The sequence below is a fragment of the Micromonospora sp. CB01531 genome (assembly GCF_001905095.1).
In the GTDB taxonomy this organism is placed as follows: domain Bacteria; phylum Actinomycetota; class Actinomycetes; order Mycobacteriales; family Micromonosporaceae; genus Micromonospora.
Genome location: NZ_LWLS01000097.1, coordinates 1 through 52,463, shown reverse-complemented (window position 1 = coordinate 52,463; position 52,463 = coordinate 1). Strand labels below are relative to the sequence as shown.

The following is a 52,463-nucleotide window of genomic DNA, read 5'->3' as shown; positions in this document are numbered from 1 at the left end:
GACACCCCCGACGAATTAACGGAAATGAGCACTTAGGCTGCTGAGCCTGGTTCGGCAGGCTTCTATTGCGAGTTGTTCCATGATCCGCAGTAACCCCGACGGCGAACAACCGGACCGTCTCACGTCGGGCCCGACCCTCGGCCGTCAGCCACCACGATCGGGATCTCGCCTTCCTCGATGCCTCTGACACGGGCAGCGCTGTGGGTGCCGAGAACCTCGTCCGGGCAGGTCAGGCGGCATGTTTGTACTCGTTGAGGACGCCATCCAGAGGATCGCGCCGACGGATGTCGAGGCCGTCGAAATAGAAGAACAGAAGCCGGCCGTCGACCGGCAGCCCCAACTCGGTGGCCACCCCTGGCAGCGCGGCGCAGTCGACGGAGGCGATGAAGCTCAACGGCCCGTGCCCCTCCCAGGCCGGCCATGCCAGGTCGCCGGGCAGTTCGGGCTCGCCGCCCAGGTATCCGACCGGAGGCCCGTCACCGTCGTCGGCAGGGACCAGCCGAATTCCCGGCCGCAGCAGCGACAACCACGTGTCGGCGACATCTGCCGGCAGGTGCTCAAGGGCCGCGGCCGCAAGATCGATCTGACTGGTCATGCCGAGCATCATGCCACCGCACCCGACACGGACGTCGATGCTGGCCCGCCCCGGCCTCACCGTCGACCTGACCCCGCTGCTGGCCGAACCACAACACCGTCAGCCGGCCACAAGGCCGATCCTTCACAGAAGTCCGGCTCACCCCATCCTCATCCGCCGAGCGGGCGTCACGCTAGGTGGCAGAGGAGCGGCAGAGTGCGACGCCCGGTCGTGCCGAGAACAGTGCACTTGATCGTGGTGACCGATGTTCACGCTGGCCAAAGACTCCGTGAAACGCGGGGGGCCTCGCGGTGATGTGGGCGAGCGGTCTGGCGTGACCTCCCAGAGAACACTGAAGTGGTCAGGGTTCGCTGCTCCCTGCCTGGTCGGTGCCGGCTGTCGTCCTGCGGCCCGCTGACGCCAATCACGAGGGCATGCTGTATCGATGTATGGCTCTGGGTGCCGTCGTAGTGGCGTCGGTATGGATCCCGGGAGTCGAGACTCGAATCCCACCGGCAATCCCCTGACCAGGGATTTCCGCTCGGTGACCTCTTCGGTGTGCCCGAAGAGGTCACCGAGGCCGCTACCCTTGCGTGAGTTTCAAAGTCTTGCCGATGATCATCGGCGGTGGGGCATTGGTTCGTGTCGCCCCACGGACACAAACCCCCGCGTGTACGGCAAGCGCACCGCGATGGGTGGGTGCAAGTTGGTCGTCTGATCGACGGGGGTGCACTCCTGTTGTGGGGGAGTGTCCCGGATGAACTCCACGGTTCCAATGAACAGAGTCGATGCGGCGCGACGACAGAAGGCAGTGCTTCTGGAGCGGCGGGCGGCGGCCTGCATTGCCGCGGCCGGCCCGCCGTGACCTCAGATGTAGTTGTTCAGGTCGCACCGGTGCCACGGGTTCCAGCTGTAGCCGTAGCCGTAGTCGGTGCTGCACCTGTTGTACCGCCCACCCCCGGGTGGGGTGGGCGGTGACGCCGGCGATGTGAAGGCGTCGGGGGCCGTGTTCGAGGAACGCCAGCGCGTAGAGGCGCCTGCCGAGGGCGGTGTCGATATGCAGGAAGTCGACGGCGATGATGCCCTGGGCCTGGTTGGTGAGGAACTGGCGCCAGGTCGGGCCGGTACGGCGTGGGGCCGGGTCGATGCCCGCCGCGTGGAGGATCTCCCAGACCGTGGAGGCGGCGATGGGGTGACCGAGTCGGGCCAGCTCGCCTTGGATCCGCGTGCCCCCACTTTGCGTTGTCGCGAGCTGCAGGATCAGCTTCTTGAGTGCTGCCTTGGTTGGCGGGCGTCCGGTGCGGGCGCGCCGGGCGCTGTAGTCCCACTTGGCGGCGATGAACCTGCGGTGCCAGGCCTGGCGGGTGGCCGGTGGCGCCCAGGGAGCCGAACAGTTCGGCGCGGACCCGCGCGACGGCGGCGAGGAGGCCATCGTTGCGCAGTCCGTCGATGAAGCGCTTGGCGGCCCGCATCGGTCCGATGGTGTGGGAGGAGGAGGGCCCGATGCCGACCGAGTAGAGGTCGAACGCGCTCAGCGCCATTACAGCCTCCGCCCGTCGACAGCCTGCTGGTACGCGGTTGCGGTCATGTCACAGCCCCGGGTACAACGGGAACTTCGCGGCCAGGTTGGCCACCCGGCCACGCAGCTCGGTGACGACGTCTTCGGTCGGCTCACTGATGAGCGCGATGGCGATGATGTCGGCGACCTCCCGGAACTCCGCATTGCCGAAACCGCGGGTGGCCAGCGCCGGGGTGCCGATGCGCAGGCCGGAGGCGACCATGGGCGGCCGCGGGTCGAACGGTACGGTGTTGCGGTTCACGGTGATACCGATCGAGTGCAACCGGTCCTCGGCCTGCCGTCCGTCGAGTTCAGAGTGACGTAGGTCGACCAGGACGAGATGTACCTGGGTGCCGCCAGTCAGTACGGTGATCCCCGCCGCTTGGACGTCGTCGGCCAGGAGCCGACCAGCCAGCGTGCGAGCACCGTCCAGCGTCCGCCGCTGCCGCTCGCGGAACTCCTCGGAGGCGGCCAGCTTGAACGCCACGGCCTTGGCGGCGATGACGTGCTCCAGCGGCCCGCCCTGCTGGCCGGGGAACACCGCCGAGTTGATCTTCTTCGCCAGGTCGGCATGGTTGGTCAGGATGACGCCACCGCGGGGACCCCCGAGGGTCTTGTGCGTCGTGGTGGTGACGACGTCGGCGTACGGCACCGGGTCCGGGTGCAGGCCCGCGGCGACCAACCCGGCGAAGTGCGCCATGTCCACCATCAGCCGGGCGCCGACCAGGTCCGCGATCCGCCGGAACTCCGCGAAGTCCAGGTGCAGCGGGTAGGCCGACCAGCCGGCCACGATCAACTTCGGCCGGTGCTCCAGCGCGAGTCGCTCCACCTCGGCCAGGTCGACCCGGAAGTCGGACTCACGTACGTGGTACGCGACCGCCTCGTACAGCTTGCCACTGTAGTTGAGCCGCATGCCGTGGGTGAGGTGACCGCCGTGCGCCAGGTCCAGGCCCAGGATCGTGTCGTCCGGATCGAGTAGCGCGGACATCGCCGCGGCGTTCGCCTGGGCACCGGAGTGTGGCTGCACGTTGGCGTACCCGGCACCGAACAGCGCCTTCGCACGGTCGATGGCGACCTGCTCCACGACATCGACGTGCTCGCAGCCGCCGTAGTAACGCCGTCCGGGGTATCCCTCGGCGTACTTGTTGGTCAGCACCGACCCCTGGGCCTGCATGACCGCGACGGGTGCGAAGTTCTCACTCGCGATCAGTTCCAGGGTGTCCTGTTGGCGGGCGAGTTCGGCCCGGATGGCGTGGTGAACCTCGGGGTCGAGATCGGCCAGCGACCGGTCGAGGATGCTCATCTCACTCGCCTCCGGTCAGCGACTTGTAGGCGGCCGCGTCGTGCAGGGCGGGGATGTTTGCGACGCGCATCCGGAACAGCCAGCCCTTCCCGAACGGGTCCAGGTTGAGTAGGCCGGGGTCGTCGACGACCGCTTGGTTGACCTCCACCACGTCGCCGTCGGCGGGGGCGTAGAGCTCGCTGACCGACTTCGTCGACTCGATTTCGCCGCAGGCCTCGCCTGCGGCGACACTGCTGCCGACGGCGGGCAGGTCGACGTAGACGACGTCGCCGAGAGCCTCGGCGGCGAAGGCGGTGATGCCGACGGTGGCGCAGTCTCCCTCGATGTCGAGCCACTCGTGCTCGGCGGTGAACCTCAGCTGGGCGGGAACGTTCATTTCTGGCTCCTGGCAGGTTGGTGCGGTCACCGGCTGCAGCGGTAGAAGGGGAGAGCGACGACCTCGACGTCCTCAGCGGCGCCGCGGATGTCGATGGCGAGCCTGGTGCCGGGCTCGTCGCGGCCGACGGCGACGTAGGCCATGGCGATCGGGTGGCCGAGCGTGGGCGATGGGGCGCCGCTGGTCACCCGGCCGATTCGCATCCCGGTCGAGGGGTCGAGCACGGGGTATCCGGCCCGCGGGGAGCGGCGGCCGGCGGACACCAACCCGACGAGCGTCTGCCTTGTCCCCGCGTTGTGACGTGCGGCGAGGGCGGCGTCCCCGACGAAACCGCCGTCCTTGTCGAGGGCGACGACCCGGCCGAGCCCTGCCTCGAACGGCGTCACCTGCCGGCTCAGCTCCTGGCCGTAGAGCGGCATGCCCGCCTCCAGTCGCAAGGTGTCACGGCACGCCAGGCCGGCAGGGACGAGGCCGCGCTGCGTGCCGGCCTCGATGAGGGCGGACCAGACCGTCTCGGCGTCCTCGGGGCGGCAGTAGACCTCGAAGCCGTCCTCACCGGTGTATCCGGTCCGGGCCAGCAGGACCGCGGCCCCGGCAAGGACGGCCTCGTCGATGGCGTAGTACCTTAGGGCCGACACGTCGAGGTCGGTCACCTCGCTGACGATTGCCGCCGAGATGGGTCCCTGGACCGCGAGCAGCCCCCAGTCGTCGGACGCGTCGCGCACCTCGGCGTCGAACCCGGACACGCGTTCGTTGAGCGCGTCGCGTACGACGAGCACGTTGGCGGCGTTGGCGACCACGAGGAACCGCTCCTCGGCCAGCCGGTAGACCACGAGGTCGTCCAGGATCCCACCGTCCTCGGCGCAGATCATCGAGTACCGGGCGCGGCCGACGCCGAGCTTCGACGGACGCCCGACCAGCGCGAAGTCGAGCGCCGCGCCGGCTTCCCGGCCGGTGAGCTCCAGCTCGCCCATGTGGCACAGGTCGAAAAGTCCGGCGGCCGAGCGCACCGCCTTGTGCTCGGCGATCTCAGAGGAGTAGCGGACCGGCATCGACCAGCCGGCGAAGCCGGTGAAACTGGCACCGAGCGCCGCGTGCACGTCGTGCAGGGGCGTGCGGCGCCACGAGTGACCGGAGGGGTTCATTCGGGAGGCTCCCTTGGCTCGGGTGCCGCGAACGGCACCGGTGGGCGACCTCCCCGCTCTGTCATCGGTACCTGAGAGATTCACCGTCGATCGGACGGTTTGCACCATGGGTGCAGGACATCCGCGTCCTGACTTTTCAGAGTTGCCTCACCGGAGCGGTACAGGGCCTGAGAGATTCTGGGGAGAGTTGCTCCTTCGGCGCTCGGTCCGGGTTGTGGCCGAGTCTCTCCCGCTCCGGTTCAAGCGGCGCGATGTTCAGTTGTGTGTGCCGTCAGACCAGGATCAGACCAGGACGCCATCCTCGGCGACAACCCGGTCCCGGCGCACGACGATGCGGCTGGGCGGCCGGTCCATCACCGCGCTGGTCACCGTCTCTCCGGCGATCAGGACGAGGTCGGCGCAGTCGCCCGGCGCGAGCCCACGAGGTTCCTCGGAGTTCGCCGTCCACGCGGCCCCGCCGCCGCCCTCGACGATGGCGCGGCCACCGACGGTGGCGACCGCGACGCAGCGTTCGATGAGGTCGTCGCGGCGCAGCTGGCTGACGAACGCGAGCTGCCACGTGCGACCGAGCATGTCCCCGTCGCCGAACGGGGACCAGTAGTCCCGCATGCCGTCCTGACCGAGGCCGACCCTTACCGCATGGCGCGCCAGGAGGTCGAGCGGAAGCGTGCGCCGACCGGCCGGTGCGATCGTGGTCAGGGCGATGTCGAGCTCGGCCAGCTGGCTGGCGATCGCCTCGACGCGGTCCGGGGTCAGGGTGGCGAGCGCGAACGCGTGCGAGACGGTGACCATGCCGTGCATGGCGAGGGCGCGTACCCGGTCGAAGATGAGGTCGAGCGTGAATGCGCCGAGTTCGCCGGTCTCGTGCAGGTGGAGGTCGACGCCGACCTGATGGCGTTCGGCCAACCCGAAGACGGTGTCAAGGTGCTCGACGGGATTCCGGTCGAGGCCGCATGGGTCGATCCCGCCGACCAGGTCCGCTCCGCTCGACAGCGCAGCGGCGAGCAGGTCGGCGGTACCCCGGTCACGGATGATGCCTGCCTGTGGGAAGGCCACGACCTGGACCGTGGCCCTGGCTTGGTGGGCCGCACGGGCGGCGAGCACCCCCTCGATGCGGTCGAGCCCGGACAGGGTGTCGACCTGGGCGTGGCTGCGTACCGTCGTGGCACCCGAGGCGATGGTCCGGTCGAGCGTGTAGGTCGCCCGTTCGCTGACGCTCTCCTCCGCCGACCGCCAGTTGGCACGGTCGTTCTCGATCAGCCCCTCCAGTCCCGGGCCCGCCGTGTGTGGGCGGAACGGCAGACCCAGGCGGGTGGAGTCCAGGTGGGCGTGCGTGTCGGTGAAGGAGGGCAGGGCGATGTGGCCGCGCCCGTCGATGACGCTGCCGTCCGCGTCCGGCGTCGCGTTGCCCGCCGGCACAACCTTGGCGATCCGGCCGCCCTCGATGACGATGTCGCTCGGTTCGCCCGCCCACGGGCGTACGTTCTTGATCAAGGTGGCGGTCGTCAACGATCCTCCTCGCGGCTGTGGCGGCAAGGCGGCTGGACCGCTTCCGCCTCGGACGGCCCGGTCACTTGAGCGCGCACTGCTGCTCCTGGCTGGCGATTATCGACAGCGCGATGTCGACGGCCCGCGCCTCGTCTCCGGACTTGATCGCATCGAAGAGCGCTTCGTGGTCGTCACCACCCTCGCCGACGGCGTGCTGCAGGGACTCGGTCGTGTTCAGGGACTCGCGGATGGCCATCGAGAGTCCCTCGTAGAGCCCGAGGAGCAGGGTGTTGTGGGCGGCCTGCGCCACCGCCAGGTGGAACGCCACGTCGGCGTCGACGAACGTGGCCTGGTCTCCGGCCGACGCGGCCTCGCGGCGGCGCCGCAGCGTCGCCTCCATCGCGCTGAGGTCGTCGTCGGTGCGTCGTGCCGTGGCCAGGTGAACCGCGGTCGCGTCCAGCCCGCGCCGCACCTCGAGCACATCGCGGGCCTTGCTGTCCCTGAGCTTGCGGCTGAATGCCACGGCCGACTCGTCGACGGCGACGACATAGGTGCCGTCGCCCTGGCGTACTGACAGCAGACCGGCGTGCACGAGCGCTCGAGTGGCCTCCCGCAGCGGGGCTCGGCTGATCCCAAGGATCTCGGTCAGTTCCGCCTCGGAAGGCAGCCGGTCACCAGGAACCCAGTGCCCTTCACGGATCTGTGTGCGAATCTCCTCGATCGCCGCCTCCACCGCCGAGACGCGGTTGACCCTGGGCACCTGCCTTCCCATCCGCCTGGCGTTGACCGGCGTCTGTGCGGACCCGCTCCGTGGAAAATTCACCGCTACCCCTACCCTAAACATCAGACATCTGGTAACCATATCCCATGACGGCGCCCCGCGCATCGCCCCTCGTCCAACTGACCCTGCTGCGATCCCCACCCGAGCCTCGGACGCGAGCACCACGCCGAGTCTCGGAGCGACTTGCCGACCGACGCAGGGTAACGATGATGGCGACTGGCCGGCGGCCCTGGACCTGATCCGCGAGTTGGGTCTCGACGGCGTGCTCTTCGCAACGGCGGCGGGTGTCCAGGAGCTCACGCTGCGCGGAACGACCTCGAACTGAATTTGATTCTGACCCTGGCATCTAGCTCACCTGAGACATCAGATCTTCATAGGAATTTTGCTCCGACGCGACTCCACGAGGAGCAAAGGATCCGAGCTGATCAGGCCGACCAGTCCGATGGAGGAGAAGTGCACCAGAACCCGCAGCCCACGGCCGTCGAGGCCTTCCCGGTGCCGTTGGAGCACGAGTCGGACACCACCGCGCTCGTGCAGCTCGTCACCGAGGGCCGTCTGCGTCCCGACGAGATCTGCGCGGTCACCGGTAAGACGGAAGGCAACAGACCCGGTGAGAACAGTCGAGCGGCCGCGATCGGCGCGGTCCGCCGGTTCCTCGAGGAGCACAGCGATCTGGGTGCCGACCGAATCGCCCGCATCCCCATGGTTTTCTCCAGTGGAGGTGTCGGCATCCTTGCACCGCACGTGGTGGTCTACGCCAAACGCGCCTGGGACGGTCCCGTCGGGCCTGAGCCGAGACTAGCCATCGGCACTGCACAGTCGGCGCCCATCCGGCCCGAGTGGGTCGGTCACCCCGCGATGGTCGAACACGTCGCCGACGCCGTCCGGGCCGCTGCTCGTGATGCCGGCATCGATCCATCCGATGCCGAGTACGTCCTGACGAAAAGCCGTGGGCTGCAGCCGGAGGACCTTGAGGACGCCCAGCAACGTGGACACGAAATCTCGCCCTTCGAGCCGAGGCTAGCGGTTCCGAAAACCAGTGGCGCCGCGGCTTTGGGAGTCGCCGTTGCGGTCGACCACCTCGAGATGCCTGCCGACGGCGACATCGGCACCAACCTGGATCTGTGGACCGATCGGGTCTCCTCATCGGCCGGTCGGGAGCACAGAGAAACGCAGGTCGTCCTCCTAGGGAACACAACGGCGGCCGGCGGACGACTGCGCGTGGGGCGGTCGGTGATGACCGACCTGCTGGACGTCGACTCGCTTCATCGAGCCTTGCGCGCGGCGGGCCTGTCAGTTAACGGCGCGCCGCTCGCACCCGACCAGCGCGAACGGATTGTGGCGGTCTACGTGAAGATCGGCACGCCCATCGGCGCGCGGCTTCGCGGACGGCGCCAAGTTCACAACGCCGAAAACCCGAACTATATGAACGAACTCAAAGCAGCCGTGGGCGGCATGTTCGCTGCGGCTCTGCAGGACACAGTCCTGTACATCTCATCCGGCGCCGTCCACCAGGGACCGCCCGGTGGAGGAACGGTGGCCGTCGTCGTCGACCAAGGACGATGACCGGACCATCCACCCGTCGACTCCATCATCCAGGCGGTAGCCGGAGGACGCTCAACGCACGCATCACCGCCCAGGTATGCGTCACCGCAGCAGACCGAACCATCCCATTTCGAAGCCGGACCACGGTAGACCCACATTCTCACCCCAACCGGAGAACCGACATGGCTAACTTCGCAAGTGGAATCACCAGGCGCAATTTCGTTCGTGGCGCGGCTGGTGTTGCATCCCTCGCCGCAATGGGTGGCCTCGCCGCCTGTAGCGGAGGCGCCGGAACCGAAGGTGGACCGCAGCCAGTCCGCACCGGTCCGGGACCCGGGGGTTATCGCATCGATCTCGGCGGGTACCAGGGACCCGAGCTGACCGACAAGCCGGTTGTGCTCCGCTTCCTTCGACAGAGTTACAGCGACGAGGTGAATGCCCTGTTCGCCTCGCACTACGCGACGTTCTCCAAGGCATACCCGAACATCAAGATCGAAGAGGAACTCATTCCCTACGGCAACCTGCCTCAGAAGATTCAGATCTACACACAGTCCGGTGATGCACCAGACATCATGATGTCGCGCCTCGACTTCACCGAGTACATGTCGCGATCTGGCCAAGCTCTGAACCTCACGGATTACCTCACTCAAGCGTTCCTCTCCGACCTGTTCACTCCCATGCGGGAGGCTGGATCGAGCGGCGGAAGGCTCTATTTGATGCCGTGGGAAGGATACCTCCCCATGGTCCTCTTCAACCGGGAAATTTTCAAACGCGCTGGAGTTCCCACGCCGCCCGAGGTCGACAAACTCGACGACGGATGGACCGTCGAGCAGATGTTTGAAACGATGAACGCACTCACCCATAACCTCCGCAAGAAGGGTGACACCGCGACGTGGGCTCTGGAGTCATCGATCTTGGGCAACGGCGGACCTGGGTCGAACTACACCCAGTATGAGAGCATCTGGATACGAAACATGGGCGACCGCAGTGCCGAAAAGGGGTCATCGCTGCACAGTACCTGGCAAGGCGTGAGCGACAACGGTCTCACCGTAAGTGGCTACCTTGACACGGACGAGGCCATCCAAGGTATGCGCAACTATCAGCGGCTCTTCAGCGAAGGCCTGACGCCCAAATCCGCGATTCCTGCGCAGTTCCAAGGCGCGCAGGCTGCGATGTCGATGAACTCGATCAGGCAAATTCTTAACCGCGACAAGCCGGGAGGTGCAAGTCCCTTCGATGTCGGTGTGACGTTGGATCCCCGACGGAACATGCTGTTCGGGTGTAACAGCGGCGACGCCCCGTTTGTCTGGGCGAAGAGCAAACACCCGAACGAGGCTGCCGCACTGTTGGCTTACCTGTGTTCCGACGCGTGCCAGGCCCCATTCTTCCGGTCGCGAGGAGCTTTCATCACGCGGCGCTCCCTGGTCGAGAAGCTCGAGGAGTATCAGAAGCCCGACGAACAACTCGCCCTCAAGGTCGCGGATAACTGCGACGGCGCCCCGCGGACGGTCGGGTGGAACGAATACTACGCGGCGATCAACCCAGCGGTGAAGGACATTGCGCTCGGCGCCGATCCGGAGAAGACCCTGAGAGGAACCGCCAAGCACATCGATGACCAGTTGAAGAAGTACCACCGGTGATCAAGGCGGCTATCAAGAGTCGGGCGGCGCCTCGGCGCACGACCCGGCGCAGTGGAACGGTGCGTCGGGGGAGCGCTGCTCTCGTCATGATCCTCCCCGCCATTGTGGGGATCGCATTATTCCAGTACTACCCGGTGATCGTTGCAGCCGTGCATAGTCTGCAGTCGTTCGATCCCTTTACCAACGAGGCGGTCGGGTTCACCGGCTTGGACAACTACAGTCGGATGTTCACCAACGAAGGTTTCCAGTCCGCGCTGCGAAATACTGTGCTGTACGTGATGAGTTCAATGCTGATCGAGATACCGCTGAGCTTGGCGTTGGCCGTCTTTATCGATCAGCACCTGCCCGGAACGCGATTCGTGCGAGTTTCGGTCATCGCGACGCTGGCCGCATCGGAAACCGTCGCGGCGATCGTCTGGGCTCAGATGTACAACCCGGATCAGGGTCTGTTCAACGGACTGCTCAGTGTTCTCGGTGTGCCTCCGCAGGACTTCCTCAACAGTGGAAGCGAAGCCCTTATATCAGTGGTGCTGATGTCCAGTTGGAAGAACATCGGCATTCCGACGCTGATCTTCCTGACCGGTCTTCAAGCAATCCCCAGGGACTACTATGAGGCAGCGGCTATCGACGGCGCGAGTGGATTCCGTCAGTTCCGAAGTATCACCCTCCCGCTGCTTCGCGGAAGCGGGACCGTGGTCGTGTTCATGGCGACGCTGCAGTCGGCACGAATCTTCGTACCGATCGTTCTCATGACGCAGGGCGGGCCCGACGGGGCAACACGAAATCTCGTGTTCTATTCATACGAGCAGACGTTTCAGTTCAACTCACGCGGCGTAGGGTCGGCTGCGGCCATATTCATGCTCCTCTTCCTGGGAGTCATCATCGCAGTTCAGTTCAAGCTCTTAGGACGTCGATATGACTCATGACCCTGCCTCGGTTGACAGCATCGAGAATGACTCGAGCAGCGGGCACCAGAAAACGGGAACGCTCGCCGGCGCAGATACGGCGCCCGGGCGCCTGCCACTGGCGGGAGGTGACCTTCCGTGGACGGGCCGATCGCGCCGAATCCGTCCTGGCCGCATCCTGATCGGCTGCGGAATGACGGTGGTCGGGCTGGCCTTCGCCTTTCCGATTCTCTGGATGGCGTTGACGGCGTTCAAGTCGACGGAGGCGTTCCTCTCCGAGACGTACCCGTTGTCCTGGAAGTCGTTTCTTCCCTCGCAACCCACAGTCGACAACTTCCTCAGCATCTTCCGCGTCTTTGGGTTCGAGCGGAACCTGTTCAACACTGCGATCGTAGCCGCCGGTCAGATCGTGGGTTCGATGGCTGTGTGCAGCCTTGCCGGCTATGCGTTCGCACTTAAGGAGTTCCGCTTCCGACGCGGGCTGTTCGCCTTTTGCATGATCCCGGCGTTCCTGCCAGCGGAAGCGCTGATCGTCCCTCTGTACGATGTCGTCAAGAGCCTGGGTCTCGTGTCGACCTATTTGGGTCTGTTCCTGCCATTCATCTGCAACCCCTTCGGGATTCTGCTGATGCGTCAGGCGTTCCGTGAGGTTCCCCGTTCGATCTTCGAGGCTGCCGACGTGGACGGAGCATCCGAGGCACGTACGTTCCTGAGGATCGGACTGCCCGGCGTGAGGCCCGCGCTCGCCACCTTGGCGCTGCTGCAGTTCATCTGGTCCTGGAGTTCGTTCTTCTGGCCGCTTGTCGCGATGCAGGACCCGGCCAAACAGGTGGCGCAGGTCGGCATGGCGAACTTTGCTACGGCAGCGAATACCCCTTTGTACGGTGAGGTGTTCGCCGCAGCAACAGTGTTGACCCTACCCGTTGTGGCGCTATCCATCGTTCTGCAGCGTTACTACGTGAAAGGAATGGTGAGTTCAAGCGGCAGATAACGTGCCATGCTTGAATGCGTCTGCGCCAGGAGGATGCCGAAATCGGTCTCCTGCCGCTGGCCCTGTATTGATGGGTCCTCGACCTTGCGGCTTCGCGAACCTGCGGTGAGCGGCTGGCCTTGACGGGCTAACGGCCGCGGTTACCCATCGCCCACGGCGCTGCACGCCGAGGCCTCCAACCTGCGCGTCGCCGAATGCGACCGACAGCCGGCAGCCGACCAGCCATGCGGGCTGTGCGCACCAGCAGAGCCACCAGCAACAAGGAGAACCCGACTATGAAGATCGGTATCGACGGCAGGACGATCCCCGGCGCCGCAGACCGAACTCCCCAGAACATCCTCCGGGAGACGCTCGCGAAGCTCGAAGGGGCTCGAGGTGCGACAGGATCGGACGACTGACATGACCACGGCCCCCACTGACACCCGACCGAGCCGTCAGCGAGGTCCGGCCCGATGACCCAGCACGCCCCCGGCGGCATCGACGGAGTGCCGCAACCGATCCGGGTACTGGTCCTCAACTGCAACGTGACCGAGTCGATGACAGCGGTCATCGCGGAGTCAGCCCGATCCGCCGCCAGCCCGGGCACGATCGTCACCGCCATCTCACCCAAATGGGGGGTAGCTTCCGCCGAAGGCTACCTGGACAGCTTCATCGCGGCCAACGCCATGCTCGAACGGCTCGCCACCTGGCCCGATGAAACGGACGCGGTGATCCTCGCCGGCTTCGGCGAGCATGGCCGAGAAGCCGCCCGCGAACTCCTGGACGTACCGGTCGTGGACATCACCGACGCCGCAGCTCACGTGGCGTTGATGCTGGCACCGAGGTACGGCGTCGTGACCACACTGCGCCGGTCGGTCGTGCAGATCGAAGACAGCCTGCGAGCAGCGGGCGTGTCGCAACACTGCGTAGGCGTGCTGGCGGCGGGCCTTCCCGTCCTCGAGGTACACGCCGACGAGGACCGGACGCGCCACGCCATCGTGGAGCGCGGCCGGCAGCTGATCGAGGCCGGGGCCGAAGCGCTGGTGCTCGGCTGCGCGGGCTTCGCCGGTCGCGCGGCCTCCTTCGCGGACGAACTCGGCATCCCCGTGGTCGACCCGGTGGCCGCGGCGATGCTGTTCGCGGAAGGCCTGGTCCGGCTCAGGCTCCACACCAGCAAGATCTCGACGTACGCCAAGCCGCTCCCCAAGGCTCGCCCCGGTTGGGGTCCCGCAGCGTTGCTGGCGGCCGACGCGCTCGACGCGCACCTCGCCTGACGTCCACCATCGCTGCGGCGCCGAGTCCCCAGCGCAACGACCAGCGGCCGACGACGGCCGGGAAAGAGGATCAGATGACAACGGCGCTGCACGCCCGGTACGTACTCGGCTACTCCGCAGGCGATCACGTCCTGATAGAGGACGCCTCCGTCGTGTACGACGGCCCCCAGATCCAGTACGTCGGCCCGCGCCGGAAGGGCCAGGCGGAAAGAACGATCGAGATGGGAGATGCCCTGGTGATACCGGGCCTCATCGACCTCGACGCGGTCTCCGACATCGACCACGCGCTCCTCGACTCCTGGGCGTCACCAGACATCGGTCCGGGACTGCAGTGGTCGGAAGACTACTTCCGGCACCGCCGACGCGACGTCTTCGACCAGGAGGAACGGAACTTCATCCGCCAGTACGCGCTCGCCCAGCTCCTGCTGCACGGGGTCACGACCTGCATGCCGATCGCGTCGGAAGTCCACAGCTCCTGGGCGGAGACCTGCGAGGACGCCATCGGTATCGCGGAGGCGGCCCGGACTCTCGGCATCCGTACCTACGTCGGGCCCAGCTACCGCTCCGGCGTCAACGTCGTACGCGACGACGGCGGGCGCGGCGTGCTCTGGGACGACCAACAGGGGCTCGCCGGCCTGCGGCACGCCGAGCGCTTCCTGGAGTACGCCGCATCGTCGGCGGGCGACCTGGTCACCGGTGTTCTGCTGCCGTGCCGCGTCGAGACTATGGCGCTGGAACTGCTCGAGGCCACCGCCAAGCTCGCTCGCAAGCACGACGTGCCGGTGCGGCTGCACTCGATGCAGGGCCAAGTCGAGCTCGAGCTGCTCCGACGCTGGTACAACGCGACGCCGATGGAGATCCTCGAACGCACCGGTCTCCTCGACTGCCGCCTGCTCGTCCCGCACGCGACCTACGGTGCCGGCAACGGAAAACGACCCTCGCCTTCGGACACCGAGCTCGACGCGCTCGTCCGTGCCGGGGCGTCGATCGTGCACTGCCCTTCGACCTCGCTTCGTTACGGCACGGTGCTGGACACCTTCGACCGGTTCCGCCGGGCCGGCGTCAATGTCACCCTCGGCAGCGACAGCTTCCCGCCGGACCTATTCCGAGCCATGGACGTGGGGTCCAACCTCAACAAGGTGCTCGACGGCCGCCTCGACGCCGGCGACGTTGCGGCGTATTTCCGGGCTGCGACCCTCAACGCGGCGAAGGCGCTGGGGCGCGAGGACCTTGGCCGGCTCGCTCCCGGCGCGCAGGCGGACCTGGTCGTGCTCCGGCTGACCGACTTCAGGCTCGGCGTCGTCGACGATCCGTTGCGAACCTTCCTGATGTCCGGCTCTCCGCGCGACATCGCCATGACCGTGGTGTCCGGGCGAACGGTGGTCCGGGACGGCAAGCTTCCGGGATTCGATCTTGCCCAGATGAAGGGTCGAGCCCAGCGGCTCTTTGCCCGCATGCGAGCGGCCTACTCCGAGCGCGACTCGTCTCGCCGCAGCGCCGCGGAGCTGTTCCCATCCGTCTTCCGGCGGCTCCCCGCACCGGGCGCACACGCCGGCCTGAGCCACGGCGAGGAAGCCACATGCGCGCCCTAGTCAAGAACCACGCTGGCCCAGGACTGCGGCTGGCCAAAGCCGCCGAACCCGACCTGAGGCAAGGTCACGCGACGATCCGCGTGCACCGCGCCGGCCCGGGGGACCTGCACCTCGAAGGGCACGCCGTCGGGTTCGTTGGCGATCGCGTGCCGGAGACGGGTGTCCACGTCACCGCGTTCTCCGACCGTGTCGTGCCGGACGGTCGGGCGCGCATTCGCATGCAGCTGTCCGCGGTGCACACCGCCGAGGGCATCAAGACCTGTGTGGCGGCGTTCCCGTCCGCTCGCGAGCGGGTTGCCGAGGCAGGCCATGCCGAGCGCTAGTCCGACGAAGGCCGCCGACATCAGTAGTAGACCCAAAGAAGAAAAGGTGTAGTCATGTCAATCGAAGTGACCGGAAGCGTTGTCGAGGGCGGCGGCAGGATCCTTGGTCCGGACGCCCTGCAGTTCGTGGCGGAGCTGCACCGCCGGTTCGGCGCACGCCGCGTCGAGCTCCTCGACGCTCGGCGTACCCGTCGGGCGGAGGTGGCCCGCACCGGCAGGCTGGACTTCCTCGCCGAGACCGCCGACATCCGGGCCGCACAGTGGCAGGTCGCCCCGGCCCCCGAGGACCTGCGCGACCGGCGCGTCGAGATCACAGGCCCGGCCGACCGAAAGATGGCCATCAATGCCCTCAATTCCGGGGCTCGGGTGTGGCTCGCGGACTTGGAGGACTCCAGCACGCCGCACTGGAGCAACGTCGTCGGCGGACAGGTGAACCTGTACGACGCAATCCGGCGAGACATCGGCTTCACCTCACCGGATGGGAAGGTCTACCAGCTGCGGGAGGACCAGCGGCTGGCGACCATCGTGGTGCGACCGCGCGGCTGGCACCTCGACGAGAAGCACGTGCTCGTTGACGGCGAGCCGGTTGCGGGTGCCTTCGTCGACTTCGGGCTGTTTTTCTTCCACAACGCGAGGGAGCTGCTCGAGCGGGGGAGCGGGCCGTACTTCTACCTGCCGAAGATGGAGAGCCACCTCGAGGCGAGGTTGTGGAACGACGTGTTCACCTTCGCCCAGGAACGGCTCGGGTTACCGTACGGCACGGTGCGCGCGACGGTGCTCATCGAGACGATCACCGCCGCGTTCGAGATGGAGGAGATCCTCTACGAGCTGCGTGACCATGCATCAGGCCTCAACGCCGGCCGCTGGGACTACCTGTTCAGCGTGATCAAGTACTTCCGCGACTCGGGTCCCCGGTTCGTGCTTCCCGACCGGGCCGCGGTCGCGATGACCGCGCCGTTCATGAAGGCGTACGCCGAGATGCTGGTGAAGACCTGCCACAAGCGGGGCGCCTTCGCGATGGGCGGCATGTCCGCGTTCATCCCGAGTCGTCGTGACGAGCAGGTCAACGCCCGCGCGTTCGAGCAGGTCAAGGCCGACAAGAACCGGGAAGCCTGCCAGGGGTTCGACGGTTCCTGGGTCGCGCACCCGGACCTTGTGCCGCTCTGCGTCGAGGCGTTCGACTCCGCGCTCGGTGGCGAACCCAACCAGGTCGATAGGCATCGCGACGACGTGCAGGTGACCGCTGACGACCTCCTGGACGTCGCGTCGACACCCGGCTCGATCACCCATCACGGCCTGCACGCGAACGTCGAGGTCGCGATCCTCTACCTAGAGTCCTGGTTGAGGGGCACCGGAGCCGTCGCGATCCACAACCTCATGGAGGACGCCGCGACCGCGGAGATCTCCCGTTCGCAGGTCTGGCAGTGGGTGCACAACGCCTCGAAGCTCGACGACGGCACGGTGATCACCGCGGAACTCGTGCGCGAGGTGGTTGAGACCGAAATGGCGAACATCCGAGCTCAGGTCGGCGACGGATACGACGAGCGCCCGTTCCAGCAGGCCCGCGACATCTTCGAGGACGTCGCGTTGAGCGAGGAGTACGTCGACTTCCTGACGCTGCCGGCCTACGACGCGGTCGTCGCCCAGTGACCCTCCTCGACCGACTGAGCCGCGAGCTCGACGCCCGGCTCGCCAGGGCCGACGCCAAGCTCCCGGCCCTCTACCCAGGCGAGCGCGGGGTGCGGCAACCGGTGCACACCCTGTACGTGCCCGCCGACAAGTTCGGCGCCGGGACCGTCGAGTCATTCGGCCGGGAGGCGCTGGCGGTGCTCGACGAGTGCGCCGACGTGCTCTCGGCGGACGATGACGTACGCGAACGCGTGCGGGCCAAGCTCGCCGTGGAGCCGATCGAGGACCTGCGCATCGACTTCGAGGACGGCTACGGCATCCGGTCAGACGAGGAGGAGGACCAGGCCGTACGCGACGCGGCGAGGGCGCTGCGCTCGGGTGCCCGGCCACCCTTCCACGGGATCCGGTTCAAGGCTTTCGAGGCGGCGACCCGGGCGCGTGGCCTGCGTACGCTCGACCTGTTCATCTCCGAGATCGGGGACGTCGGCGATGGGTTCGTGGTGACGCTCCCAAAGGTCACCTCGGTCGACCAGGTCGAAGCGATGGTGCTCGCCTGCATCCGCCTAGAGCAAGAATACGGAGTCCATGGCCTCCGCTTCGAACTCCAGGTCGAGACCCCCCAGTCCATCATCGGCGCGGACGGCAGTGCCCTGGTGGCGCGCATGGTGCACGCGTCGGAAGGCCGGTGCACCGGGCTCCACTACGGCACGTACGACTACTCGGCCGCCTGCGGCATCGCGGCGGCGTACCAGAGCCTGGAGCACCCGGTGGCCGACCACGCGAAGGCGGTGATGCAGGCGGTCGCCGCCGGGACGGGCGTGTTCGTCTCCGACGGCTCGACCAACCTGCTGCCGGTCGGTGACCACGCGGCGCAGGCCTGGCGGGTGCACGCCCGCCTGGTGCGGAGGTCACTCGAACGCGGCTTCTACCAGGGTTGGGACCTGCACCCCGCGCAGTTGCCGAGCCGGTATCTCGCCACGTACGCCTTCTTCCGTCAGGGGTTGACCGCGGCTGCCGAGCGTGCTCGCGCCTATGTGTACGGCGAGAGCTCGGCCTACCTCGACGAGCCGGCGACCGCGGCGGCCCTGGCCGGCTTCCTCCTACGCGGGGTGGAGTGCGGGGCGACGGATGAGGCCGAACTCGGGATCGACCGCAGGGTTCTGCACCGGCTCGCCCGACGCGAAGGAGGACTGCGGTGACGCTGATGCTGGACACGGTGTTCAAGGCGGCGCGCGTCGTCACGCCCGACGGTGAGCGCACCGTCGACGTCGGGGTGAAGGACGGCGTGATCGCCGCGATCGAGCCGGATCTGGAGGCGCCCCGCGTGGTGCGGCTCGGCGCCGACGAGGTGCTGCTGCCCGGTCTCGTGGACACCCACGTGCACGTCAACGAACCAGGGCGCACGGAGTGGGAGGGATTTGCCAGCGCGACCCGTGCCGCAGCCGCCGGCGGGGTGACGACCATCGTCGACATGCCGCTGAACAGCATCCCTCCGACCATCGACGTCGCGGCCCTCGAGCTCAAGCGCAAGGCCGCCGCGGGGCAGTGCTTCGTCGACGTCGGCTTCTGGGGGGGAGCCGTGCCCGGAAACCTCCCAGACCTCCGCCGGCTGCATGACGAGGGCGTGTTCGGGTTCAAGTGCTTCCTGGTCGACTCTGGCATCGAGGAATTCCCGCACCTTCGGCTCGCCGAGGTCGACCAGGTCATGCACGAGTTAGCCCCGTACGACGGACTGCTTATCGTGCACGCCGAGGACGCCGACCAGATTGCGCCGGCCCCGGCGAGCCGGAAATACGCCGATTTCCTGGCGTCCCGCCCCCGGTCCGCCGAGGACCATGCCATCGCCGACGTGCTGGCCCTGTCGCAGGCGACCGGCTGCCGGGTGCACATCCTGCACCTGTCCAGCTCCGACGCGGTGCCACTGCTGGAGCAGGCCCGCGCGGACGGCGTTCGGGTCACGGTCGAGTCCTGCCCGCACTACCTGTCCTTCGACGCCGAACACATCGCCGACGGCGCCACCCAGTTCAAATGCTGCCCACCCATCCGTGAGGGCGCGAACCAGGACGCACTGTGGCAGGCACTGCGCGACGGAGTGATCGACCTCGTCGTCTCAGACCATTCCCCCTCGACGGCTGAGCTCAAGGGCATGGGCTCCGGCGACTTCGGCGCCGCCTGGGGCGGCATCTCCTCACTCCAGCTCGGTCTCTCCACCGTGTGGACCGAGGCCCGAGCCCGCGGGTTCGCCCTCACGGACGTCGCCCGGTGGATGTCACACACGCCGGCAGACACGGCCGGCATGCGGCACAAGGGTGGCATCGCTGTCGGCAACGATGCTGACTTCTGCGTCCTCGCTCCGGAGCAGCCCTTCACAGTGGAGGTGGCGCGGCTACATCACAAGAACACGGTCACCCCGTACGACGGACGCGAACTATTCGGTGTGGTCCGCAGCGCCTGGTTACGCGGCGAACGCATCGACCTCGACGCCGAGCCACGAGGCCGGTTTCTGACGAGAGGAACAGCATGATCAAGCCACCTTCGTTCACAAACCACCCGGACCTTGCCTCGCGGGTCCTCGCCGGCAGCGTGGTGTTCGCCAACGACGAGCTCTTCGCCGAACGCGAGAACCTCATCAAACCTGAACCCGCCGTCTTCTCCGCAGAGGCGTTCGGACACAAAGGAAAGACCTACGACGGGTGGGAGACCCGGCGGCGCCGGGAGCCCGGCCATGACTTCGCGATCATCCGGCTCGGCGTGCCCGGCATCCTGCACGGCGTCGTGATCGACACATCGTGGTTCACGGGTAACTACCCACCCTACGCCTCCGTCGAGGGAGCACGTGTCGACGGCTACCCATCACCGGAGGAGCTCGAAAAGGCGGACTGGACAACGCTCGTCGCAAAATCAGAGCTTCGCGGCGACGCGGACAACTTCTTCGAGATCGCCGACGAGCGCCGCTACACCCACGTGCGGCTCTCCATCTACCCCGACGGTGGCGTTGCCCGCTTCCGCGTGCATGGCACCCCCCGGCCCGACCCACGACTGTTAACCGGCACGATCGACCTCGCGGCGTTGGAGAAGGGCGGCCAAGTGGTCGACTGCTCGAACGCCTTCTACTCGTCGCCGAACAACCTGTTGTTACCAGACCGGGCTCGCATCATGGGCGACGGCTGGGAGAACGCACGACGCCGCGACGCCGGCAACGAGCACGTCACCATTCGCCTGGCAGCGCGAGGAAGGGTGCGCAGGGTGGAGATCGACACGTCCTATTTCGTCGGCAACGCTCCGGGCTGGGCGAGCCTCACCGGTGACGACGACGTTGTCCTGGTTCCCAAGACCCGGTTGCAGCCGGACACCCGCCACTTCTTCCTCGTCGAGGAGACGGCACCCGTCAGCCAGGTCCGGCTCGACGTCATTCCGGACGGTGGGGTGGCCAGACTCCGAGTGCACGGCGAGATCGATCCGGAGGTTCTTGGGCTTCTGCTCAGGAACTGACGACCCGCACGCTGTTGGTGCCGAAAAGGGTCCCAGTTCCGTCGGCTCGTCCGCCTGGTCGCCCAGCGCGGCGGCGACGCGATCGCTGGGGCTGTCATATCAGACCCCAAGGGCAACCATTGTGCATGTTCCGTGACCACAGAAAGGGTGGGGCGTAACCTATCGACGGCGACCAAACCTGGTCCAGGCCACGCCGAAGCTCAGCGCTGCGGCGCTCCCTGCGGCAGGCCGAGGTAGAACCCTCTGCCTGCCGAAAAGTCATCCGCGCAGGTCACGCGGCGTGTTGGGACTGGTGCACGGTGCCGTCGAGGCGGGCGCGGCGGCGGAAATCCAGGCGTTCTACCGTTGCTGATTCTGTAGTCGGATGTCAGCAATCCCGGCCTTTCGGCTGGGAAGGTCCGTAACGGTGTCACCGGAGCGCGGGTTGCGTTTCGGTGTCCTGATGACGGTCTCGCGTTTCCTGCTGCCGTTGGTATGGCAGGGTTGCGCCACCTGCCCGCCCACCCGCAGCCTTGCGGCCACGGGTGGTGGCGCGGGTCTTACGGTCGGCTCCACGCGGTTTCGACGTTTGCACGCCCGGGTCTCCGGCCACTCCGGTACCCGTTGTTGCTGCCGTCGCGAGGGCGGCGAGGTTGCGGGCTGCGTTCTCGTCCCGGTCGATAACCAGACCGCAGGCGTCGCAGGTGAACACTCGCACGTGCAGCGGCAGCTTGGCTTTCACTGTGCGGCAGCGCGAGCAGGTTTTCGACGACGGGTACCAACGGTCAGCGACCACGGTGGTACCCGTTGTCCAGTCGTTCTTGTAGGCGATCTGCCGGCGGATCTGCCCGAATCCCGCGTCGGCGATCTTGCGGGCCAGGCGCCGGTTGCGGAGCATCCCGGCCACGTTGAGGTCCTCGACCACGACGGTGCCGTACTCGCCGGTGATGCCGGTGGTGAGCTTGTGCAGGGCATCAGCGCGTAGATTCGCCACCCGATGGTGCACCCGGTTGCGGTCGGCGTTGGCGACCGCCCACCGCTGGGACGGCTGCTGCCCGGTGCGCCGATCCGGACCCCGACGGCGGGACACCCGCCGGGACAGCCGCTTGAGCTGTTTGACCGCCCCGTCGTAGTACGCCGGGTTCGGCACGAACCGCACCAGCCCCTGGCTGTCGGCGATCACCGCGAGGCATTTCACGCCCAGGTCCACCCCCGCCGCCACATCCCGGCGTGCCGGAGCGCGATCGGCGCGTTGGATCTCGACCTGGAAGGAGCAGAACCACCGGCCGCGGTCGAACTTGACGGTGGCGGACAGGATGCGGGCGGTGCCGTTGCCGATACGGCGTTGCAGCTTGCGGGTGGACTCGTGGGTGCGGATCGTCCCCAGCCGCGGCAGCGTGACGTGCCGCCGGTCCGGCTCCACCCGGATGGCGCCGGTGGTGAACCGGCAAGCGAGCCGGGCGGTGTGCTTGGACTTGGGTCGGGGCAAGCCCACGCGCTTGCCTTTACGCTGCCCGCGCTTGGACGTGGCGTAGTTGTCGAACGCCGCCGCCGCGTTCGCCAAACCCGTGCCGTACGCCTCCTTGGAGTTCTCCTCCCACCAGCCGGCAAACCGCGGGTCGGTCTTCTTGACCTCGTTGAACACCTTCCGCAACGCCAGCAGCGACCACGGCCGCCACGGCGTCAACTCGTCCTCGGCGACGCCGTACGAGGCCTCCGCCTGCCGCTGCCACCACGAGCCCATCACCCACGCCACGGCCCAGTTGTAGGCGGCGCGAGCCGCACCACAATGCGACCGCAGCCGCTGCTCCTGCCCGGCGTTCGGATCCAACGCGAAACGGAACGCCTGGACCACGAAACCAGGACGCGGCTCGAACTTCCTCACACCAACGGCTCCCCGCCGGTCGCGGCGGCCAGAGCACGGGCGGCACGGCTCGTACCTGCCCGCTGCCCGTACAGCCGGACACACATCGACGTCAACACATCGGCCATGTCCTCGACCACGTCGCTCGTGGACTCCACCGGGTCCAGAACCACCAGACGACGCCCAGTCGCAGCGAGCGCGGCCTGCAGGTCCTCCACCCCGAACCGGGCCAGCCGGTCCTCGTGCTCGACCACGATCACCGCCACAGTCGGATCGGCGAGAACGCGATGCAGCCTACGGCGCTCGCCGTTCAGACCCGAGCCGACCTCAGTCACAATCTCCGCCACGGCGAGGCCCAGGGCGTTTGCCCCCGCCACCACCCGCACCGTCTAGCGGTCCAGGTCACCCCTCTGATCGCTGGACGACACGCGGCAGTAGGCGACCACACGACCGGCCGCGGACCGCGCCTCCTCCACGACCCACGTACCAGACGGCACCCGACGCACAGGAACAGGCATCCTGCCGTCCCTCACCCACCGCCAAGCCGTCTGATAGGACACACCCTGCTCACGCGCCCAATCTGACAGCTTCACACCCACACAATACATGGAAATGTTCGACTATTACTGCCCATATAACCAGGACCTGTTGCCGACCCCTGCCCGGGTCGGTGATCGGCGTGGGGGAGCGGACGCAACGGACTGGCGTTGGCGGTGCCTTGGTGAGGCCGGTGGGAGTGGTAGAAGCCCTCGAACTCTCTCAGGACGTGGAGGAGATGCCGCTGGTTCCAGGTCAGGGGGCGTCCAGGAGTTCACGCCGGCAGGCCTGTACCCAGCGTTCCATGATCGAGTTCATGCCGGGCATCCGGACGCCGCTGAGCACGACGTCGATGCCCGCGTCCTTCAGGACGGCGTCGAACAGGGCCGGGAACTTCCCGTCACGGTCCCGGATCAGGAACCGGGCCCTGCCGCCGGCGTCCTCGAGATCCATGATCAGGTTCTTCGCCGCTTGCGTCACCCACGTGGCGGTCGGGTGCGCGGCCGCGCTCAGGACCCGGACGCGTCGGTTGGCGTGCTCGGTCACGGTGAGCACGTTCAGCCGCGCCCCGGGTCAGGGTGACGGTCTCGGAGAAGTCGCACCCGGCAGGGCGTTGGCCTGGGAGTGCAGGAAGTTGGCCGACGTGCCGCGGGCGCGTTCGGGCGCCGGGGCTATCCCGGCCTCCTGCAGGGTTTCCCATAGGTGGACCGCGGCCACCTTGATGCCGAGCACGAGCAGTTCGCCGTGGAGTCGGCGATATCCCCAGCTGGGATTCTTGCGCGCGAGGCGCAGCACCAGGGCGCGGATCGAGTGCACGGGCCGCGGCCGGCCGGGGCGCTTGGGCCGAGACCGAGCCGCGTGGCGGCGTGCGAGCAGGTCGCGGTGCCGGCGCAGGGCTGTGCCCGGGCGTACCAGTAGCCGCGGCCGACGCAGCACGTCCCACGGGAACCGGTGCAACAGCGCCACCACGAACGCGCGATCGCTCAGGCTAAACCGCGCCCTGCCGTGGCGATCACCGGCTGCGCGAGAGCCCAGCGCAAGCAATCGGGACCGACGTGCCGTCCACCCCACGCACCGGCTCCGACCAGGGCGGATGAGGTTGGCAATGTGAGTAGTGCGAATGCCTGACATATCGGGCTTAGTGCAGAGGTCGGGAGTCAGGGCCGGCTGCCGATCTCGGTCACTCCTGCGGTCCCGCGACTGTCGCGCCTGCCGTCCGGAGTGCGGGACAACCCGCGAAAGTTGGGTGGTCCTCTTTTCAGGTCATCATACATCTGCTAACAATATGCCTCGCCATCCAGGCCGCACCCGGGTCGGTGGCGACCGTCCTGCACAGCGCAGCCGCCTGAACCCACAAGGTCCATAGGCTGAGCCCGAATCTGAGCGGAGGTGGTTCCCGTGGTCGAACAGCGCCAACTCGGCGGCATGAAGTCGATTGCCCGACGGACACTCGTCGAGGACGCGACGGACCAGCTCCTGGCTCAGATCAAGGACGGCACGTGGAAGGTCGGCGACCGACTGCCGACGGCGTCGAAGCTAGCCGAGGCGCTCGGCATCAGCCGCTCACCCATCCGTGAGGCGACTAGGGCCCTGGTGCACGCCGGCCTGCTGGAGACACGTCAGGGCGACGGCACGTACGTCATCGCCGTCAACGAGGCCAACGGTGCGCTGGCGCGCCGGGCCAGGCAGGCCGAGAGCACGGAGATCATCGACGTCCGACGTGGCCTGGACGTGGCCGCGGCCGTGGCAGCGGCCCTGGCGAGGACGACCGATGACCTCGAGGACCTCGCCGACATCCTCGACCGCCGGCGACAGGCCGCTGCCAGGGCGGACGAGGACAAGTTCGTCGCGCTGGACCTGGAGTTCCACCTCGGCGTCGCCAAGTCCGCCCACAACAGCATCCTCTTCGACATCTACCACGGCCTGCTTGGCGCGATCCGGGCAAGCATGAAGGTCAGCCTCTACCTCGGCCCGAACCACCTCTCCCACGACCACGAGGACCTGCTCGAAGCGATCCGCGGGCGCGACCCCGGTCTCGCGGCGGGCGTCGCCCTGGGAATTCTCAACGAGCAGGACCTCATCGTGGGGAACCAGCCCGGCAACCAGCCCACCTAGCCCGCGGAGGACATCGCGCCGCGATCCGGCGCAGTCTGCACCGGTTGGCCCGGGACATGCGCCACGGGTGACCCGGCGCGGGTCCGGTCGACCTCGACGATCTCCATCTCGGTGATCGTCCACCGCACCACCCGGTGCCTGGTGCGCGCTGCTGCGCGGACCCACCCATCCCTGTCCACCTGTGCCGCGTCAGGCGGCAGAGCCGGAGCATGTGAATTGAGAACTCGACTTCAGGCGCGCTACGTGCTTGGCCACGACGGCCGCGACCACGCCATCCACCGGGACGCCTCGGTGGTCTACGAGGACGACCGGATCCTCCACGTGGGACCAGGCTGGTCAGGCGAGGTCGACGAGACGATCGAGCTGGGTAACTCTCTCATCGTGCCGGGCCTCATCGACCTCGACGCGGTCGCCGACCTCGACCACATCATCCTCGACTCCTGGGGCGACCCGGAGGTCCGCAAGGGCCACCAGTGGTCGGCCGACTACTTCACGAACCACCGCCGTGACGTCTTTACTCGTGAGGAGCGCAGGCTTATCCGGCGGTTCGCCATGGCGCAGCTGCTCCTGCACGGCGTGACCACTGCCATGCCGATCGCGTCGGAGGTGCACAGCTCGTGGGCGGAGACCTACGACGACTTCGTCGACATGAGTGAGGAGGCGCTGGAGCTCGGCCTGCGGATCTACCTCGGCCCGAGCTACCGCGCCGGCGTGCACGTCACCCGCGAGGACGGAACGCCGGACGTCATGTGGTCCGTCCCCAACGGCGAGCAGGGTCTGGAGGGTGCCCGGCGGTTTGCCGAGTATGCCGTGGGCCTGCCCGAGCTGGTCCAGCCGGTGTTCGCGCCGTGCCGGATCGAGACCATGACGGCCGACCTGCTGGCCAAGACCGCCGACCTGGCGACCGAGATGGACCTCCGGGTCCGGTTGCACTGCATGCAGAGCATGCGCGAGCTGGAGCTGGTCAACGCCACCCACGGGTCGACGCCGCTGGACCTGCTCGAGAAGGTGGGCCTGCTCAACGAGCGGCTCCTCGTGCCGCACGGCAAGTACTTCAGCCTGGCCTCGGGTGGCCGGCCCACAGATCCCGAGCTGCGCCGGTTCGCCGACTCGGGTGCCGCGCTCGTGCACACACCCATCACGGAGGCGCGCCTCGGCTACACGATCGACAGCTTGGACCGCTACCTCGACGCCGGGGTCACCATTGCCCTCGGCTCCGACTGCTTCCCACCGGACCTGGTGCGCGGGATGGAGCTGTCGAGCAACCTCGCCAAGATCATGGAGGGCCGCCTCGACGCCGGGTCCGCCGCGGACCTGATGCGGGTGGCCACCACCGGCGGTGCCAAGGCCCTAGGTCGCTCGGACCTGGGCCGACTCGCACCGGGGGCGCAGGCGGATGTAACCGTCTTCGACTTCGACGCCGTGACGGTCGGGATGGTCGAGGACCCCATCAGGACGCTGCTGATGCACGCCTCCGCGCGTGACGTCAGCATGACGGTCGTCGCCGGCCGGACGGTCATGCGCCACGGGCAGATCCCCGGACTCGACCTCGTCGGCCTGCGCCGCGAGGCCCAGTCCCTCTTCGACCGAATGAAGAGCTGCTACCCCGAGCGGGACGTCCAGCACCGGGACGTCGCCACCTTGTTCCCACCCACCTTCGAGTCCCTCCCCTGATCCGTCGTACTCCCCCCATGCCCCCTCAGGGCGGCGACAACATGAAGTTCCAAGAAGGAGTTTCCATGCGCAGTACTCCGAAGATCAGAACGGTCGGCCGCGCGCTCGTCGGCCTCCTGGTCGGTGCCGGCACCCTGAGCGCCTGCACCGCCGGTGGCCCGGGCAATGGTGCGGCGGGCGATGCCGCGAAGAGTTCCCTCGTCGTCGCCTACTTCGGCCAGCTGGACACACTCGACCCGGTCGCCACGCGGACCCAGACCGGGTACGTCATCCAGAACATGTACGAGACGCTCGTGGCCCACGACGACTCCAACAAGCTGGCCGGAAAGCTGGCTGAGGAGTACAAGGTCGCGCCGGACGCGAAGTCGATCTCGTTCAACCTGCGGAAGGGCGTCAAGTTCCACGACGGCAGCCCGCTGACGGCGGCCGACGTGAAGTACTCGATCGAGCGGTACCGCGTGGTCGGCAGTGGTGTGGCTGGCTACCTCAGTGACTACGAGTCGGTCGAGATCAGCGACGACCAGCACTTCACGATCCGCCTGTCCAAGCCCAACGCGATCTTCCTCGACTGGCTCTCGCTCGTGTACATCGTGAGCGAGAAGATCGTGAAGCCGAACGAGGGCACCGACCACGCACAGGCCTGGCTGCAGAGCCACGAGGCCGGCACCGGTCCGTACTCGCTGGAGGGGAAGCAGACCTCCGGGGACATCGTGCTCGACCGCTACGCCGACTACTGGGGCTTCGACGACAAGCGTGCGGGCGGTGTCGTCTTCAAGCGCATCGACCAGAGCGCGACGCAGAAGCAGTCCCTCCTCGACGGCAGCATCGACGTGGCCTTCGGGCTCAACGCGGCCGATGCCGAGTCGCTCAAGGGCACCAAGGCCAAGGTGGACAGCCTGACGGCGCCGAGCTCGGACTACATCTACCTGAACTCCCAGTACGGCCCGACGGCCAACCCGGCGGTCCGTGAGGCGCTGCAGCTCGCGTTCGACTACCAGGGCGCGCTCCAGAACATCCGTCGCGGACACGGCCAGATCTCCAAGGGCCTGCTGCCCAACTCGCTGCCCTGCATGCCTGCAGGCGAGGAGCGCAAGCAGAACCTCGACGAGGCCCGCAAGGTGTTGGCGGATGCAGGAATCAGCAACCTGACGCTGACCCTGAACTTCCAGCCCGTGGTGCCGCTCGCGACCGAGATGGCCACGCTCTTCCAGTCGAACCTACGCGAGATCGGGGTGAAGCTCAACCTCGTTCCCATCGGCTTCCCCGACTACCTGGCGAAGCTCAGCGACCCGAAGAAGATCCCGCAGATGATGCTCGCCCTCGAGGGTGTGCCGATGCCGGAACCGGGTGCGGCGCTGTTCCAGCAGTACACGACGGACCACATCGGCACCACGAACCGGTCGGCCTACAGCAACGTGTCCGTGGACGCGACGCTGGCCGAGGCGGCCAAGACGGCGGACACCACCGCCCGGTGCGACCTCTACACGAAGGCCGAGACGCAGATTCTCAAGGACCGCCCGGTCCTGAACCTGCTTAGCGTGGACTCGATCGTGGGCTACCGCGACGGCATCTCAGGCGTGCACCTCAACCCCGACGCCCGGCCGATCCGGGTCAGCGACCTGCGACTCGGGTAACGGGTACGGCCATGTGGATCGTTCGTCTCGTCACGAAGCGACTTGCACTGGGAGTCGTCACGCTGACCGCCCTGGCTGCCATCGTCTTCTTCATCAGCACGCTGGTTCCGGGTGACCCCGCGCGGGTTGCGGTCGGGGAGAACGCGACCCCGGACCAGATCGCCGCGGCACGGGAACGGCTGGGGCTCGACAAGCCCGTCGTGATGCAGTTCGTCATGTACCTCGGGCGGATGGTGCGAGGCGACCTGGGTGTGTCGATCTCGACCCACTCACCGGTCTCGAGCGGTCTGGCAGCAGCGCTGCCCACGACCTTCGAGCTGGTCCTGCTGGCCATCCTCCTCATGGTGGTGGTAGCGCTGCCGACCGCGACGATCGCCGCGCTTCGGCAGGGTCACCACGTCGACACGGGGCTGCGGACCAGCGCCGTGTTCGCAGCGGGGATCCCGACCTTCTGGTTGGCCCTGTTGGCCCAGTTCATCCTGGCCGGCAAGCTGCAGATCCTGCCCATCTCGGGCGCGGTCTCGCGTCAGTACGTGGTCCAGCACCACACCGGATTCATGCTGGTCGACTCCACGATCTCCGGCGGTCTGGCCGCCGGCTGGGACGCCTTCCAGCACCTGCTCATGCCGGCCTCGGTCCTGGCGGTGCTGTTCGGCGCCCAGCTGTTCCGCGCACTGCGGACCGAGATCATCCGGGTCCTGTCCCGGGAGCACATCGCGGTGGCTCGGGCCAAGGGTGTGCCTCGGCGGATCCTGGTGCTCAACCACGTGCTCCCGAATGCCGTGGGGCCGGCCATCACGATCCTCGGCGTCCAGTTCGGGATGATGGTGGGTTCCGCGGTGCTCGTGGAGTCGATCTTCGCGCTGCCGGGACTCGGGTCGTACCTGACCAACGCCGTCAGCTCCGCCGACATCAACGCACTGCTCGGAGCAGTCCTCGTCACGGGTGTGGTCGTGGTGCTCGCCAGCCTGCTGGTCGACGTGCTGCAGGCCCTGCGTGACCCAAGGGTCCGAGCAGCCCAGAACGGAGGCCGACGATGACGCAAACCGCAACCGCAACCGCCGCCGCACCGCGCGTCCGGCCCTGGCGCCGGCCCCTGAAGCGGCTCGTGCAGGTGCGCGGTGTCGACCGGGTGGTGGGCATCATGGCCATCTGCCTGGTCCTGCTGGCCCTGGTGGGGCCCTACCTCGCGCCGCACGACATCCTCGCCTCCAACATCTCGGCCGCCTCGCTGCCTCCGGGCAGCGGGCACCTGCTCGGCACCGACGAGCAGGGACGCGACGTGTTGTCCCGGGTCCTGGCCGGCGCGAGGCTCAGCATTCTCGGGTCGATGGCCGTGGTCGTGGGCTTCTCCATCATCGGTGTCCTCGTGGCCGCGCTGGCCACGATCGGGGGCTCGGTGGTGGACGAGGTGCTGATGAGGATCACCGACGCCGGACTGGCCGTGCCCTCCATGGTGCTGAGCCTGGCGCTGTCTGCGGCGCTCGGGCCCAGCCTGCGGTCGGCGATGATCGCCATGGTCGTCACCGGCTGGCCCTACACCGCCCGGCTCCTGCGCACGATCATGCGTGAGACGATGACCCTGCCATTCGTCGAAGGGGCCCGCATCCTGGGCGTCTCCCGCCGGAGGCTGATGTTCAAGCACGTCATCCCGAACTCGCTCGACGTCCTCATCGTCAAGTGGGCCGGAGACGTCGGCAACACCATCCTGGTGCTGGGAGCCCTGTCCTTCCTCGGCGTCGGTGCGCAACCACCGAGCGTCGAGTGGGGCGCCATGATCGCCTCGGCCCAGGCGTACGTCTCCACGGCATGGTGGGCGGCATTCACGCCCGGCATGGCCATCACGATCACCGCCGTCACGTTCGGGCTCCTGGGCGAGTCCCTCCAGCTGCGGCTGAACCCCGAGGTGCGCCGGCACGCGGCCCGAAGCGGAGGATCGCAGTGACAGTGAACCAGCTCAGCGCGACGTCCACCGATCCGGCGCTGCAGGTCTCCGACCTCTGCGTCGACGTGGACACGCCCGCCGGTCGCATCCGGCTGCTCGACGGCGTCTCGCTGTCGGTGCGCTCCGGCGAGCGCCTGGCCGTGGTCGGCGAGTCCGGCTCCGGCAAGTCGGTCATGGCCCGATCCATCCTGCGGCTGGACGACAGCTTCCACCTGTCCGGCAGCATCAAGGTCGACGGCACCGAACTCGTCGGGCTGCCCGAACGCCGGATGGAGCGCCTTCGTGGGTCGAAGGTCGGCATGGTGTTCCAGGACCCGCTGGGAGCCCTGAACCCGTTGTGCACCATCGGCGAGCAGGTCACCGAGCCGCTTCGCGTCAGGGGCGTGCGACGCCCGGAGGCGGAGCGCGCGGCCATCGCGATCCTCGGCGAGCTCGGCGTGGCCAAGGCGGCGCAGCGGATGCGGGCGTACCCGCACGAGTTCTCCGGCGGTATGCGCCAGCGCGTCGTTCTCGCGATGGCGCTCATCGCGGAGCCGGACCTGCTCATCGCGGACGAGCCGACGACCGCCCTGGACGTGCGGGTGCAGGAGCAGGTCATCGACCTGCTGCACGAGGTCTCCACGGAACGCGACCTCGCCGTCATCCTCATCACCCACGACCTGGGCATCGTGGCCGGCTTCGCCGAGCGCGTCGCGGTCATGTACGCCGGGCGCAAGATCCAGGACGACGCCGTGGGCAGGTTGTTCGCGGAGCCCGCGCATCCCTACGCACGTGGGCTGATCGAGGCCGTGCCTCGTCTGGATCAGAAGATGCAGCGGCTGGTCGGGATCCCCGGAGTGCCGCCACACCCGGGCGCTCGCCCGTCGGGCTGTGCCTACCACCCCCGGTGCCCCCACCGGATGGAGCAGTGCGAGGTCGAGGTGCCCCGTGAAAATCCCCTGGCCACGGGTGGCCTGGTCGCCTGCCACCTGTACCCGGCCGACAGGAGTGCGCAATGACCATTCTCGAAGTCCGATCCCTCTCCAAGTCGTTCGGACGTGGCCGGCAGCGCTTTACGGCGTTCGACGACGTCAGCTTCACGGTGGAGGAGGGCACGATCACCGGGCTGGTGGGCGAGTCCGGCTGCGGCAAGACGACGATCATCCGGTGCATCATGGGCCTGGAGTCCTACGACTCCGGCGAGATCCTCTTCGACGGTCGCTCGCTCGACAAAACCGGCTTCAGCCACCGGCGTGAGCTGTCCAAGGACATCCAGCTGGTGTTCCAGGACCCGACGGCGAGCCTGAACCCGCGCATGCTGGTGGAGGAGCTCATCTGCGAGGGCATGGTCGTCCACGGGCTGCACGGCAGTGCCGGCCAGCGACGCGACGAAGCCGCGCGGCTGCTGGAGATGGTCGGCCTGGCCGCACGTGACCTGTCGCGGTACCCCGGGTCGTTCTCGGGAGGCCAGCGTCAGCGTATCGCCATCGCGCGAGCGCTCGCCGTCAAGCCCCGGCTGCTCGTCTGTGACGAGCCGGTGTCGGCCCTGGACGTCTCGGTGCAGGCGCAGGTGCTCGGCCTGCTCGTGGACATGCAGCGAGACCTCAACCTGTCGATGCTGTTCGTCGCCCACAACCTCGCGGTGGTCAAGCAGGTGTGCTCGTCGGTGCACGTGCTCAACGCCGGCAGGATCGTCGAGTCCGGCGACGCCGACACCATCCTCGAGCACCCCCAGGACGCCTACACCCAGTCCCTGCTCGAGGCGGTGCCGGTGCCCGACCCCGGGGTGGCGCAGGCTCGCCTCGCGGTCCGGCTGTGGGAACGATCGGCCCGCCGAGCCGAGACCGAGGCGGTGTTGTGACCGCGCAGCCGTCGCCCGTACCTGTGGGGTCGTGGACCGGGCAGCACCGTCCGCTCTGGTCGATCGACCGGGCGTCCCTCCCGGAGCGGACGAGCGTGAAGTGGCGCGCCCACCCGGCCGACGTGCTGCCCCTGTGGGTGGCGGAGATGGACACCGCGCCACCCGGGCCCGTCGTGGGCGCGCTCGAGGCGGTCATCCGCACCGGAGACATCGGCTACGCCTGGGCCGAGCCCTACGTCGACGCAGTGGTCGACTACGCCGCCGGTCGCTGGGGCGTCCACATCGCTCGTGAACAGGTACGCACCGTGGCCAACATCGTGGCCGGCCTGACCGAGCTGCTGCGTACGCTTCGGGGCGACGGTGAGGTGCTCGTCAGCACCCCGGTCTACGGGCCACTGGCCCAGGCCGCCCTCGAGGCGGGTCGCACGGTCCGTCCCGTCCCCCTCGCAGCGAATTGGCGGCTCGACCTCGCGGCGATCGAGGACGCATTCGCCACGGCGCCCCAGGCCGCCGGCAGCTGCGTCTACGTGCTGTGCAACCCGCACAACCCCACCGGTGTCGCGCACACCCGCGCCGAGCTCGAGGCGCTCGCCGCCGCGGCGCGCCGGTTCGGGGTGCGGGTGGTGTCCGACGAGGTGCACAGCCCCCTGTCGCTCACCGAAGCCGGCCACACGTCATACCTCGACGTCGCCCCGGACTCCGACGCCATCGTCCTCTTCTCCGCCTCGAAGGCCTGGAACATCGCCGGCGCCAAGGCGGCGGTGGCGATCGCCGGGACCGGCGCGGTCGACACGCTCGAGCAGCTCCCCCTGTCGCTGTCCCGGGGTGCCAGCCACCTCGGTGTCGTCGCGCAGCTCAGCGCCCTGCGCGACGGGCAGGACTGGCTCGACGCCCTGGTCCTCGACCTGCGCGCGGCGCGCGAGCGGTTGGTCGAGGCGGTGGCCACCCACCTTCCCGACGCGGAGGTGGTCCGGCCGGAGGCCTCGTTCCTGGCGTGGGTGGACTGCCGCCGGCTGGGGCTCGGACCCGACCCGGCGGCGTACTTCCTTGACCACGCGCGCGTGGCACTGAGCAGCGGCCTGGAGTTCGTGGCCGGTGGCGAGGGCTTCGTGCGACTCAACTTCGGCACCCATCCCGACCTCGTCGAGGCCGCGGTCGAACGGATGGCGGCTTCCCTCTCGTGACTCTGGCCCGCCGGCGGGCCTGCCCTGATCTGCTTCTGAAAGGACGACGACAATGAGACTCGGCAGTGACGCACTCAAGCTGCCCGGTGCTGGACGGCTCACCCCGGTGGAGCAGCTGCAGCAGGCGTCGGACCGAGGCCTGCACGGCCTCTACTTCCGGTCGATGCTGCACCTGAGCCCCACGCTCGACCCCGGCTACCTCGCCGAGGTGCGGGACTGTGCCGCGGACCTCGGGCTCTACCTCGAGGCCGGCCTCGGCAAGACCAATCCGTATGCCCTGGCCGAGAGCCCGGAGATCCGCGCGCTGGGCGACGGCGACACGCTGTTGGGCTTCCGGCGGATCATCGAGGCGGCGTCGCAGATGGGCGTCCTCGAGCTCTGGTCAGCCACTGGTGGCATCAAGGCGTTCCCGGGATACCACATGTACGACCGGTTCCGGACCGACGTGCCGTGGCCCGAGCAGCTCGAGGGCATCGAGCGCCTCCTGAACCGGCTGGCGCCGATCGCCCGCGACGCCGGGGTGCACATCAACCTCGAGACCCACGAGGAGATCTCGTCCTTCGAGCTCGTGCGGCTGATCGAGGCGGTGGGCGCTGACGTCGTCGGCATCACCTACGACACGGCGAACCCCCTGCAGCGCGGCGAGGTGCCGGAGATGACCGCCCGCCGGGTCGCGCCCTACGTGCGGCAGACGCACATCAAGGACGCCGTCCTGGTGCGCAGCCACGACGGGTTCAAGTACCAGTCGCGTCCCAACGGCCAGGGCCTGGTGGACCTCGACGTGATCCTCCCGATCCTCGCCGAGCACAACCCCGACCTCACCCTCTCGCTGGAGGTTGCCTTCGTCCGCACGCCCGAGCTCACCTTCCCCGAGCTGGCGAGCCAGGACGTGCGCAGCCGGGTCGAGCTGTACGACCCCGTGTGGCGGGCGGCACACCCGGACCTCACCGACGAGGAGCGGACCGAGTACATCCGACTGGGCAACGCCTTCAGCGACCGGGTGGACGCGGGCGAGGTGCTCGGATTCGACGAGTTCGACAGGCGCCCGTGGGGCGAGGAGGAGTGCTGGGCCTGGGTCGACGAGTCGTTGGCCTACGTCCGCGGCGTCTGCGAGCGCCAGGGCATCGCATTAGTGGGGCCGGACGAGGTCCGCGCCGCGCGGGCTGCCGACCGTGGCTGACGACGGGCCGGCGATGCGCCTGCTGCTCGTCAACTGCAACACGTCGACGACGGTCAGCGACCGCCTCCAGGCGGTCGCCACGTCCGTGGCCGCGCCGACCACCAGCATCACGGTGGCGACTCCCGAGTTCGGTGCGGAACGCGTCGTCGGCTTCTACGACAGCTTCGTCAGTGCTGCGGCCAGCCTGCAGGTTATGTCCCGCTTTCGGGGGCAGTGCGACGGCGTGGTCATGGTCGGCTTCGGCGAGCACGGGCGCGAGGGCGCGCGGCAGCTCATGGACGTCCCGGTGGTGGACATCACGGAGGCCGGGATGATGGCGGCCTGCCTCCTCGGCACTGACGTCGGCATCCTCGCCACGTCCGAGCAGGCAGTCGGCCCGATCCGGGAAAGCGTCAGGGCCATGGGCCTATCGTCACGGCTGCACGGTGTGCGGGTGGTGCCGGGAGCATCTCCGGCCGAGCCGGAGGCGTTCGTGGGGGGCGCCGAGGCACTCCTCGCCGAGGGCGCGGATGTCGTGCTGCTCGCGGGTGCGGAGATGCTCGCCGTCCAGGAGGCGCTCACCCGACAGTGTTGTGTCCCGGTCGTCGACCCTCTCACGACCGCGGTCAAGTGGTGTGAGTCGCTCGTGCACCTCTCGCTCAGCACGAGCAAGCACCGTGACTACCGTTGGGAGCACGGGAAGGTGCTGTCGCTCGAGTAGCGGCGTTCGAGTCTGCCCTGCCCCGGGTGTTCCCTGACTGTCCCCGGGGCGAGCGTCGACGACCCGGTCGAACTGGGCGTGGACCGCGGCAGCGTCGGGCTGGTCGTAGCTCGAGTGCAACAGCGCCTTGACCCACCCCCACGAGGATCTGTCACTCCTGAAGGAGTGGGGCCGTGTCAACCTCTGTCGGCGTACGGGTTCCGCTACAGAGTCAGGTACGCGCTGACGGTGCCTGTACGCCGACAACCCCCTCTTGGTCGGACTGCTGCGACCGGTTTGTGCGTATTCCCGGCTCCGTGCAGGCAAACGCCGTAAGGGGTCGGGGTCAAGACTCGACCGGAGGTCGACCGCGTCAGCGGCTTGGTCTTGACGCCGATCCCGTGCGGCGCAGAATCGGTGCGCCGGGGAGACTCACTGGTGAAGTTGTGGGGTGGCCGTGTTCTTCACCGTCCGGTAGTGCGGACGCTTTGGCAGCCCGGGGGTCCCGGTGCCGGTCATTCCTTCGCCACGCAGGTCTGCCCAGGTGGCATGAAGTGACACGGCCGCGGCCAGGCGGGGTCAATCAGAATCACTCGACCACGCCGGCGGGGGTCAGACAGACAACGACCTCGCGCCTGGCCCGCCGGGACTGGGGTGTTTCTTGCCGGTCGGGTGGCCAGGCAGCGGACGTGTCCGTCGCGGAGGCCGTAGAAGACGAGGGTGAGTAGCTCGCGGGCGGCGGCGACCTTGGCGATGTTGTTGCCGCGCCGGCAGCCAGCCGGGCCTTGGTGGCGGCGAGGGGCCCGTGGCGGACGCGCTGGGCGGCCTCGACCGCAGCCCAGCGGACGAGGTTGTTGCCCTGCTTGGCCATGCGTCCGCGGTGGACTTTCGTGTCCGACTCGCGGTGCCGGGGTGTCATGCCGGCCTAGGAGCACAGCTGCTGCGGGCGGGTGAAGCGGTTGAGGTCGCCGTCTCGGCGACGAACACCGCGCCCAGCACCGGACCCACGCCGGGTTGGGCCTGGGTCGCACGCCCGCGTGGTGCTTGAACTCGGCGTTGATCCGCTTGCCGACCTGGTCGATCTCGCCGAAGGTGTACGCGTCGATCAGGCGGAGCAAGGACAGCACGCGGGCCTGGAAGGGCGGGTCGAGCCGCAGCTCGTCGAGCTGGCGCCGGCCGGCCGCGCCGAACATGTCCGAGGGCGCCAGGGTGACGCCCTGCCGGGCGAGCACGGCGTGGACCTGTGCCTTGAGCCTGGACCGCAACGCGACGAGCTTGGCCCGGTGCCGCACAGACTCCCGCAGTGCCCGCACGTCGAAGCTTCGCGTCAGCCGCGGCAGCGGGGCCAGGATCGTTGCGGGCTCCCATGCGTGTTCTTGTACTTGGCCTGCGAACCGCACGTCGGGGCGGAGCCGGCCGCGCCCTCGCGGCTGGTCACCCGCGCTGGTCAGCGTCGGCACCGCCGCCAGGTTCAGCGGCCAACCGCCTCCGCCTCCTGGTGTGTGCCGATGGCGTCGACGCGGCCCCATCGCCCGGGAATATCGAGCAGTTCGATCCGGCCGAACCGTTCGGGCAGCGCCGGCGCGACCACCAGATCCTCCCCGTACGGTTCGAGGCCGAGCAGCGTGCGCACCAGCAGCAGGGGTGCTCCGGTGGCCAGGGCCTGTGGGCTATTCGCCGCGGGGTACTGGACGGGGTGCCGGGTCAGCTCCCGGTCGTAGCCGCCGAATGCCTCCGGCAGGCGTCCCTGGAAGTAGCGGGATGCGTCGATGATCCCTTCGGCGATGCGCCCAGCCTCGTGGTGGAAACCGTAGCGCCGCAGCCCCCAGGCGATGAACGCGTTGTCGAACGGCCAGACGGTGCCGACGTGGTAGCCAAGTGGATTGTACTGCCCCTCTCCACGCGCGAGGGTGCGTACGCCCCAGCCGGAGAAGAGGCGGGGGCCGAGCAGGTGTTCGGCGATCTTGGCAGCCCGGGACTCGTCGACGATGCCACTCCACAGCAGGTGGCCGATGTTGGAGGAGAGGGCGTCGACCTGACGGCCGTCGCCGTCGAGAGCGAGCGCGTAGTACTCTCCGTCGGAGACCCAGAAGTCACGGTTGAAGCGTTCCTTGAGGTCGGCGGCCTCGCGTTCCAGGCGGTCGGCGTACGCCGGGTCGTGCCAGAACTGGCGGGCCAGCCGGGCGCCGCGGATCTTGGCGTCGTAGGCGTAGCCCTGCAGTTCGCAGGTCGCCCGGGGCAGGCTGGGCAGCCGGCCGTCCCGAAACGAAATGGCCGTCGGGGATTCCTTCCAGCACTGGTTCTCCAGGCCGGTCTTCTCGTTGCGGCGCTGGTACCAGACGTAGCCGTCGCCCATGATGTCGCCGTACTCGCCGATCCAGTGCAGGGCCGCGCGCGCCTCGTCCTCGAATTCGCGCATTATGTCGGCGTTCCCCGTCCACCGCTCGTACTCATCGAGCAGAATCACGTAGAGCGGGGTGGTGTCGGCAGCGCCGAAGTACGGCGCCTGCGGGCATTCCTCGAACGCGACCATCTCGCCGTAGCGGAACTCGTGCAGGATCTTGCCCGGCTCCTCGTCCAGGAAGTCGTCGAGCGCGGCCCCCTGATCGATGGCGAGCATGCGCAGAGTGTGGACGGCCAGCTCCGGTACGAACGGCAACACCTGCATGCTGGTGAGGATGGGGTCGCGGCCGGTGAGGGTGGCGTTCCATGGCAGGCCTGCTGCGGGCAGCGGCTCGGTCGGTAGCGTCAGCGGCGAGAACCGGAGTGCGGCAAGATCGACCAGACTGCGGCGGTAGGTCCGCTCCAGCGGTTCCCAGTCGCTGCTCAGCTGCGGAGCCTCACCGAGCCACTGCCGCAGGTCGTCCTGGAGCCGTGCCGTGTCGTGTCGCATTCGGCCGGGATAGACGTGGTCGCGAATGTCCTGACCGTCAGGGCGCAGCACCAAGCCCCGGGCGTGCAGCGTGGTGGTCCACTGCCCGTGGGGTTCGATGCAGATGTGGTAGGTCAGCCCTTGTTCGTCGACCTGTGCCGGCTCAGTCGTGGAGATCACCGTCTCCCGTCGGAACTTTTCCCGCACGTAGCCGATGTGCAGGCGCCCGTCCTCGACGCGCTGGTAGAGCCGGCCGAGCGGCGTGTGCTCCTGTCCGACCATGGTCAGCGGGATGAAGTCACAGGCTGCGTCCACGCGCACCGTGAACTCGGCCGGTTCTCCGGAATGGTTGAGCACCGTCAACCGCTCCTCGAAGCTGCCGGCCACCGACCGTTCCCGGATCACCGACACCTTGGCGTCCACGTAGTGCGTCGGAGCCCCGGGCACCAGGAAGAATCGCACCTCGAAATACGACGGGTCGTCGACGGCCAGCGCGCTCACCCGTTCACCGTTGATGGTCAGCCGCCACAGCGAGAGGAACCGGGTGTCGAAGGAGAAGTACCCGCACGGGACGGCGGGCTTCGCGTCTATGTCGCCGCTGCCGTCGCTCAGCACGAAGATGTTGCCGTCCAGGATTCTGACGAGCTCGTTCTTCATCCCCGCCTCCGATGGTCACGGGCGGCGGCCCGCGGGTGGCGTGCGCCGGGCGGCGGCGCGAAGAGCCGCTCCAACAGGATGATGAGCCGGAATTGCCCTTCAAACGTGATGTCGTTGCGCAGCCACGCTGGGAGCGGCTTGGCTTCGCCGCGCAACATCCTGTCGAAGAAGGCGTTGTCGGAGCGGATAACCGTGTCCGCGTCACTGTTCTGCTGTGACACCCGGACGGTGCCGCCATGGATCTCCACGAACCAGTGGTCGACCTCGTCGTCGCGTTCAAGGTCGAAGCGTATGGTGCCGTTCGTCTTCTTCAACAGGCGTTCGTGGCCGTGACGCGCGAGCGCCTCGAAGAACTTAATAGTCGCCTTGGACATGGCAGCACCCCTTGCAGAAATCCGCAGGACCAGAAGCAGCATCACTCGGCTCAGGGTGCGGCGGCGTCACCCGGAACGGATGAACCTGGCGGGCGGCCGCCGTCGACGGCGGCGGCGGCGCGGGGAATTTCACCCGATCCGGGTGATGCGGCAGCGCCCAGCTCCCGGTCAGGGTGGGTATGCGGCTCATCCCGGCTCGGAACCCATCGGAGGGAGGCGGACATGTCGAATCCCACCACGAGCTTCTTCGAGGGGCTCGGCCGCCGCGGCCACGAAGCCCTCCTCGAGGAGGCCACCGGGACCATCCGGTTCGACCTCACGCACGAGCAGGGCATCGACCGCTGGGTCCTGGCGATCGAACGAGGCGACTTCCGCGTTTCGCGGGATGAGGGCGAGGCCGACTGCGTCGTCCACAGCAGCCGGGCGGCCTTCGACCGGATCGTCAGCGGCCAGTCGCAGATCTACTCGGCGTGGGTGCGCAACGAACTCAGAACGGAGGGCGATGTCCGGCTGGCCCGCCTCGTGCAGCGGCTCATGCCGGGGCCGCCCGAAGCCCATCACCCTCGGGACTTCGTCCGCGAGCGGAGACGTGCGGCATGAGCGAGCGTAGCGCGCGAATCATCAGGCTCAGTGGCCCTTGTGCCTCATGACGGCACGGAGCGATGCGGAGTGCCGGCATGAGTGACGGCCTCGTCCGGCTGTTGGACGGCAACACGTTCGTGGTCAGTGAGGAGACCGGCGACATCGACGCCTCTCCGACCATTCCGACCGGCTTCTTCTCGTTCGACACCCGATTCCTGTCGAAGTGGATCCTGTCCATCAATGACCAACGGGTCAGCGGGCTCACCGTCGAGGAGGTCGAATACTACGAGGCCCGCATGGTCGTTGTACCGGCCCTCCCGACTCCGCTGCTCGATGTCAACGTTTCGGCCATTCGGGACCGCTCCATCGGCGGTAGCTTCACCGAGCGGCTGACAGTGATCAACCACGAACCCGAGCCCGTCGACCTGCGGATCCGGATCGACGTCGAGAGTGACTTCGCCGACCTGTTCGAGATCAAGGATGTGCGGAACAAGAGAGGGACGTACTACACCCGAATCGACGGCGGGTGCCTGCGTCTCAGCTATCGGCGGGAGACGTACTGCCGGGAGACTCTGATCTCGTCCAGTGCGCCGGCCCGAGTCGACGATCACGGCCTGACGTACCACGTCCGGCTCGAGCCACACGGTCAGTGGGTCACCGAGCTGCACGTGACGGCGCTGGGCCTGGACGGGCGCGACCTTCGGGAGAGCCTGCAGGGCAGCCCCGGCCGGGTCAGAAAGAAGATGCGGCAGGACCTGGCCGACTGGCTCGCGGAGGCACCCCGCCTCACCTGTGACTCCCGAACGCTGGCGAGGACCTACCGGCGCAGCCTGACCGACCTCGCCGCGCTGCGCTTCATGCCGTTGACCGGCCGAGGCCAGGCCCTCCCCGCAGCCGGCCTGCCGTGGTTCATGGCGATCTTCGGCCGGGACAGCATCCTCACCAGTATCCAGGCGCTACCGTTCGCGCCCGGCCTGGCCACTACGACGCTACGCCTGCTGGCCCTGACCCAGGGGATCGTCCTGGACGACTTCCGCGAGGAGGAGCCGGGGAAGATCGCCCACGAACTGCGGTACGGAGAGACGACCGGGTTCGAGGAACAGCCGCATTCGCCGTACTTCGGCAGCGCCGACGCGACTCCCCTCTACGTCATCCTGCTCGACGAGTACGAGCGGTGGACGGGGGATGCCACCACCGTTCGGATGCTCGAACGCACCGCGAGAGCCGCCCTGCACTGGATCGGCGAGTACGGCGACATCATGGGCGACGGCTACGTCTGGTACCAGCGCCGCAACGAGCGCAACGGCCTGGACAACCAATGCTGGAAGGATTCCTGGGACTCGATCTCGTTTCGGGACGGCCGGCTGCCCAGCCTGCCCCGGGCGACCTGCGAACTACAGGGCTACGCCTACGACGCCAAGATCCGCGGCGCCCGGCTGGCCCGCCAGTTCTGGCACGACCCGGCGTACGCCGACCGCCTGGAACGCGAGGCCGCCGACCTCAAGGAACGCTTCAACCGTGACTTCTGGGTCTCCGACGGCGAGTACTACGCGCTCGCTCTCGACGGCGACGGCCGTCAGGTCGACGCCCTCTCCTCCAACATCGGCCACCTGCTGTGGAGTGGCATCGTCGACGAGTCCCGGGCTGCCAAGATCGCCGAACACCTGCTCGGCCCCCGCCTCTTCTCCGGCTGGGGCGTACGCACCTTCGCCACCGGCCAAGGCCGCTACAACCCGATCGGTTACCACGTGGGCACGGTCTGGCCGTTCGACAACGCGTTCATCGCCTGGGGGCTGCGGCGCTACGGCTTCGACCAGGAGGCCGGGCGCATCGCCGAGGGGATCATCGACGCCGCGGAACACTTCGACGGGCGGCTGCCGGAGGCGTTCGGCGGCTACGAGCGGACGCTGACCAGGTATCCCGTGCTGTACCCCACGGCGTGCAGCCCGCAGGCCTGGTCCACCGGGACCCCCCTACTGCTGCTGCGAACCATGCTCGGCATGGAGCCACGCGGCGAGCATCTGGTGACCAGACCGGCCGTGCCCCCGAGCATGGGCCGGATCGAACTGCTCGACATCCCCGGACGGTGGGGCAGGGCGGGCGCCCTCGGGCGCGCCCACCCCGAAAGACGCTGATCGCGTCCCCGCAGCTACCGCGCGTCGACGCCGAGCCCAATCGCAGGACCCTTGATTGCGTGTCCAATGTCAGGGGTCAAGCCCCTGCTTATGCGCCGATGGCATTGGCGGATAGCCGATCTCACGTCGTCGCCGTATCGGGGCGTCGAACGGGACGACTGCGGCCGGATCATGGCCTGGTGGACGTTGCGCAAGACTCTGGTGCGGGCGGTGCTCATTGAAGCGGCCCGTATATTCGTCGAGGACCGTTCCAGATCAGGATCCGGTCCGTGCACTCCGCACGGACGCTGCGGACGAACCGTTCCGCGTAGCAGGTCGCCCGAGGTGTCCGCGGAGGGGCCTTGACCACGTCGACGCCCTCGGTGACGAACACCGCGCCGAAGGATGCGGCGAACCTGGTGTCCCGGTCACGAATCAGGAATCGGAACGAGCCGATCCGATTGCCGAGGTCCATGACCAGGTTGCGGGCCTGCTGCGTGGCCCAGGCCGCAGTTGGATGGGCGGTGACGCCGAGGATGTGCAACCGGCGGCTGGCGACCTCCATCACGAACAGGACGTACAGTCGTCGCAGGCTGATGGTGTCGATGTGGAAGAAGTCGCGGGCGACCGGGGTGTTGCTGGCCGCTTGGACCGCCGGCCTGGTCACTTCGGCCGTGGTACCCACCAACTAACCCGGCCTGCCCATGGTCGCCAGCAACCCAGAGGCCTGGGTGCGTAGGAAGGCCCGTCAAGAGGTGTCGACGCCGCGCGGGGCTGGGCCGATCCTGGCGCGGGCGAGGATCCGGCAGATCGTTCCGGCGCCCACTCGGTGGCCGAGCCCGACCAGTTCACCCTGAATGCGGCGGTGCCCCCAGTTCGGATTCTCCCGCGCCAGCCGCACGACAAGATCCCGCACGTCGTCGCTGACCGGCGGGTGGCCTGGCCGGTTCGGATACGTCCACTGCCGCTTGATCAGGCGGCGATGCCAGGCCAGCAGCGTGCCCGGGGTGACGATGCGGTGCTCACGTAGCTGGCGCGGTAGCAGCCGGGCCAGCGCGGACTGCACGGCCCGATCCGGTCAGGACGGCCGGAGATGACCGGCCCGGCGGCGCAGCACGGCGACCTCGTGGCGCAGCATCAGCAGTTCCGCGGTCTTGGCGGCATCGCTTCCGGCGAGAAGCGCGAGCCAGTCGAACACTCGGACCATGATCAGATAAAGCAGCCTGGCAGCCATGAACGCGATCACAGCAGTCCGGTGAGACGCCAGCTCACGACTATGCGTTGAGTTCTGGCACGGTACAGGATGGGCGATTAGGTCCAGAAATCCCACCAACGCCGCCGCCCCGAGCACTCCGACGGCGATCAGCCACCGAGACCCCTGAGCGAGAAATCCGCCGTCCTGCACCAGGTGGGACACGACGTCGAGCACGAAACTGGCCACCCTTGCGCCGATCGGCATAGCCCCCAGCACTGGAGGCACCGGATGGACGTACCGCCCAGCGAGCACCCGTCACCGGCCGCTTCGCCTGCTCCAACGGCTGCATGGGACCCACCCCCAGCATTCGGCTTGTGCGCGCCCCAAGCGGACTCCTGCCTTCATGATGGCCGGGCAGCCATGGCCGATTCGTTACAGGACCGCGAGCTGCCTCGCTGACAGCGAAATCCGAAACTTGTGCTTCAGCCCGCGATGGCCGAAGTCGGACGAGTTGGGCTGCGTGCTCGACCTTGTCGAGGAAAGCCGTCCTCCGGTCGCGCGCCGTGGGCCGTCAGCACGGACCCGGCCGGCCGCCAGCGCGCCTCCGACGATTCGCCGTTGCGGCTCACGCCGGCCCTGGTCTGGCCCTGACTGGCGCAAAGGCACACGATCTACGAACGACGGTGCTCATCGGTCTTGACCGGAGATTTTGCACGCTGATAGCGTCGCCGATCAAGGATTCCTTGAAGTTGATGGATAGCTACCCAAGCGTCGGCCCGACCTCGTCCCGCCTCACCCATCGCGTGGACCGCCCAGTTCGCTTGAAGTCTTCGAGGAGAGACTCTCCATGTGTGATGCATGCGCCACTCCGCCGCCCGGGCCAAACCTCACCCGGGCGCAGGTTCTGAAATTGCTCGGCATCGGCGTTGGTGCCGCCGTTCTTCCGGCGTTGCCCGCCAGCGCGGCGCAGGCCGCCGCCCCGGGCAGCGGCACCGGGCAGGGACCGCTCCTTGTGGACAACGTCCGCGGCTACACCGTCACCCGCGAGGGGCTACGCGAGTTCTCCAGCGTTCTGATCGCTTCGAACGGGAAGGTGGCCGGGCTCGACGCTAGCGCGGGTCGGGGCGTACGACGCGTCAACGGCAAGGGCCGGGTCCTTCTCCCTGGCATGCACGACGCGCACGGCCACGTCTGGAACTACGGCGCGCTGGCGTCGGAGCTCGACCTCAGCGGCACCCGGTCGCTCGCGGAAGCGCAGCAGGCTCTTGCCGCGTACGCCGCCGCCAACCTGGACCTGGCGTGGATCACCGGACGGGGATGGAACCAGGTCATCTGGGGCCTCGGCCGTTTCCCCACGGCGGCCGACCTCGACGTGGTCGTGAGGGACCGTCCGGTGTGGCTCGTTCGGGTCGACGGCCATGCGGGCGTGGCCAACACTGCGGCGTTGGCCCTCGCCGGGATCACCAGGGGCACCCCGGACCCCGCCGGCGGGCAGATCATCCGCGACGCCGACGGCAACCCGACCGGCACGCTGGTCGACACGGCGATGGGCTTCGTCTCGTCCAAGATTCCAGCACCGACCCTCGAGGACGTACGTCGGCGTGCGCTCCTCGCCCAGGCGAAGCTCAACGCCGTCGGCATCACCTCCGTCTCCGACGCCTCGACCAGCACGGACGGCTACGTGGTCCTGCGAGAGCTGGCGGCCGCCGGTGAGCTGACCATGCGTGTCAACGCATTCCTGGCCTGGGACGCGTTCAACGACCTCGGAGCGGCGGTCCGCACGGACTCGTTCGCCGCGGACATGCTGCGGGTGCGCACGGTGAAGCTCGTCGCCGATGGAGCGTTGGGCAGTCGAGGTGCGGCCCTGCTTCAGCCGTACAGCGACGAACCTTCCACCAGCGGACTCCTGCGGGTAACCCCGGAGGAAATGAACAATCGCGTCGCGGCTGTGCTCGCGGCGGGCTACCAGGCGGCGATCCACGCCATCGGCGACCGCGGCAACCGAGTCGTCCTCGACGCGTTCGACCGGGCCTTCCGTACCGTCGGGAATCAGGGCCTCCGGCACCGGATCGAGCACGCCCAAGTTGTCGCGCTCGACGACATCCCCCGGTTCAAGCAGCTGGGCCTCGTCGCGTCGATGCAACCGGTGCACGCGACGGACGACATGAACATGGCCGAGGACCGAGTGGGCCCGGAGCGCATCAAGGGCGCGTACGCGTGGCGCAAGATGCTCGACCAGGGGACCGTCATCGCCTCCGGATCGGACTTCCCGGTCTCGTCCGCCCTGCCCTTCGAAGGCCTGCACGCCGCCGTGACCCGCACCGACCGGGAGGGCCGACCGGCCGGCGGTTGGTACTCCGACGAGGCCATGACACCGGTCGAGGCCCTGCGGTCGTTCACCCTCGACGCGGCGTACGCGGCCCACCAGGAGAAGGTGCTCGGCAGCTTGGAGCCGGGCAAGTGGGCGGACTTCATCATCGCGGACATGGATCCGTTCAACCTGCCGGCCAATCGCGCCATGTGGCAGACCAGCGTGCTGCAGACCTGGGTCGGCGGACGCCGAGTCGGCGAGTACGGCGACCTCTGAGCCGTGGCGCGTTCGTCTCCGACGTCCGGGGCGCCGTGGGGGTGCGTCCGAGAGACAGCGGCGCGCTGCGCGAGCAGCCCTTCCACTACACCCACCTGGTCGCCGACCTCGCCAACGGCGGCAGCGTCTTCATGCTCAACGTGCCCTCATGAAGGTCCGTCGACGGCGGGAAGACCTTCAGCCAGATCCCCACCTTGCATGGGGACAACCATGCCCCTGTGGATCGCCCGATCATCCGCAACACACTCTCGCAGGGTTGGTTGACACCGGTATCTCAGACAAGGATCTCGAAGGGAAGGCATCGTGACAGAAGCCACGAGAACAAAGAGAACACTGTCAGGATTCGTTGTCACTTCACTTGCCATTGCTGGCCTTACGACTCTTTCTGGTGCGACCAGCCAGGCTGAACCCTTAAAGGAGCCACAGCCGTACCAGTTGACTCCGGAGGTGCAGCAGGCTTACGAAAAGTTGAACCAGGACGCGTCGGTTCAACAAGGCCTGGCTTTCATGAAAGCTGACCATCAACAAACGATTCAGGACCAGATCGCGGTTACGGAGATCCCGGCTCCGCCGTTTAAAGAAAACGAACGGGCGCAGTACTACAAAGGTCGTTTAGAAGCGCTGGGATTGGAGGGGGTCCAGCAAGATGAAGAGGGCAATGTCTATGGAATGTTAAAGGGAAGCGGGAACGGTCCCACGCTGTTCGTCTCCGCCCATCTAGATACTGTGTTTCCGGAGGGAACAGACACGACCGTGAGGGAGCGAGACGGAAAGTTGTGCGCTCCGGGAATCGGCGATGACGGACGTGGACTAGCCTCCGTGCTCTCTATCGTCCGGGCCTTCAAGGAGTCTGGCGTACGGCCTGAGGGCGACATTATCTTCGGTGGCACCGTCGGCGAAGAGGGCTTGGGCGACCTACGGGGGGTAAAGCACTTCTTTGCCGAGCACGCAGAAGTTGACGGCTTCATCTCGATAGAATCTGGAAGCCCCGCCGGAATAACATACAAAGCGACCGGCAGTCACCGCTACGTCATTACCTACAAGGGTCCTGGCGGTCACAGTTTCGGTGCCTTCGGCACACCTAATGCCATACACGCCATGGGCCGCGCGATTGCGGGAATCGCAGACGTCAAGGTGCCAGCAGAACCCAAAACCACCTTCAACGTAGGCGTTGTCGAAGGCGGAACCTCAATCAACTCTATTCCTGCAGACGCCAAAATGCAGCTGGACATGCGCTCCAACGATGAAGAAGAACTTCTGAAATTGGAACAAAAGGTCATGAAGATCGTCGACCAGGCAAGTGAGGACGAAAACAAGCGTTGGCGCTCTGACCAAATGACCGTGCAGAAAGAGCTGGTCGGAGATCGCCCAGCAGCGACCCAACCCGACGATGCCCTAATTGTCCAGACAGGCTGGGCTGGGGCCCAAAGTGCAGGACTAAACCCGTCCTTGGGCGAGCCCAGCAGTACCGACTCCAACTACCCGATGAGCCTCGGCATCCCCTCTCTTACTCTGCGTGGGGGTGGAGTATCAACAGGAACTCACTCCCCAGAAGAGTGCTTCGATCCCACCGACGCCTACCTGGGCCCCCAGCGGTCATACATGACCATTCTCGGTCTGGTTGGTGTACGAGACGTGTCCCAGCCCCTTCTCCCCCAACGCAACTAATCCCTGGTCAAAGGAGGTCGTCGTGACCGCTTCCCATTCCCTTCAAGTGCCTGCCGCAGGCCGGTTCCCGCGGCGGTTGACGCGGAGACGGCTGATCGCTGTCACGGCAGCCATCGCGTTGCTCCCCGTCGGCCCTGCCGCGCCGGCGGCGGCGAACCCGCAGACCACTCCGAACGGACCGTGGTCCGGAGAGAAGTCTTCTAGCCTGGCCGCGATCCACAGCTATGACCAACTCTGGTCCACGCTGCGACAGATCGAGAACCGCGCACAGGGCACGTTCGACCTCTCCGCCGCGCCGCTGACGAGCAACACTGGCCGGGAGATCCCGGTCGTGACGGTCGGTGATGGACCTACGTCGGTGATGTACATCGCCAACCAGCACGGCGACGAGTACGTCGTTTCCGAAGCGATGATCAACTTGATCCGCAGCATCAGCGGTAACTCGCAAACGGCGGTGGCGTTGCGTAAGGCGCTCACCATCACCGTCGTACCCCGCGTCAATGTCGACGGGTTCGATGCCGACGTGGCAGACCTGGCGGGACGCGCCACGCCGTGGCGGCAGAATTACGACCCGAGCTGCACGCAGGCACCGTGTGACCCGTTCTACGAGGTCGGGCGAGGCTACGACATCAACCGCTACCACTCCTACAGCAGCAACGCCTACGACCACCCGTACAAGGCTGGCGACGACAACCTGAACCCGGTCCCGGAGGCCATCGCGATGCGCCTGCTGTGGGAACAGCGGCGACCCGAGCTGGTCCTCGACTTCCACCACCAGGGCTCGTACGTCGATGAGGAGGGCGGGCTCATCACCGGCTCGACGATGTGGCCCAATGCCGAGGCCGAGGCGGAGCGGCTGAGCATTGCCGAAGAGTTCGCGGACACCGTCACCCGGTCGAAGCGGGCGGTGTCGGTGCTGCTGACTGCGCTCGACCAGTACGGCTACGCCAACATTACGCGCTACCCGAGCACGTCCACTCCCGGCATTGCCCGGAATGCCTACGGGCTACTCGGCTCTGCCTCGGTGCTGTTCGAGATGCGTGGCGACATCGACGCCAAGTCCAACGGCTACATTGCCAAGACTGCCGAGGTGGCGGGGATGGCGATCCTGGAGGCGGTTGCCGACGGGTCGTGGGAGACCGCGAGCCTCGAGCCGGTTGAGAACATTCGGGAGCGCGGCCCCTCCGTCGACGACCCCCACGAGTGACACCTTTGCGCCTCTTCGAGGGGCCCCGTGCGTGTGGATTGACGTCCCGGCGCGGGGCCCGCTCGTAACGAAATGCCTCAGCGAGATCTGACTGGGTCCATGCCCAGCAGCTGCGTGACCTAAAGGATGTCTCGTAACTCGGTGAACGTGTTGCGGGTCAACGGTGTCGGCGTCATCCGGTGAGGATGATGTTGTGGAGGTTGGCAACGCCGGAAGCGGTGTCGGCCAATGTTTGGCGGCGCGGCGATAGTCCCGCAGGATCTTGAAGGTTTTCGTGCGGGCGAGGGCGTGTTCGACCTGCGCTCGGACAGTGCGGTGTTGGCTGTTCAGGTCCGCCTTCCACGCGGGCAGTTCGCTGCCATCGGTCGGTTTGCGGTACGGGATGATCACCTCGGGGTTTGCCGCGGTAGGCGCCGTCGGCCATGATCGGCTGTCCCGCGAGTTTCTGGTCGATGCCCGAGGTGCGGTAGACGATGGTGTTCGTTGCGGTTGCCGGGTTGCGGGTCGCCGATAGCGACGACGAGGTGGGTGTGGGCGTCGATGGCGACCTGCAGGTTGGTGCTGTAGCGGTAGTCATATCGCCCCTCCAGCGCAACGCACTCACTTCGGCAATTGCGGATGCAGCCGACGGCGGTTCAGGGATCAGTTGGTGAGCCTGGGCGGCCGACGGCGGGGTGGGCGCACCGATCACCAGGCGCAGGGCGCGTAGTTTTTGAGGAAGCAGCCGTACAGGTCTTCGCCCTGTTCGCCGCGGACGATCGGGTCGTAGACCCGGGCCGCGCCGTCGACCAGGTCCAGCGGGGCGTGGAAGCCGGCGTTCGCCAGCCGCATCTTCGTCGGGTGGGGCCGCTCGTCGGTGATCCAGCCGGTGTCGACGCTGGTCATGAGGATGCCGTCGGCCAGCATCTCCTGGGCGCTGGTCCGGGTCAGCATGTTCAGCGCGGCCTTGGCCATGTTGGTGTGCGGGTGCCCTGGCCCCTTGTAGCCGCGGGCGAACTGGCCCTCCATCGCCGACACGTTCACCACGTACTTGCGGCGGGCGGTCGCTGCGGCCATCGCCGGTCGCAGCCGGCTGACCAGCACGAACGGCGCGGTCACATTGCACAGCTGCACTTCGAGCAGCTCGACCGGGTTCACCTCGTGCACCCGCTGCACCCAACTGTTGACCGGGTCGAGGTCCGGCACGAGACCGCCGGCGTCGATGGCGCTGGCTGCCGCGATCCGTTCCGGCGAGGCGGAGCCGCTGGTCAGCGCCAGCGCGGTGAGCGCGTGCGGGGTGATCGCGGGCGACTTCGGTGGGGCGATCAGGCTGTCCACCGGGTCGCCCCGGCCGGCAGGTTTGGCGAACGTGATCATCTCCGGCAGCGGGCCGTCCGGCAGGGCCGCCGCCTCCGCGGCGACGAGCTGCGCGTACGCCCCGGGCGTGCGGCGGACGGTCTGCGCCGCGTTGTTGATCAGGATGTCGAGTGGTCCCTGGCCGCTGACCGAGTCAGCGAGAGCGATTACCTGGGCGGGGTCGCGCAGGTCGATCCCGACGATCCGCAGGCGGTGGAGCCAGTCCCCGCTGTCGGGCATTGCGGCGAATCGGCGGACCGCGTCGTGGGGAAACCGTGTGGTCACCGTGGTGTGCGCGCCGTCGCGCAGCAGCCGCAGCGCGATGTACATGCCGATCTTCGCCCGGCCGCCGGTGAGCAGCGCGCGCCGGCCGGTCAGGTCGGTGCGGGCGTTCCGGCGCTCCCGGTTGAGCGCGGCGCAGGGCGGGCAGAGCTGATGGTAGAAGGCGTCCACCTCGCGGTAGCGCTGCTTGCAGACGTAGCAGCCGCGCGGCTTGTGCAGGAAGCCGGCCGTGGCACCCACGGTGGGGGAGGCGAGCGGGTTGCCCTGGGTCTCATCGTCGATCCGGCCCGGGGCGCCGGTGGCGGTGGCCGCCGTCACCGCGCGGTCGGCCGCCGCGATGGCATCCCGCCGTCCCTCGCGTCGCCGCTGCTTGATCACCTTGTAGAGCTTCGCGGTGGCCCGCTGCACCCGCACCACGTCGGGGTGATCGGGAGGCAGGTTCTCCAACGCCTCAAAGACGCTGAGACAGGTCTCCAGCCGGGTCGGGTCAATGCCGTATTGACCGGTTTCCGCAATGTTGTCCGCCGTCATGCCGTCGCTGTCTCGTCCCGTTCCCTGTGCCGGATCTACCCGGCCCACCCCAAGTCCGACCCGGAACTGTACGCACCGCACGGCCTCCGACGCATCCCGCGCCTGTTCATCAGCCCGAAGACCGTCGAGGCCAACCTCGCCTGGGTCTATATTTTCAGCGGGAACAATTCTCCGTCGAGTGGTGGCAGCCGGTGGGTGCCCCCGCCACCGCCCCCGCCTCCGCCGGCGGGGGTTAACAATGAATGTTCACGACCCCGCCCGGCCAGCCCTGCGGGTCGAACAGGTCGAGGCCATCGCTCTCGGACCGGTTGTCGTAGACCGTCTCAGATGCGGCGCTCGCCCGCACGGCACGGCGCCAGTGGCGCTGGCAACAGCTTCGGCTCACTCACGGGTGCGGCAGTGATGGGATTCACGCCGCAGCCGTGTGGCCCGGCCCCGCCGGTCGTCCACCTTGTCGCGTCGTGGCTTGAGCACGCTCGTCAGGTGAAGCTGCGCGTCTTCCGGAGCGCCGCTCATCGGCACCTCGTACGTCGCCACCCGCTCCAGCCAGTCATGGGCCAGGTGGCCCCGGTCCGGATCGCCAACAAGGACCCGAGCGCCCTTCGCCACGACGCGGGCGAGGAACGGCAGCATCCGGGCCGCCACAGACGGGTGGTAGAGCGCGTCACCGGCCAACACCACATCCACGCCGTCAACGTCGCCGTCAAGCAGGTCACTCGACGACAGGGTCAACTCGACGCCGTTGGCGTGAGCGTTGGCGTTGATTGCCGCGATCGAGTAGGGGTCGATGTCGTTGGCGGTGACCCCGGCGGCGCCGGCTATCGCCGCGGCGATAGCGACCAGTCCGGAGCCGGATGCGACGTCGAGGACATGGCAACCGGCCACGGTGTCCGGGTGATCGAGGATGTAACGCGCGAGACCCTGTCCGCCGGTCCAGGCCGACGCCCAGAACGGCGGTGGGAGGACGTGCCCCGCCTCGGCTTCGAGTCGGGCCCAGAGGACGATCGCGTCCTCGGCCATGACCAGTCGCACCTCCGGCACCAGCGGCACCGGGGCCAGCCGGAGCCGGTCGATGCTGGCGGTCCCGGCCGCGTGCTCGGGGGCGGACAGCGCTTGCAACACCAGCGGTTTGAGGCCGGGAAGGACCGCGGTGTCGGAACGGACCGGCATTCGCCGGTCCGTTCTCTCAGCCATCGCCGTGGCGACGGGCGAGGCTTCGTCGCCACGGCTTGGCGGAGTCAACGTCAGACCAGACGGATGTTGGCGGCCTGAAGGCCCTTCTGGCCCTGCTCGACGTCGAACTCGACCCGCTGGTTCTCCTCCAGGCTGCGGAACCCGCTCGATGAGATGGCCGAGAAGTGGGCGAAGACGTCAGCGCCACCACCATCCTGCGCGATGAAGCCGAAGCCCTTGTCCGCGTTGAACCACTTGACTGTGCCGAATGCCATGTCATCTCCTTTGAGTAGCGGATGGAGCCACGTACGGGCCTTCGGTTGCCGCCGCTGCTGGTCCCGAATAACCGGCAGGACAAAAAGCGCCTGGCGGGTTAGATACCCACCAGGCGCTGGCAAAGTAGACCCTGTTGGCCATTTGATGGCCTGGTAGGGCGCGCGTCGCGCGTTGGTCGGGCTGCGGCTTTGCGATGGTCGGGCGCGGTCGTCTTTCCCCTTCCCGGCCGTAGGATCGGGTGTCTGATGTCGATGCAGCCGTTGCCGTGGCCCGAGCCCGCGGGAGAGATCACCCGGGCGGTCGCGGAGATGTATCGGGGGCGGCGGGCGCCGTTGCCGGTCGCGGTCCGTGACGAGTTGGAAGAGCTGTTCGCCGACGCGGAGT

Annotated in this window: 45 protein-coding genes, 3 pseudogenes and 1 riboswitch; of the genes and pseudogenes, 27 read left to right on the top strand and 21 right to left on the bottom strand. The window is 67.7% G+C overall.

Annotated features, from left to right (window positions below; genetic code table 11):
• Window positions 1-229 precede the first annotated feature (229 nt).
• From A6A27_RS30180 to A6A27_RS30145, 7 genes and pseudogenes are all read right to left on the bottom strand, one after another.
• Window positions 230-607, bottom strand: coding sequence for a DUF1963 domain-containing protein (locus A6A27_RS30180; RefSeq protein ID WP_241825521.1), 378 nt, complete (start codon window positions 605-607; stop codon window positions 230-232).
• 1,322 nt (window positions 608-1,929) lie between these two features.
• A pseudogene (locus A6A27_RS46365) lies at window positions 1,930-2,115 on the bottom strand (serine dehydratase beta chain); the annotation flags it as partial.
• Between the two features lie 48 nt (window positions 2,116-2,163).
• The gene (glyA, locus tag A6A27_RS30165; RefSeq protein ID WP_073838033.1) at window positions 2,164-3,435 is read right to left on the bottom strand and encodes a serine hydroxymethyltransferase; all 1,272 of its coding nucleotides are present in this window, start codon (window positions 3,433-3,435) and stop codon (window positions 2,164-2,166) included.
• 1 nt (window position 3,436) lies between these two features.
• Window positions 3,437-3,811, bottom strand: coding sequence for a glycine cleavage system protein GcvH (gene gcvH, locus A6A27_RS30160; protein ID WP_073838032.1), 375 nt, complete (start codon window positions 3,809-3,811; stop codon window positions 3,437-3,439).
• A 26-nt stretch (window positions 3,812-3,837) separates the two neighbouring features.
• Window positions 3,838-4,956 carry a glycine cleavage system aminomethyltransferase GcvT gene (gcvT, locus tag A6A27_RS30155; protein WP_073838031.1) on the bottom strand — a complete coding sequence of 373 codons (1,119 nt, stop codon included), beginning with the start codon at window positions 4,954-4,956 and terminating at the stop codon, window positions 3,838-3,840.
• Between the two features lie 146 nt (window positions 4,957-5,102).
• A riboswitch (glycine riboswitch) is annotated at window positions 5,103-5,198 on the bottom strand.
• 40 nt (window positions 5,199-5,238) lie between these two features.
• On the bottom strand, window positions 5,239-6,465 hold the full coding sequence (locus tag A6A27_RS30150) for an amidohydrolase (protein WP_083672982.1): 1,227 nt from the start codon (window positions 6,463-6,465) through the stop codon (window positions 5,239-5,241).
• A gap of 61 nt (window positions 6,466-6,526) precedes the next feature.
• The gene (locus A6A27_RS30145) at window positions 6,527-7,204 is read right to left on the bottom strand and encodes a FadR/GntR family transcriptional regulator (RefSeq protein WP_143194246.1); all 678 of its coding nucleotides are present in this window, start codon (window positions 7,202-7,204) and stop codon (window positions 6,527-6,529) included.
• A gap of 474 nt (window positions 7,205-7,678) precedes the next feature.
• On the opposite strand from A6A27_RS30145, the gene A6A27_RS30140 reads away from it, so the two are divergent.
• The 12 genes from A6A27_RS30140 (at window position 7,679) to alc (ending at window position 20,595) form a co-directional block, all read left to right on the top strand.
• Window positions 7,679-8,791 (top strand): ring-opening amidohydrolase, encoded by a 1,113-nt coding sequence (locus tag A6A27_RS30140; RefSeq protein WP_073838029.1) that lies wholly within the window; start codon window positions 7,679-7,681, stop codon window positions 8,789-8,791.
• Window positions 8,792-8,952: 161 nt separating this feature from the next.
• A complete protein-coding gene (locus A6A27_RS30135; RefSeq protein ID WP_158074092.1) occupies window positions 8,953-10,410 on the top strand; it encodes a substrate-binding domain-containing protein in 1,458 nt (485 codons plus the stop codon).
• An 86-nt stretch (window positions 10,411-10,496) separates the two neighbouring features.
• The gene (locus A6A27_RS30130) at window positions 10,497-11,336 is read left to right on the top strand and encodes a carbohydrate ABC transporter permease (protein WP_073838027.1); all 840 of its coding nucleotides are present in this window, start codon (window positions 10,497-10,499) and stop codon (window positions 11,334-11,336) included.
• Window positions 11,326-12,306, top strand: a complete 981-nt coding sequence (locus A6A27_RS30125) for a carbohydrate ABC transporter permease (RefSeq protein WP_083672979.1) — start codon at window positions 11,326-11,328, stop codon at window positions 12,304-12,306. Before A6A27_RS30130 ends, A6A27_RS30125 begins: the two co-directional genes overlap by 11 nt.
• A gap of 275 nt (window positions 12,307-12,581) precedes the next feature.
• Window positions 12,582-12,704, top strand: a complete 123-nt coding sequence (locus tag A6A27_RS46940) for a hypothetical protein (RefSeq protein ID WP_274534602.1) — start codon at window positions 12,582-12,584, stop codon at window positions 12,702-12,704.
• A 54-nt stretch (window positions 12,705-12,758) separates the two neighbouring features.
• Window positions 12,759-13,559, top strand: coding sequence for an aspartate/glutamate racemase family protein (locus A6A27_RS30120; protein ID WP_241825520.1), 801 nt, complete (start codon window positions 12,759-12,761; stop codon window positions 13,557-13,559).
• A 74-nt stretch (window positions 13,560-13,633) separates the two neighbouring features.
• Entirely contained in the window at window positions 13,634-15,151 is a 1,518-nt protein-coding gene (locus tag A6A27_RS30115) for a chlorohydrolase family protein (protein ID WP_073838026.1), read from the top strand.
• Entirely contained in the window at window positions 15,139-15,474 is a 336-nt protein-coding gene (locus A6A27_RS30110) for a hypothetical protein (RefSeq protein WP_073838025.1), read from the top strand. Before A6A27_RS30115 ends, A6A27_RS30110 begins: the two co-directional genes overlap by 13 nt.
• Window positions 15,475-15,528: 54 nt before the next feature.
• Entirely contained in the window at window positions 15,529-17,124 is a 1,596-nt protein-coding gene (aceB, locus tag A6A27_RS30105) for a malate synthase A (RefSeq protein WP_073838024.1), read from the top strand.
• A complete protein-coding gene (locus tag A6A27_RS30100) occupies window positions 17,121-18,302 on the top strand; it encodes a DUF6986 family protein (protein WP_073838023.1) in 1,182 nt (393 codons plus the stop codon). The genes aceB and A6A27_RS30100 overlap by 4 nt, the downstream gene beginning before the upstream one ends.
• A gap of 5 nt (window positions 18,303-18,307) precedes the next feature.
• Window positions 18,308-19,627, top strand: coding sequence for an allantoinase AllB (gene allB / locus A6A27_RS30095; RefSeq protein WP_198940512.1), 1,320 nt, complete (start codon window positions 18,308-18,310; stop codon window positions 19,625-19,627).
• Window positions 19,624-20,595 carry an allantoicase gene (gene alc / locus A6A27_RS30090; protein WP_073838022.1) on the top strand — a complete coding sequence of 324 codons (972 nt, stop codon included), beginning with the start codon at window positions 19,624-19,626 and terminating at the stop codon, window positions 20,593-20,595. The genes allB and alc overlap by 4 nt, the downstream gene beginning before the upstream one ends.
• A 409-nt stretch (window positions 20,596-21,004) precedes the next feature.
• Here the strand turns inward: alc and tnpB are convergent, their stop codons facing one another.
• The 4 genes and pseudogenes from tnpB to A6A27_RS30070 form a co-directional block, all read right to left on the bottom strand.
• Window positions 21,005-22,459 (bottom strand): IS607 family element RNA-guided endonuclease TnpB, encoded by a 1,455-nt coding sequence (tnpB, locus tag A6A27_RS30085; RefSeq protein WP_073838021.1) that lies wholly within the window; start codon window positions 22,457-22,459, stop codon window positions 21,005-21,007.
• A pseudogene (locus tag A6A27_RS30080) lies at window positions 22,456-23,031 on the bottom strand (IS607 family transposase). The gene tnpB and the pseudogene A6A27_RS30080 overlap by 4 nt, the downstream one beginning before the upstream one ends.
• A 199-nt stretch (window positions 23,032-23,230) precedes the next feature.
• Complete coding sequence (locus A6A27_RS46360; RefSeq protein WP_241825519.1) at window positions 23,231-23,521, bottom strand: hypothetical protein; 291 nt, start codon at window positions 23,519-23,521, stop codon at window positions 23,231-23,233.
• 27 nt (window positions 23,522-23,548) lie between these two features.
• On the bottom strand, window positions 23,549-23,944 hold the full coding sequence (locus tag A6A27_RS30070; protein ID WP_073838020.1) for a hypothetical protein: 396 nt from the start codon (window positions 23,942-23,944) through the stop codon (window positions 23,549-23,551).
• A 429-nt stretch (window positions 23,945-24,373) separates the two neighbouring features.
• Between A6A27_RS30070 and A6A27_RS30065 the strand changes: the two genes are divergently transcribed.
• From A6A27_RS30065 to A6A27_RS44555, 10 genes are all read left to right on the top strand, one after another.
• The gene (locus A6A27_RS30065; RefSeq protein WP_198940510.1) at window positions 24,374-25,090 is read left to right on the top strand and encodes a FadR/GntR family transcriptional regulator; all 717 of its coding nucleotides are present in this window, start codon (window positions 24,374-24,376) and stop codon (window positions 25,088-25,090) included.
• Window positions 25,091-25,306: 216 nt separating this feature from the next.
• A complete protein-coding gene (locus A6A27_RS30055) occupies window positions 25,307-26,764 on the top strand; it encodes a chlorohydrolase family protein (RefSeq protein WP_073838018.1) in 1,458 nt (485 codons plus the stop codon).
• Between the two features lie 65 nt (window positions 26,765-26,829).
• Complete coding sequence (locus A6A27_RS30050) at window positions 26,830-28,398, top strand: ABC transporter substrate-binding protein (RefSeq protein WP_073838017.1); 1,569 nt, start codon at window positions 26,830-26,832, stop codon at window positions 28,396-28,398.
• A gap of 11 nt (window positions 28,399-28,409) precedes the next feature.
• Window positions 28,410-29,438, top strand: a complete 1,029-nt coding sequence (locus A6A27_RS30045) for an ABC transporter permease (RefSeq protein WP_073838016.1) — start codon at window positions 28,410-28,412, stop codon at window positions 29,436-29,438.
• Window positions 29,435-30,343 carry an ABC transporter permease gene (locus tag A6A27_RS30040; RefSeq protein WP_073838015.1) on the top strand — a complete coding sequence of 303 codons (909 nt, stop codon included), beginning with the start codon at window positions 29,435-29,437 and terminating at the stop codon, window positions 30,341-30,343. The genes A6A27_RS30045 and A6A27_RS30040 overlap by 4 nt, the downstream gene beginning before the upstream one ends.
• Window positions 30,340-31,341 carry an ABC transporter ATP-binding protein gene (locus tag A6A27_RS30035; protein ID WP_198940509.1) on the top strand — a complete coding sequence of 334 codons (1,002 nt, stop codon included), beginning with the start codon at window positions 30,340-30,342 and terminating at the stop codon, window positions 31,339-31,341. The genes A6A27_RS30040 and A6A27_RS30035 overlap by 4 nt, the downstream gene beginning before the upstream one ends.
• A complete protein-coding gene (locus A6A27_RS30030) occupies window positions 31,338-32,183 on the top strand; it encodes an ATP-binding cassette domain-containing protein (protein WP_073838013.1) in 846 nt (281 codons plus the stop codon). Before A6A27_RS30035 ends, A6A27_RS30030 begins: the two co-directional genes overlap by 4 nt.
• Window positions 32,180-33,367 carry a MalY/PatB family protein gene (locus A6A27_RS30025; protein WP_143194245.1) on the top strand — a complete coding sequence of 396 codons (1,188 nt, stop codon included), beginning with the start codon at window positions 32,180-32,182 and terminating at the stop codon, window positions 33,365-33,367. The genes A6A27_RS30030 and A6A27_RS30025 overlap by 4 nt, the downstream gene beginning before the upstream one ends.
• A 52-nt stretch (window positions 33,368-33,419) precedes the next feature.
• Complete coding sequence (locus A6A27_RS30020; protein ID WP_073838012.1) at window positions 33,420-34,547, top strand: sugar phosphate isomerase/epimerase family protein; 1,128 nt, start codon at window positions 33,420-33,422, stop codon at window positions 34,545-34,547.
• The gene (locus A6A27_RS44555; protein WP_158074091.1) at window positions 34,540-35,247 is read left to right on the top strand and encodes an aspartate/glutamate racemase family protein; all 708 of its coding nucleotides are present in this window, start codon (window positions 34,540-34,542) and stop codon (window positions 35,245-35,247) included. The genes A6A27_RS30020 and A6A27_RS44555 overlap by 8 nt, the downstream gene beginning before the upstream one ends.
• A gap of 568 nt (window positions 35,248-35,815) precedes the next feature.
• Here A6A27_RS44555 and A6A27_RS47755 read toward each other — a convergent pair.
• The 3 genes from A6A27_RS47755 to A6A27_RS30000 form a co-directional block, all read right to left on the bottom strand.
• A complete protein-coding gene (locus tag A6A27_RS47755; protein ID WP_073838011.1) occupies window positions 35,816-36,145 on the bottom strand; it encodes a transposase in 330 nt (109 codons plus the stop codon).
• A gap of 552 nt (window positions 36,146-36,697) precedes the next feature.
• On the bottom strand, window positions 36,698-38,755 hold the full coding sequence (locus A6A27_RS30005; protein WP_073838010.1) for an amylo-alpha-1,6-glucosidase: 2,058 nt from the start codon (window positions 38,753-38,755) through the stop codon (window positions 36,698-36,700).
• On the bottom strand, window positions 38,752-39,171 hold the full coding sequence (locus A6A27_RS30000; RefSeq protein ID WP_083672974.1) for an SCP2 sterol-binding domain-containing protein: 420 nt from the start codon (window positions 39,169-39,171) through the stop codon (window positions 38,752-38,754). Before A6A27_RS30000 ends, A6A27_RS30005 begins: the two co-directional genes overlap by 4 nt.
• Window positions 39,172-39,351: 180 nt before the next feature.
• On the opposite strand from A6A27_RS30000, the gene A6A27_RS44550 reads away from it, so the two are divergent.
• Both A6A27_RS44550 and A6A27_RS29990 read left to right on the top strand, forming a co-directional pair.
• Complete coding sequence (locus A6A27_RS44550) at window positions 39,352-39,729, top strand: SCP2 sterol-binding domain-containing protein (protein ID WP_073838009.1); 378 nt, start codon at window positions 39,352-39,354, stop codon at window positions 39,727-39,729.
• 77 nt (window positions 39,730-39,806) lie between these two features.
• Window positions 39,807-41,846, top strand: coding sequence for an amylo-alpha-1,6-glucosidase (locus tag A6A27_RS29990; RefSeq protein WP_073838008.1), 2,040 nt, complete (start codon window positions 39,807-39,809; stop codon window positions 41,844-41,846).
• Window positions 41,847-42,060: 214 nt separating this feature from the next.
• Here the strand turns inward: A6A27_RS29990 and A6A27_RS45250 are convergent, their stop codons facing one another.
• The 3 genes from A6A27_RS45250 to A6A27_RS45240 all read right to left on the bottom strand — a co-directional run bounded on the left by A6A27_RS45250 (window position 42,061) and on the right by A6A27_RS45240 (window position 43,254).
• A complete protein-coding gene (locus tag A6A27_RS45250; protein WP_198940508.1) occupies window positions 42,061-42,492 on the bottom strand; it encodes a hypothetical protein in 432 nt (143 codons plus the stop codon).
• A gap of 81 nt (window positions 42,493-42,573) precedes the next feature.
• Window positions 42,574-42,891, bottom strand: coding sequence for a hypothetical protein (locus A6A27_RS45245; RefSeq protein ID WP_198940507.1), 318 nt, complete (start codon window positions 42,889-42,891; stop codon window positions 42,574-42,576).
• Between the two features lie 12 nt (window positions 42,892-42,903).
• Entirely contained in the window at window positions 42,904-43,254 is a 351-nt protein-coding gene (locus tag A6A27_RS45240) for a hypothetical protein (RefSeq protein ID WP_198940506.1), read from the bottom strand.
• 613 nt (window positions 43,255-43,867) lie between these two features.
• On the opposite strand from A6A27_RS45240, the gene A6A27_RS29980 reads away from it, so the two are divergent.
• From A6A27_RS29980 to A6A27_RS29970, 3 genes are all read left to right on the top strand, one after another.
• On the top strand, window positions 43,868-45,607 hold the full coding sequence (locus A6A27_RS29980; RefSeq protein ID WP_073838007.1) for an amidohydrolase: 1,740 nt from the start codon (window positions 43,868-43,870) through the stop codon (window positions 45,605-45,607).
• Between the two features lie 303 nt (window positions 45,608-45,910).
• The gene (locus A6A27_RS29975; RefSeq protein ID WP_198940505.1) at window positions 45,911-47,275 is read left to right on the top strand and encodes a M20/M25/M40 family metallo-hydrolase; all 1,365 of its coding nucleotides are present in this window, start codon (window positions 45,911-45,913) and stop codon (window positions 47,273-47,275) included.
• A gap of 22 nt (window positions 47,276-47,297) precedes the next feature.
• Entirely contained in the window at window positions 47,298-48,482 is a 1,185-nt protein-coding gene (locus A6A27_RS29970; RefSeq protein ID WP_158074089.1) for a M14 family zinc carboxypeptidase, read from the top strand.
• 172 nt (window positions 48,483-48,654) lie between these two features.
• Here A6A27_RS29970 and A6A27_RS46355 read toward each other — a convergent pair.
• The 4 genes and pseudogenes from A6A27_RS46355 to A6A27_RS29950 form a co-directional block, all read right to left on the bottom strand.
• A pseudogene (locus tag A6A27_RS46355) lies at window positions 48,655-49,057 on the bottom strand (transposase family protein); the annotation flags it as partial.
• Between the two features lie 112 nt (window positions 49,058-49,169).
• On the bottom strand, window positions 49,170-50,630 hold the full coding sequence (locus A6A27_RS29960) for an SDR family oxidoreductase (protein WP_073838004.1): 1,461 nt from the start codon (window positions 50,628-50,630) through the stop codon (window positions 49,170-49,172).
• Window positions 50,631-51,011: 381 nt separating this feature from the next.
• Window positions 51,012-51,800 (bottom strand): class I SAM-dependent methyltransferase, encoded by a 789-nt coding sequence (locus A6A27_RS29955; protein WP_073838003.1) that lies wholly within the window; start codon window positions 51,798-51,800, stop codon window positions 51,012-51,014.
• A gap of 74 nt (window positions 51,801-51,874) precedes the next feature.
• Entirely contained in the window at window positions 51,875-52,078 is a 204-nt protein-coding gene (locus A6A27_RS29950; RefSeq protein WP_073838002.1) for a cold-shock protein, read from the bottom strand.
• Window positions 52,079-52,463 lie beyond the last annotated feature (385 nt).

Bases quoted from the DNA above. Each gene is read 5' to 3' on its own strand.
- A6A27_RS30005 (WP_073838010.1), bottom strand. From the start codon at position 38,755: ATGAAGAACGAGCTCGTCAGAATCCTGGACGGCAACATCTTCGTGCTG.
- A6A27_RS47755 (WP_073838011.1), bottom strand. From the start codon at position 36,145: ATGACACCCCGGCACCGCGAGTCGGACACGAAAGTCCACCGCGGACGC.
- A6A27_RS30050 (WP_073838017.1), top strand. From the start codon at position 26,830: ATGCGCAGTACTCCGAAGATCAGAACGGTCGGCCGCGCGCTCGTCGGC.
- A6A27_RS30030 (WP_073838013.1), top strand. From the start codon at position 31,338: ATGACCATTCTCGAAGTCCGATCCCTCTCCAAGTCGTTCGGACGTGGC.
- A6A27_RS29980 (WP_073838007.1), top strand. From the start codon at position 43,868: ATGTGTGATGCATGCGCCACTCCGCCGCCCGGGCCAAACCTCACCCGG.
- gcvT (WP_073838031.1), bottom strand. From the start codon at position 4,956: ATGAACCCCTCCGGTCACTCGTGGCGCCGCACGCCCCTGCACGACGTG.
- A6A27_RS29950 (WP_073838002.1), bottom strand. From the start codon at position 52,078: ATGGCATTCGGCACAGTCAAGTGGTTCAACGCGGACAAGGGCTTCGGC.
- A6A27_RS30040 (WP_073838015.1), top strand. From the start codon at position 29,435: ATGACGCAAACCGCAACCGCAACCGCCGCCGCACCGCGCGTCCGGCCC.
- A6A27_RS30020 (WP_073838012.1), top strand. From the start codon at position 33,420: ATGAGACTCGGCAGTGACGCACTCAAGCTGCCCGGTGCTGGACGGCTC.
- A6A27_RS29990 (WP_073838008.1), top strand. From the start codon at position 39,807: ATGAGTGACGGCCTCGTCCGGCTGTTGGACGGCAACACGTTCGTGGTC.
- A6A27_RS30135 (WP_158074092.1), top strand. From the start codon at position 8,953: ATGGCTAACTTCGCAAGTGGAATCACCAGGCGCAATTTCGTTCGTGGC.
- A6A27_RS30115 (WP_073838026.1), top strand. From the start codon at position 13,634: ATGACAACGGCGCTGCACGCCCGGTACGTACTCGGCTACTCCGCAGGC.
- A6A27_RS30110 (WP_073838025.1), top strand. From the start codon at position 15,139: ATGCGCGCCCTAGTCAAGAACCACGCTGGCCCAGGACTGCGGCTGGCC.
- A6A27_RS46940 (WP_274534602.1), top strand. From the start codon at position 12,582: ATGAAGATCGGTATCGACGGCAGGACGATCCCCGGCGCCGCAGACCGA.
- A6A27_RS30125 (WP_083672979.1), top strand. From the start codon at position 11,326: ATGACTCATGACCCTGCCTCGGTTGACAGCATCGAGAATGACTCGAGC.
- gcvH (WP_073838032.1), bottom strand. From the start codon at position 3,811: ATGAACGTTCCCGCCCAGCTGAGGTTCACCGCCGAGCACGAGTGGCTC.
- A6A27_RS30000 (WP_083672974.1), bottom strand. From the start codon at position 39,171: ATGCTGCTTCTGGTCCTGCGGATTTCTGCAAGGGGTGCTGCCATGTCC.
- A6A27_RS30130 (WP_073838027.1), top strand. From the start codon at position 10,497: ATGATCCTCCCCGCCATTGTGGGGATCGCATTATTCCAGTACTACCCG.
- A6A27_RS29960 (WP_073838004.1), bottom strand. From the start codon at position 50,630: ATGACGGCGGACAACATTGCGGAAACCGGTCAATACGGCATTGACCCG.
- A6A27_RS30120 (WP_241825520.1), top strand. From the start codon at position 12,759: ATGACCCAGCACGCCCCCGGCGGCATCGACGGAGTGCCGCAACCGATC.
- A6A27_RS29955 (WP_073838003.1), bottom strand. From the start codon at position 51,800: ATGCCGGTCCGTTCCGACACCGCGGTCCTTCCCGGCCTCAAACCGCTG.
- allB (WP_198940512.1), top strand. From the start codon at position 18,308: ATGCTGGACACGGTGTTCAAGGCGGCGCGCGTCGTCACGCCCGACGGT.
- A6A27_RS44550 (WP_073838009.1), top strand. From the start codon at position 39,352: ATGTCGAATCCCACCACGAGCTTCTTCGAGGGGCTCGGCCGCCGCGGC.
- A6A27_RS30180 (WP_241825521.1), bottom strand. From the start codon at position 607: ATGATGCTCGGCATGACCAGTCAGATCGATCTTGCGGCCGCGGCCCTT.
- glyA (WP_073838033.1), bottom strand. From the start codon at position 3,435: ATGAGCATCCTCGACCGGTCGCTGGCCGATCTCGACCCCGAGGTTCAC.
- A6A27_RS30045 (WP_073838016.1), top strand. From the start codon at position 28,410: ATGTGGATCGTTCGTCTCGTCACGAAGCGACTTGCACTGGGAGTCGTC.
- aceB (WP_073838024.1), top strand. From the start codon at position 15,529: ATGTCAATCGAAGTGACCGGAAGCGTTGTCGAGGGCGGCGGCAGGATC.
- alc (WP_073838022.1), top strand. From the start codon at position 19,624: ATGATCAAGCCACCTTCGTTCACAAACCACCCGGACCTTGCCTCGCGG.